This is a genomic window from Enterobacter sp. C4G1 (genome assembly GCF_052886895.1).
Window position 1 is genome coordinate 1 of the sequence record NZ_JBQVVV010000001.1, and the last position, 57,671, is coordinate 57,671.

Annotated in this window: 54 protein-coding genes; 14 read left to right on the forward strand and 40 right to left on the reverse strand. The window is 51.6% G+C overall.

Going from position 1 to position 57,671, the window contains the following annotated elements:
• Positions 1-330: 330 nt before the first annotated feature.
• Complete coding sequence (locus ACT9TW_RS00005; RefSeq protein WP_047716720.1) at positions 331-693, reverse strand: hypothetical protein; 363 nt, start codon at positions 691-693, stop codon at positions 331-333.
• Positions 694-848: 155 nt separating this feature from the next.
• Between ACT9TW_RS00005 and ACT9TW_RS00010 the strand changes: the two genes are divergently transcribed.
• The 3 genes from ACT9TW_RS00010 to ACT9TW_RS00020 all read left to right on the forward strand — a co-directional run bounded on the left by ACT9TW_RS00010 (position 849) and on the right by ACT9TW_RS00020 (position 3,436).
• Positions 849-1,274 carry a hypothetical protein gene (locus tag ACT9TW_RS00010; RefSeq protein WP_042945965.1) on the forward strand — a complete coding sequence of 142 codons (426 nt, stop codon included), beginning with the start codon at positions 849-851 and terminating at the stop codon, positions 1,272-1,274.
• On the forward strand, positions 1,252-2,478 hold the full coding sequence (locus tag ACT9TW_RS00015; RefSeq protein WP_058687337.1) for a relaxase/mobilization nuclease domain-containing protein: 1,227 nt from the start codon (positions 1,252-1,254) through the stop codon (positions 2,476-2,478). The genes ACT9TW_RS00010 and ACT9TW_RS00015 overlap by 23 nt, the downstream gene beginning before the upstream one ends.
• A gap of 313 nt (positions 2,479-2,791) precedes the next feature.
• The gene (locus ACT9TW_RS00020) at positions 2,792-3,436 is read left to right on the forward strand and encodes a hypothetical protein (RefSeq protein ID WP_029701599.1); all 645 of its coding nucleotides are present in this window, start codon (positions 2,792-2,794) and stop codon (positions 3,434-3,436) included.
• Between the two features lie 188 nt (positions 3,437-3,624).
• On the opposite strand, the gene ACT9TW_RS00025 is transcribed toward ACT9TW_RS00020, so the two are convergent.
• The 5 genes from ACT9TW_RS00025 to ACT9TW_RS00045 form a co-directional block, all read right to left on the reverse strand.
• A complete protein-coding gene (locus ACT9TW_RS00025; RefSeq protein ID WP_001513941.1) occupies positions 3,625-4,038 on the reverse strand; it encodes a hypothetical protein in 414 nt (137 codons plus the stop codon).
• Between the two features lie 156 nt (positions 4,039-4,194).
• Positions 4,195-4,449: a hypothetical protein gene (locus ACT9TW_RS00030; protein ID WP_001513942.1), complete on the reverse strand. Its 255-nt coding sequence runs from the start codon at positions 4,447-4,449 to the stop codon at positions 4,195-4,197.
• Positions 4,446-5,306 (reverse strand): replication initiation protein, encoded by an 861-nt coding sequence (locus ACT9TW_RS00035; RefSeq protein WP_058687335.1) that lies wholly within the window; start codon positions 5,304-5,306, stop codon positions 4,446-4,448. The genes ACT9TW_RS00030 and ACT9TW_RS00035 overlap by 4 nt, the downstream gene beginning before the upstream one ends.
• Positions 5,307-5,754: 448 nt before the next feature.
• Positions 5,755-6,345, reverse strand: coding sequence for a hypothetical protein (locus ACT9TW_RS00040; protein WP_042945971.1), 591 nt, complete (start codon positions 6,343-6,345; stop codon positions 5,755-5,757).
• Positions 6,342-7,805 (reverse strand): tyrosine-type recombinase/integrase, encoded by a 1,464-nt coding sequence (locus ACT9TW_RS00045; protein WP_024195068.1) that lies wholly within the window; start codon positions 7,803-7,805, stop codon positions 6,342-6,344. The genes ACT9TW_RS00040 and ACT9TW_RS00045 overlap by 4 nt, the downstream gene beginning before the upstream one ends.
• 159 nt (positions 7,806-7,964) lie before the next feature.
• Between ACT9TW_RS00045 and mutS the strand changes: the two genes are divergently transcribed.
• Positions 7,965-10,532, forward strand: coding sequence for a DNA mismatch repair protein MutS (mutS, locus tag ACT9TW_RS00050; protein ID WP_446492659.1), 2,568 nt, complete (start codon positions 7,965-7,967; stop codon positions 10,530-10,532).
• 131 nt (positions 10,533-10,663) lie between these two features.
• On the opposite strand, the gene ACT9TW_RS00055 is transcribed toward mutS, so the two are convergent.
• The 3 genes from ACT9TW_RS00055 to ACT9TW_RS00065 are packed head-to-tail and all read right to left on the reverse strand — an operon-like array spanning position 10,664 to position 12,915.
• Positions 10,664-10,885, reverse strand: coding sequence for a non-oxidative hydroxyarylic acid decarboxylases subunit D (locus ACT9TW_RS00055; protein ID WP_446491371.1), 222 nt, complete (start codon positions 10,883-10,885; stop codon positions 10,664-10,666).
• A gap of 10 nt (positions 10,886-10,895) precedes the next feature.
• On the reverse strand, positions 10,896-12,323 hold the full coding sequence (locus ACT9TW_RS00060) for a non-oxidative hydroxyarylic acid decarboxylases subunit C (RefSeq protein ID WP_446491372.1): 1,428 nt from the start codon (positions 12,321-12,323) through the stop codon (positions 10,896-10,898).
• The gene (locus ACT9TW_RS00065; protein ID WP_446491373.1) at positions 12,313-12,915 is read right to left on the reverse strand and encodes a non-oxidative hydroxyarylic acid decarboxylases subunit B; all 603 of its coding nucleotides are present in this window, start codon (positions 12,913-12,915) and stop codon (positions 12,313-12,315) included. Before ACT9TW_RS00065 ends, ACT9TW_RS00060 begins: the two co-directional genes overlap by 11 nt.
• A 172-nt stretch (positions 12,916-13,087) precedes the next feature.
• Here ACT9TW_RS00065 and ACT9TW_RS00070 point away from each other — a divergent pair, with 172 nt between their 5' ends.
• Positions 13,088-13,495, forward strand: a complete 408-nt coding sequence (locus ACT9TW_RS00070; RefSeq protein ID WP_446491374.1) for a MarR family winged helix-turn-helix transcriptional regulator — start codon at positions 13,088-13,090, stop codon at positions 13,493-13,495.
• Here the strand turns inward: ACT9TW_RS00070 and ACT9TW_RS00075 are convergent.
• Positions 13,492-14,379 carry a LysR family transcriptional regulator gene (locus ACT9TW_RS00075; RefSeq protein ID WP_446491375.1) on the reverse strand — a complete coding sequence of 296 codons (888 nt, stop codon included), beginning with the start codon at positions 14,377-14,379 and terminating at the stop codon, positions 13,492-13,494. The two genes, ACT9TW_RS00070 and ACT9TW_RS00075, sit on opposite strands and share 4 nt — an antisense overlap.
• A 108-nt stretch (positions 14,380-14,487) precedes the next feature.
• Here ACT9TW_RS00075 and ACT9TW_RS00080 point away from each other — a divergent pair, with 108 nt between their 5' ends.
• Together ACT9TW_RS00080 and ACT9TW_RS00085 are read left to right on the forward strand one after the other, a co-directional pair.
• Positions 14,488-15,690 (forward strand): MFS transporter, encoded by a 1,203-nt coding sequence (locus tag ACT9TW_RS00080; protein WP_446491376.1) that lies wholly within the window; start codon positions 14,488-14,490, stop codon positions 15,688-15,690.
• Positions 15,687-16,064, forward strand: a complete 378-nt coding sequence (locus ACT9TW_RS00085; RefSeq protein ID WP_182062241.1) for a DUF4440 domain-containing protein — start codon at positions 15,687-15,689, stop codon at positions 16,062-16,064. The genes ACT9TW_RS00080 and ACT9TW_RS00085 overlap by 4 nt, the downstream gene beginning before the upstream one ends.
• Positions 16,065-16,116: 52 nt before the next feature.
• On the opposite strand, the gene rpoS is transcribed toward ACT9TW_RS00085, so the two are convergent.
• Positions 16,117-17,109: an RNA polymerase sigma factor RpoS gene (gene rpoS, locus ACT9TW_RS00090; RefSeq protein ID WP_013098493.1), complete on the reverse strand. Its 993-nt coding sequence runs from the start codon at positions 17,107-17,109 to the stop codon at positions 16,117-16,119.
• Between the two features lie 59 nt (positions 17,110-17,168).
• A complete protein-coding gene (gene nlpD / locus ACT9TW_RS00095) occupies positions 17,169-18,242 on the reverse strand; it encodes a murein hydrolase activator NlpD (protein ID WP_446492660.1) in 1,074 nt (357 codons plus the stop codon).
• On the opposite strand from nlpD, the gene ACT9TW_RS00100 reads away from it, so the two are divergent.
• Positions 18,184-18,315 carry a peptidase gene (locus ACT9TW_RS00100; protein ID WP_306674094.1) on the forward strand — a complete coding sequence of 44 codons (132 nt, stop codon included), beginning with the start codon at positions 18,184-18,186 and terminating at the stop codon, positions 18,313-18,315. The two genes, nlpD and ACT9TW_RS00100, sit on opposite strands and share 59 nt — an antisense overlap.
• Positions 18,316-18,409: 94 nt before the next feature.
• Here ACT9TW_RS00100 and ACT9TW_RS00105 read toward each other — a convergent pair whose 3' ends face one another.
• From ACT9TW_RS00105 to cysG, 11 genes are all read right to left on the reverse strand, one after another.
• Complete coding sequence (locus tag ACT9TW_RS00105; protein ID WP_446491377.1) at positions 18,410-19,036, reverse strand: protein-L-isoaspartate(D-aspartate) O-methyltransferase; 627 nt, start codon at positions 19,034-19,036, stop codon at positions 18,410-18,412.
• The gene (surE, locus tag ACT9TW_RS00110; RefSeq protein ID WP_014071546.1) at positions 19,030-19,791 is read right to left on the reverse strand and encodes a 5'/3'-nucleotidase SurE; all 762 of its coding nucleotides are present in this window, start codon (positions 19,789-19,791) and stop codon (positions 19,030-19,032) included. Before surE ends, ACT9TW_RS00105 begins: the two co-directional genes overlap by 7 nt.
• Positions 19,772-20,821: a tRNA pseudouridine(13) synthase TruD gene (gene truD / locus ACT9TW_RS00115; protein WP_446491378.1), complete on the reverse strand. Its 1,050-nt coding sequence runs from the start codon at positions 20,819-20,821 to the stop codon at positions 19,772-19,774. The genes surE and truD overlap by 20 nt, the downstream gene beginning before the upstream one ends.
• Positions 20,818-21,297, reverse strand: coding sequence for a 2-C-methyl-D-erythritol 2,4-cyclodiphosphate synthase (ispF, locus tag ACT9TW_RS00120; protein WP_446491379.1), 480 nt, complete (start codon positions 21,295-21,297; stop codon positions 20,818-20,820). Before ispF ends, truD begins: the two co-directional genes overlap by 4 nt.
• Positions 21,297-22,007: a 2-C-methyl-D-erythritol 4-phosphate cytidylyltransferase gene (ispD, locus tag ACT9TW_RS00125; RefSeq protein ID WP_446491380.1), complete on the reverse strand. Its 711-nt coding sequence runs from the start codon at positions 22,005-22,007 to the stop codon at positions 21,297-21,299. The genes ispF and ispD overlap by 1 nt, the downstream gene beginning before the upstream one ends.
• Positions 22,008-22,026: 19 nt before the next feature.
• Positions 22,027-22,338: a cell division protein FtsB gene (gene ftsB, locus ACT9TW_RS00130; protein ID WP_182062246.1), complete on the reverse strand. Its 312-nt coding sequence runs from the start codon at positions 22,336-22,338 to the stop codon at positions 22,027-22,029.
• A gap of 167 nt (positions 22,339-22,505) precedes the next feature.
• Complete coding sequence (locus ACT9TW_RS00135) at positions 22,506-22,832, reverse strand: DUF3561 family protein (protein WP_182062247.1); 327 nt, start codon at positions 22,830-22,832, stop codon at positions 22,506-22,508.
• Between the two features lie 58 nt (positions 22,833-22,890).
• Positions 22,891-23,496 carry an adenylyl-sulfate kinase gene (cysC, locus tag ACT9TW_RS00140; RefSeq protein ID WP_182062248.1) on the reverse strand — a complete coding sequence of 202 codons (606 nt, stop codon included), beginning with the start codon at positions 23,494-23,496 and terminating at the stop codon, positions 22,891-22,893.
• Positions 23,496-24,920, reverse strand: a complete 1,425-nt coding sequence (cysN, locus tag ACT9TW_RS00145; protein ID WP_182062249.1) for a sulfate adenylyltransferase subunit CysN — start codon at positions 24,918-24,920, stop codon at positions 23,496-23,498. The genes cysC and cysN overlap by 1 nt, the downstream gene beginning before the upstream one ends.
• Positions 24,921-24,929: 9 nt before the next feature.
• Positions 24,930-25,838 (reverse strand): sulfate adenylyltransferase subunit CysD, encoded by a 909-nt coding sequence (cysD, locus tag ACT9TW_RS00150; RefSeq protein ID WP_008499613.1) that lies wholly within the window; start codon positions 25,836-25,838, stop codon positions 24,930-24,932.
• 9 nt (positions 25,839-25,847) lie between these two features.
• Positions 25,848-27,197, reverse strand: a complete 1,350-nt coding sequence (cysG, locus tag ACT9TW_RS00155; RefSeq protein WP_446492661.1) for a siroheme synthase CysG — start codon at positions 27,195-27,197, stop codon at positions 25,848-25,850.
• Between the two features lie 246 nt (positions 27,198-27,443).
• Between cysG and ACT9TW_RS00160 the strand changes: the two genes are divergently transcribed.
• Complete coding sequence (locus ACT9TW_RS00160; RefSeq protein WP_446491381.1) at positions 27,444-28,487, forward strand: aminopeptidase; 1,044 nt, start codon at positions 27,444-27,446, stop codon at positions 28,485-28,487.
• Between the two features lie 117 nt (positions 28,488-28,604).
• Here ACT9TW_RS00160 and cysH read toward each other — a convergent pair whose 3' ends face one another.
• The 3 genes from cysH to cysJ form a co-directional block, all read right to left on the reverse strand.
• Positions 28,605-29,339 (reverse strand): phosphoadenosine phosphosulfate reductase, encoded by a 735-nt coding sequence (gene cysH, locus ACT9TW_RS00165; protein WP_182062251.1) that lies wholly within the window; start codon positions 29,337-29,339, stop codon positions 28,605-28,607.
• A 76-nt stretch (positions 29,340-29,415) separates the two neighbouring features.
• Positions 29,416-31,128 (reverse strand): assimilatory sulfite reductase (NADPH) hemoprotein subunit, encoded by a 1,713-nt coding sequence (gene cysI, locus ACT9TW_RS00170; protein ID WP_182062252.1) that lies wholly within the window; start codon positions 31,126-31,128, stop codon positions 29,416-29,418.
• Entirely contained in the window at positions 31,128-32,933 is a 1,806-nt protein-coding gene (cysJ, locus tag ACT9TW_RS00175; RefSeq protein ID WP_446491382.1) for an NADPH-dependent assimilatory sulfite reductase flavoprotein subunit, read from the reverse strand. Before cysJ ends, cysI begins: the two co-directional genes overlap by 1 nt.
• Positions 32,934-33,237: 304 nt before the next feature.
• Between cysJ and queD the strand changes: the two genes are divergently transcribed.
• Entirely contained in the window at positions 33,238-33,600 is a 363-nt protein-coding gene (gene queD / locus ACT9TW_RS00180) for a 6-carboxytetrahydropterin synthase QueD (protein ID WP_014071558.1), read from the forward strand.
• An 89-nt stretch (positions 33,601-33,689) separates the two neighbouring features.
• Here queD and queE read toward each other — a convergent pair whose 3' ends face one another.
• On the reverse strand, positions 33,690-34,361 hold the full coding sequence (gene queE / locus ACT9TW_RS00185) for a 7-carboxy-7-deazaguanine synthase QueE (RefSeq protein WP_182062254.1): 672 nt from the start codon (positions 34,359-34,361) through the stop codon (positions 33,690-33,692).
• 537 nt (positions 34,362-34,898) lie between these two features.
• On the opposite strand from queE, the gene ACT9TW_RS00190 reads away from it, so the two are divergent.
• Positions 34,899-36,008 (forward strand): SDR family oxidoreductase, encoded by a 1,110-nt coding sequence (locus ACT9TW_RS00190; RefSeq protein ID WP_446491383.1) that lies wholly within the window; start codon positions 34,899-34,901, stop codon positions 36,006-36,008.
• A gap of 55 nt (positions 36,009-36,063) precedes the next feature.
• Here the strand turns inward: ACT9TW_RS00190 and eno are convergent, their stop codons facing one another.
• From eno to rlmD, 5 genes are all read right to left on the reverse strand, one after another.
• A complete protein-coding gene (gene eno, locus ACT9TW_RS00195) occupies positions 36,064-37,359 on the reverse strand; it encodes a phosphopyruvate hydratase (RefSeq protein WP_182062256.1) in 1,296 nt (431 codons plus the stop codon).
• A gap of 81 nt (positions 37,360-37,440) precedes the next feature.
• Entirely contained in the window at positions 37,441-39,078 is a 1,638-nt protein-coding gene (gene pyrG, locus ACT9TW_RS00200) for a glutamine hydrolyzing CTP synthase (protein WP_182062257.1), read from the reverse strand.
• A gap of 223 nt (positions 39,079-39,301) precedes the next feature.
• Positions 39,302-40,093: a nucleoside triphosphate pyrophosphohydrolase gene (mazG, locus tag ACT9TW_RS00205; protein ID WP_182062258.1), complete on the reverse strand. Its 792-nt coding sequence runs from the start codon at positions 40,091-40,093 to the stop codon at positions 39,302-39,304.
• A gap of 68 nt (positions 40,094-40,161) precedes the next feature.
• Positions 40,162-42,393, reverse strand: coding sequence for a GTP diphosphokinase (relA, locus tag ACT9TW_RS00210; protein ID WP_182062259.1), 2,232 nt, complete (start codon positions 42,391-42,393; stop codon positions 40,162-40,164).
• 51 nt (positions 42,394-42,444) lie between these two features.
• The gene (gene rlmD, locus ACT9TW_RS00215) at positions 42,445-43,743 is read right to left on the reverse strand and encodes a 23S rRNA (uracil(1939)-C(5))-methyltransferase RlmD (RefSeq protein WP_446491384.1); all 1,299 of its coding nucleotides are present in this window, start codon (positions 43,741-43,743) and stop codon (positions 42,445-42,447) included.
• 57 nt (positions 43,744-43,800) lie between these two features.
• Between rlmD and barA the strand changes: the two genes are divergently transcribed.
• Positions 43,801-46,560: a two-component sensor histidine kinase BarA gene (barA, locus tag ACT9TW_RS00220; RefSeq protein WP_446491385.1), complete on the forward strand. Its 2,760-nt coding sequence runs from the start codon at positions 43,801-43,803 to the stop codon at positions 46,558-46,560.
• A 52-nt stretch (positions 46,561-46,612) separates the two neighbouring features.
• On the opposite strand, the gene ACT9TW_RS00225 is transcribed toward barA, so the two are convergent.
• From ACT9TW_RS00225 to syd, 8 genes are all read right to left on the reverse strand, one after another.
• Positions 46,613-47,752 carry a glycerate kinase gene (locus tag ACT9TW_RS00225; RefSeq protein ID WP_446491386.1) on the reverse strand — a complete coding sequence of 380 codons (1,140 nt, stop codon included), beginning with the start codon at positions 47,750-47,752 and terminating at the stop codon, positions 46,613-46,615.
• An 87-nt stretch (positions 47,753-47,839) separates the two neighbouring features.
• Complete coding sequence (gudD, locus tag ACT9TW_RS00230; RefSeq protein ID WP_446491387.1) at positions 47,840-49,177, reverse strand: glucarate dehydratase; 1,338 nt, start codon at positions 49,175-49,177, stop codon at positions 47,840-47,842.
• Between the two features lie 12 nt (positions 49,178-49,189).
• Positions 49,190-50,533 (reverse strand): enolase C-terminal domain-like protein, encoded by a 1,344-nt coding sequence (locus ACT9TW_RS00235; protein WP_446492662.1) that lies wholly within the window; start codon positions 50,531-50,533, stop codon positions 49,190-49,192.
• The gene (gene gudP, locus ACT9TW_RS00240) at positions 50,533-51,888 is read right to left on the reverse strand and encodes a galactarate/glucarate/glycerate transporter GudP (RefSeq protein WP_446491388.1); all 1,356 of its coding nucleotides are present in this window, start codon (positions 51,886-51,888) and stop codon (positions 50,533-50,535) included. Before gudP ends, ACT9TW_RS00235 begins: the two co-directional genes overlap by 1 nt.
• Positions 51,889-52,213: 325 nt before the next feature.
• Positions 52,214-52,663, reverse strand: a complete 450-nt coding sequence (locus tag ACT9TW_RS00245; protein ID WP_446491389.1) for a flavodoxin — start codon at positions 52,661-52,663, stop codon at positions 52,214-52,216.
• 21 nt (positions 52,664-52,684) lie between these two features.
• Positions 52,685-53,464, reverse strand: coding sequence for a tRNA pseudouridine(65) synthase TruC (gene truC / locus ACT9TW_RS00250; RefSeq protein WP_446491390.1), 780 nt, complete (start codon positions 53,462-53,464; stop codon positions 52,685-52,687).
• Positions 53,461-53,790, reverse strand: coding sequence for a YqcC family protein (locus ACT9TW_RS00255; RefSeq protein WP_446491391.1), 330 nt, complete (start codon positions 53,788-53,790; stop codon positions 53,461-53,463). Before ACT9TW_RS00255 ends, truC begins: the two co-directional genes overlap by 4 nt.
• Before the next feature lie 619 nt (positions 53,791-54,409).
• The gene (gene syd / locus ACT9TW_RS00260) at positions 54,410-54,955 is read right to left on the reverse strand and encodes a SecY-interacting protein (protein WP_446491392.1); all 546 of its coding nucleotides are present in this window, start codon (positions 54,953-54,955) and stop codon (positions 54,410-54,412) included.
• A gap of 69 nt (positions 54,956-55,024) precedes the next feature.
• On the opposite strand from syd, the gene queF reads away from it, so the two are divergent.
• Entirely contained in the window at positions 55,025-55,867 is an 843-nt protein-coding gene (gene queF / locus ACT9TW_RS00265) for an NADPH-dependent 7-cyano-7-deazaguanine reductase QueF (protein WP_446491393.1), read from the forward strand.
• A gap of 116 nt (positions 55,868-55,983) precedes the next feature.
• The gene (gene ppnN / locus ACT9TW_RS00270) at positions 55,984-57,348 is read left to right on the forward strand and encodes a nucleotide 5'-monophosphate nucleosidase PpnN (protein ID WP_182062271.1); all 1,365 of its coding nucleotides are present in this window, start codon (positions 55,984-55,986) and stop codon (positions 57,346-57,348) included.
• The last annotated feature ends 323 nt before the right edge of the window (positions 57,349-57,671 follow it).

Consider the following 57,671-nt stretch of genomic DNA (forward strand, 5'->3'; position numbering starts at 1 on the left):
CCTTCGATGCCTAACTGAATTAAAAATATAACAACGCAGAGTACAGTTATAACTGCATATATAGTAGTTTTATTCGATTCTTTTAAATTTTTAGTTTCACTCATTAAATCACCTTTTCGTGATATGCCATATCATTGGAAGACAATTATAGCTAAAAACCGTGAAGATCTCCATCAACAAATTGTTTGTAAGATAAGCAAGGGCTAACTTTAAGAAGCTACGCTTATTAAAGTTTCCCTTGTTTTTTCTCCTTTCAGTCGAAAAAATACGCACACACTTCTTAAAGAGACTATAAATAACCATTTATTAAATTACACTGAAAGATGCAGGTCATAGTCTTTTTTTATCAAAATTTCCAGAACGTAATTTTCCAGCATTTGAAATGATTAATTCTTTTTCTTTTGAAGCAATTAGCGAAGGTATATCTACCGACATAAAATCTAAATTATCGCACCACCAATTCACAAATATATACACATTCTGGCTCATAAGCCTATGAGCTTCCGAAAAATAATTCTTTGCAAACATCTCATTTATTGATTTCAAACTCTCAACTTCTGTCTTATTTACGATAATTCTAAACATATCTTCACTTGGATATGCATTAATTTCGCCTATCCCTATATTTAATCTCTCGAATAATCCTTCCATAAGCAAATCAATCTCATTGAATGCTGAAATATATTTTTCCATATTCCCTCCGCCTTGTTATTATATTTCCCACAAGTTATCTGATCATTATAAAATGTCAAGAGTAATGCTGATAAATAAACATATATCAATAAACACCACTTGACATTACAGCAAATAAAGAATAATAAATTTATAAAAATAAAAAAGGAGTTTGTATGTTTGAAAATAATACTGGCGTCTACAATTACAAAAATAAAAACATTGATTTAAAATCCAATAACGCTAATTTATATAGAGATAAACTAAGGCAACACTGTGTTAGTGTTAGACTTAATAAAGAGGAATTACAATTTTTAAATGAAAAACGAGGAAACATAAGAAAAGGTGAATGGCTTCGAAAGAGCTTTCTGAACACAACCCCCACCCTCATTCCTCCAATCAATCTCGATGCCTGGAAAGAATTAGGGAAGATATCGCAAAACCTAAATAAGCTCAATATCCATCTTGATAACAAGAGTGATGGAAGCTGTTTGACAAATACAGAACTTTTTGCCGTTAGACGTCAAATCTCTGAGCTTCGTTTGCATCTCATAAATATTGATCTTTGGAGGATATCTGATGAAGGGAATGCAGAAGATTAAAAGAGGAAAATGTTTCTCAGGAATTATTCACTATGCTTTGAAATCAGTATCTCATCATAAAACTGTACCAAGAGTAATCGGTGGAAACATGCTGGGAAGCTCTACTACTGAGTTAATCGATGAATTTAATACAGCCAAAAAGCTTCGAGAAGATATAGTAAAACCGGTGTGGCACAATTCACTTCGATTACCAAAAGATGATACGCTTACAGATTATCAGTGGTCTAATATCGCTGATGATTACATGGCACGTATGGGTTTCTCGGAAACACATCTAAAATGCTATGTTCTACATGATGATATTAGCGGTCAACATATCCACATTATCGCCTGTCGTATTGATCTCATTGATGGCAGAGTCTACTTAGGTAAAAATGAAAATCTCATCAGTACACGTATTATCCAAGAACTGGAAGAAGATTATAAATTAACCCGAACTAGAGGGCCATCAGCTATTGGAGCGCAATCATCTAAGTCGAAAAATAAAAAAAGTCGTGGTGAGGATATGTTGGAAAAAAGAACTGGTAAGCCATGTTCTAAAGTCATAATCCAGGAAGCCATTGAAACCTTGCTTGTCAAAAATCTTTCGACTATAGAATTTGTACATCAACTCAAAGAAAAGAACATTGTAGCTGTTCCAAACATCTCATCTACTGGTCGTATGAATGGCTTCTCGTTTAAATATGGAAATATGGCTTTCAAAGCATCGCAATTAGGAAAAACCTACTCATGGTCTGCTCTACAGAACAGGATCAATTATATTCCAGATCGCGACAACGGTTTTCTTTTCAATTTAAAAGCATCTTGCAGTGAAACTCTTGATATGATACCTCCTTCTGGGATTGTAATAGAAGAGGTTAATCCCACGATAGAAATGCTTGCACTTTGTAAAACTTCTCATGACGATAGATACGATACCGATTATACCAAAGAATGTATCTCGACAATTCCTAGTAATAGCGAAGGGCTGTTAACTGATGCTCCAAAATTAAGCTTAGAAATACCTAAGTTTAGATGGCTAGAAACAATTCCCTATATTGATGCAGTTATTAGTCTACTAAAAAACATCAAAATACTAACACTTAAACGCCCAAAAAACCCTAGTATTATCAGCAACATAAGGATTACGAAGATAGCCCCTTTATGCCTCGCCACAACAGATGAGCCTGTCTCGGTACACCGCAAACGATCACCATCATTGTAGGCATAACTTTCCTTTTTCGGTCTTTGGATGGATAGAACGCGCATCACAATCGATCGTTTATACCGATCGATAAATCATTCATGATAGCCTATAACTATCATTATTACTCAATCGATCGGTACAAGTGATTTGCCTTCTTTTCAAAATCAGTCAAAATGAAAATTTGTAATAACCGACATAACAGACTGATTTATCTAGGCTATTTATTTACAACCGAGAAAAGTAGATTTTTTATGTCCAGTTTCAGCACATTCAAAAGCTTGAATTGCTTCATACATCGAATATGAACGTCATTTACTTAAAAGGAATCGGTATGAGCATTTACTCTATGAAGAGCAACAGTAAACAAGCAGAAACTGTTGCTCCTAAATTCGTTTTCTTAGGGGAAACCTACGAGTTTGTTGAAACTTTTTCAGGCGAAGTCATCGAATCATTTAATGAACAGATCTTAGTAAGGAATGATTCAGGTGAGGAAACAAAAATTTCTGACTACGGTATTACATTCAGGAATTCACACCGCATTCATAAATATGAGTTGCGCCAATATAGTGGATATGAGCGGTGTAGTGTAAATTACGATGCTCTGATCGTAAATGAGAATACAGGTGAGTATAAAGTAAATTTAAGCAGAAAACTCATTGTCATACCTGCATTCATGACAATGTTATTAAATAATGTATCAATGGCATCACACTACAAAGTGATGCCTGTTCCCAAACTTTTTTATATCCTTTTCACTTTGCTTTGCTTAGCTTCTTTCATTGCCTTCTGTATTTTACTTGCAGGATATAAAGATGGGTATGTTTTCAATGAACACAAATATGAGTGGTTAACATATCTCCTATCTCGCTCAGCAACTTTTATCTGCATCCAATGGATGAAAAGAAAAAGTTCAAGGTTTGATAACGAAATCAGAAATATTATTTATAAGTTAGTTAAAAATAAAACATCATCATAAGGATAGTCGATTTATATAAGAAAGAATAATTATCTCCTCATTCACATTTCTGGTTCTGGTTGGCTGCTCCTCGGTTGAAAATCAGTCCTTAAAAATAAGACGCAAGACAGTGTGAAGACGAAACTACTAAAAGATAAGACTTCTAATAGAGCAAAAGCCTGTATCAAATCTACAGGCTTTTACTATCATTACAACCCATATTTTTTTCTCTTATTTTTCATTGATAAATCTCTTTGTAACTGGAAAGCATCATACTTCTTTTTTTCCTGAACATAGACCTTCTCTGATTGGCTACCATTATCGACAATAAAATTAATAAGCAAAGAGCATATTTTCCTTATACGTCTCTTATCAATTAAATCATCATCTAACTTATTAATAAATTTATAGTATGAATAGAGTAGAAACGTCAAAACAACATCACTATTAGAGAATTTTATCTTTTCAATTTCTTGCTTATATTTAATATAAAAGCCAGAACAAAATAGATATGATTGTTCGATGACTTTTTGTTGCGGCACTCCAGATTCTGATATTTTACTCACAAACTTATCGAGAATAATTAAATACCTCTCCATAAGATCAAGCTTTGTATTTTTCATATTAACCTTTCCTATTATGATAAAAACCTTGAATATTAATACAATTATCACATTTTTTACAAGTGTCAATAGACACTAATCATCCGTACAATATTACACAGTGAGATTTTATCTGCTGCACATAACACTAAAGTTATTTATTTAATGAGAGAAAAATTATTCGGTTTTATGTGATGCTAAATATCTTCTATAATACCCAATCGCACTGTGCTGTGTAGTATTCATCTTTTGAGCCACCTCTTTCCATTTCAAACCGGACGATCTCAACTGAAATGAAAGACTTCTTTTTTTAGATGCCTCTTTCAAGTAATCCTCACGAGAAATACCATAGTATTTAATAACAGTTGAACGTGATACTTCTGCTAATTTCGCTAAATCTTTCGCTTTTATTTTTTTACCGTTTATAATCATAATAATATCCTCAATGCTTTTTCTAATTTTTCTTTGGTATCAGTATTTTTTATTTTTCCAACATTATTCACCCCTCGTTTAGATTGAATAATTGAAAACTGTTTTTTTGAGAAATTTTTCCACGTCCACTTACAAACGCTTTGGCAAATTTGCCTAATTTCATTATGTGATAATGGGTTGTTAGAGTTGCTCTGTTTGTTAATTATATCAGCCGTTAAATACAAATAATTATAAAATTCATGCTCATTTTTACTCTCTTGATATTTTAGTATATTTTTATATGCAATTACTCTTAGATCTTCGAATAAATTAACATTGCGCCCCAATCCATATATATTTCTTTTGTTGCTATCATTCTTTCTAATTACATCAGGAACAAAATCAGCTAAATAGTATAGATCATACGCTTTAATATCTGTCCACGTGGTTCTCCATTCAAAGATGTTAAGAGGGTTTTTCATTAGAATATCAGCGTAAGATTTATCTGCTTTTAATCTTTCTGTAAATCCACACTGCACAACAGAAGCTAATCTTAGTGGTTTTATTTTTGCAGAGTTTGTTTTTAATACTGGTATTTTTAGAGCATAAAGTAAATGAGCATGACCATTTATTGTATTTTGTATGATTGCATTTGGTTTAGGCAGTCCAGCCATATCCCACGCAATTGCCCCATATTCATGATCCACATCAAAAACAAAACCATTTATAAAATATTTATTGTTATATCCTATATATTTCTTTAAGGTAGCTTTCTCTCTCGGTTTCCTGTATACACCATCATTAAAATCATCACAGCATAGAGCATATTTTTGTATTTGGCTCTTGTATTTATCCTCATTATATATTTCTTTTCTCATTATCATCCCCCTCTCATATTACCCCTCCGAATATCATTAAATACCTCTAATTAAAAAAGGAGTGTTATATATTAAATTATTTACCACTCTATAAATAATACAATATAAAACATTGTCAAGTGTCTATTTTAACCATATCAGATATTATATGGTTTCTGGTTGGAATTTAATGTGTCAATAGCAATTAATAGAGAACATTTAATAGCCATGGATATATTAAAATAACAAAAAGAAAACTCTATAAATAATTTCAATCCAGAATAAAATGAGAGAAAATAGAAAAGTAAAGACCGTGATTTTTTTCTTGCTAATTTAGTATTTACTTATCTTTTTTATTTTTTAAATCTCTAAGAAATTATTGCTTCTATTATAGATTCTTATCACACACAGAAAATAAATCAATATTGCATACTGATATTTTAACTCAACCAGAAAAGGGGCTTTATATTTAACTCCCCAAGACATCATTCATTGTATATCTTTCTTGCGCTGCTTCTGAAGCATAGCTCAAATTATTTAGAATTGTTATGAAAATATTGTGCCAAATAATTCGTTCATTTTTATTTTCCCACTCTTTGAAAATAGCCTGCTCAACAGAAATCCAGACTATATCAACATTAGGCTCTGACAATAACTTTCTAAAAAGATCATCAGAGGTTGTCAAAGCATGAGATATTATTTTTTGTCCTGAAAAATTAGACAGCCAAAATGGATGTGGCTCACATAAATCGGTTAATGACGTAAATGTTAATCCACGGATTTGAGCTGCGTGCATAGTATTTTGGACCTTATGATTATCACGCCACGCTCGAAGATCTTTTAGCAAGTAATTTACTCGCTGGTTTCTCGCTTTGCTATTTTCTACTTGGTACTGGATATATGCTGGTCCCCCGCCATTTTGCCTATATCGAGCAAGTGATTTTACACTAATACCAAGATACAGAGATGCCAACTCAACATTAAGTGTCGCGTCATCAGGAATCTCACTAAAAAGCTTCCATACTTCTGAAAACTCTCTTAACGTCTCAACAACACTCATCCCTCTTTCCTTTCTGGTAATGGCGGATACTTCGCAGATGCTAAAAGTGCATTATACAATTTAGGTGCAGTCATTAGCATATGCAACTCAATCCTTTGAAGTGCCTCAAAAACTCGCTGATTATCTGGCACAGCATACCTTTCCGTAGGATCGGTGGTATTGCGGTGGTTAAGCAACTTTTTCACAACTGCATATGAAGTTAGCTCTTCTGCAACACGGCCAAAGGTTCTGCGCAGATCATGCATACCCAACTTCGTTATGCCTGCTTCCTGACAGATATACTCACGTAGGCTTTTACTGTCGGAATAGTGTCCAACCTTACTTCGTGATGAACGAGCCGGAAAAACCCATTTGCGTTTATCTGCTCGCTTTTCGTTATCGTTGACGATATCTCTTCGATCTTCCAGAATTCGCTTTGTAGCATCGCAGATTGGCAACTCATGGTCATTACGGTTTTTGGTGTCGTAGAATCGAATCATTCGGTTTTCAAGATCGACGTAGCTTGTCGTTCTGGCTTCCTCTTCTGTCAGAGTCTCTCGCCAGCACAGTGCAGCGGTTTCTTCTTTCCGGGCTCCAATCAGAACGGTTAGCAACAGATAATCACAACCCAACCGATTAAAACCTCGCTTATTGTGTAATGCAGTTAGAAAACGTCCCAGGGTATCTTTGGGAGACAATGGGTTTCGTACTCCCTTGGCACGATAGCTATCCTCCAGTTCAGATCGCGTTCTGAACTTCTTCTGTACCTTTAAAATTGAAAAAGGATTATAGGACAGCGAAGGTTGTCGTTGTTGTGTCTGGGCATTGCCAGCTTCAATTTCAATCGCATGTTTAACTGCAACATTAGCCCATCGGAAAGTTTGTTCAGCAGCCGTTCTTGCTCTTGAAGCAATTTCATCAAACTTACTAAGGATTTCAGTACCCGTAAGATCTTTTATCCGAAGGTTTTGCCATTCTTTCAACCGATTCTCAGCTTTGTCTAACACATTGAGAGTGTTTGGTTTAGCGGGTTTGGTTCTGCCAAGTAAGTGGCTCCTGTATTGGGCAAAAGCTTCACTCACGGTCAATTCAGCAAGATCGAGTTCCCTCTTAATCTTGTTGGGATTTCTCTTTGTTGCGATCATGGTCTGAACCAACTGTCGAGCTACCTCACGGGCTTGATCGATACTCGGAAAATCAGACACATTTCCAACCTTTACTTTCAAGACAGAGCTTGGCTTCTTACCCTCGCTGACATTACGATCTGACGAGGCTACTCTTCGCTGGATTACATAGGTTTTTTTCGTCAAACTGACCTTCACACCGAAGCCAACAGGTGAATCTCGATGATCGTCAAAAACTATGTAAGGCTTTTGGTCAGGGTTGGCTTCGAAAACGACTTTTCCAGAGCTACTGAGTTCAGGCTTAACATTAATACTTAACTTGTTGATAATAAAAGCCTGGTTGAGAGTTGTTTTCAAAGTATCACCACCATTTGTAGCCCAAAGAAGGAGTACAACCAATCTATCACGCCTTGGGCTACAAGTGAGCTACAAATTTATGGGTTTATGTGGGTTTAAAGGGGTTTTACCTGGGGCCATATGAGCACTTGAAAGAATTAAAAAATGAGTAAAATCAATATGAATGAAGACATTGATAAGGACTTCTCTAGCCACACGCCGATGATGCAGCAGTATCTGAAGCTTAAAGCTCAGCATCCGGAAATCCTGCTGTTTTATCGTATGGGCGATTTTTATGAGCTTTTTTATGACGATGCAAAACGCGCATCGCAGCTGCTCGACATATCCCTGACCAAGCGTGGCGCATCGGCGGGTGAACCTATCCCGATGGCGGGTATTCCGCATCACGCGGTAGAAAACTACCTGGCGAAGCTGGTGAACCAGGGCGAATCCGTCGCCATTTGCGAACAGATTGGCGACCCGGCCACCTCAAAAGGCCCGGTGGAGCGTAAAGTCGTGCGCATCGTCACGCCCGGGACCATCAGTGATGAAGCCCTGTTGCAGGAGCGCCAGGATAACCTGCTGGCCGCCCTCTGGCAGGACGGCAAAGGTTTTGGCTACGCCACGCTGGATATCAGCTCCGGGCGTTTTCGCCTGAGCGAACCGGCAGACCGCGAAACGATGGCTGCCGAATTGCAGCGCACGAACCCGGCTGAGTTGCTTTATGCCGAAGATTTTGCGGAAACGTCGCTGATTGAAGGCCGTCGCGGATTACGCCGTCGTCCTTTGTGGGAATTCGAAATTGATACCGCCCGTCAGCAGCTAAACCTGCAATTTGGTACGCGTGACCTGATCGGTTTTGGTGTTGAAAATGCGCCGCGCGGCCTGTGCGCTGCGGGTTGCCTGCTGCAATATGTGAAAGATACCCAGCGTACTGCCCTGCCACATATCCGCTCAATCACCATGGAGCGTCAGCAGGACAGCATCATTATGGATGCCGCGACGCGCCGTAACCTGGAGATCACCCAGAATCTGGCGGGTGGTGTGGAAAACACCCTTGCTTCGGTACTCGACAGCACGGTGACCCCGATGGGCAGCCGAATGCTCAAGCGCTGGCTGCACATGCCTATCCGCAATACTGAAACGCTGATCGGCCGCCAGCAAACCATCGCCGCCTTGCAGGACCGCTTTAGCGAATTACAGCCGGTGCTGCGTCAGGTTGGCGATCTGGAACGTATTCTGGCGCGGCTGGCCTTGCGCACAGCACGCCCGCGTGATTTGGCGCGGATGCGCCACGCCTTCCAGCAATTGCCTGAGCTGCGTGCTCAGCTTGCCGAAGTGAACAGCACACCGGTGCAAAAACTGCGGGAAACCATGGGCGAGTTTACAGAGCTACGTGAACTGCTCGAACGTGCCATCATTGACGCGCCACCGGTTCTGGTGCGCGACGGCGGTGTTATCGCCCCGGGTTACAACGAAGAGCTGGACGAATGGCGCGCGCTGGCAGACGGCGCGACGGATTACCTCGATAAACTGGAAATCCGCGAGCGTGAGCGTCTGGGCCTCGACACCCTGAAAGTGGGCTATAACGCGGTTCATGGGTACTACATTCAGATAAGCCGTGGGCAGAGCCATATGGCACCTATCCACTACGTGCGCCGCCAGACGCTGAAAAACGCCGAGCGCTACATCATTCCTGAACTGAAAGAGTATGAGGACAAAGTTCTCACCTCGAAAGGCAAAGCACTGGCGCTGGAAAAACAGCTGTATGACGAGCTGTTCGACATGCTAATGCCACACCTTGCCGACCTGCAATTAAGTGCTGGCGCGCTGGCAGAACTGGATGTGCTGGTAAACCTCGCAGAGCGTGCCGATGCACTTAATTACACCTGCCCGACCTTTACCGACAAGCCCGGTATTCGCATTACTGAAGGGCGCCACCCGGTGGTGGAACAGGTGCTGAACGAGCCATTCATCGCCAACCCACTGAGCTTGTCGCCGCAGCGAAGAATGTTGATCATTACCGGTCCGAACATGGGCGGTAAAAGTACATATATGCGCCAGACTGCGCTGATTGCGCTTCTGGCCCATATCGGCAGCTACGTTCCTGCGCAAAAAGTAGAGATTGGCCCGATTGACCGCATATTTACCCGCGTGGGTGCGGCGGACGATCTGGCAAGCGGGCGCTCAACCTTTATGGTGGAGATGACCGAAACGGCCAACATCCTGCATAACGCAACGGAACACAGCCTGGTATTGATGGATGAAGTAGGACGAGGCACCTCAACCTATGACGGCCTGTCACTGGCGTGGGCATGTGCTGAAAGCCTGGCGAACAAAATCAAGGCGATGACGCTGTTTGCGACCCACTACTTCGAACTGACTCAGCTACCAGAGAAAATGGAAGGCGTGGCAAACGTCCATCTCGATGCGCTGGAGCATGGCGATACCATCGCCTTTATGCACACCGTGCAGGATGGCGCAGCAAGCAAGAGCTATGGTCTGGCCGTTGCGGCACTGGCTGGTGTACCGAAAGAGGTCATCAAACGCGCACGCCAGAAACTGCGTGAGCTGGAGAGCTTGTCGCCCAACGCAGCGGCGACGCAGGTTGACGGTACGCAGATGTCACTGCTGATGCCTGCAGAAGAGACGTCACCAGCCGTAGAAGCACTGGAGAATCTCGACCCGGATTCTCTAACGCCACGTCAGGCGCTGGAGTGGATATACCGCCTGAAGAGTTTGGTCTAAGACTTCTGCGGATTATTGCCCGGTGGCGCTGCGCTTACCGGGCCTACGGGTTTTACAGGCCGGGTAAGCACAGCGCCACCGGGCCTATGGGTTTTGTAGGCCGGGTAAGGCAAAGCCGCCACCCGGCTTTTTTACAGCAGCGGCGGAATGGTTGGCACCTGCGGCGCGTTATCAATATCCTTTTGTGTCATTCGGAACGCTTCCGGGTAGTGCTCACGGCTGGTACGGTGAAGCGGCTCAGTATCACGCCAGGTATACAGACAATGCTGACACTGGAAGACAGTCCAGACATCCTTCACCGGGGATGTCGCCATCACTTCAATATGCTCATCGGCACAACGTGGACAAATCATGTTTTCCTCCTTATTGGCGAGCTGCGAGCATCGCGGTCAGTTTTTCAGCCCAGGCTTTCGTTTCAGGTAAATCCTGTACCGGCTGGCTATAGTGGCCACGGTTGTCCGGTGCGACAGGCGTGGTGGCATCGATGATCAGCTTGTCGGTGATCCCGGCCGGGCTGGAGCCTGGGTCAAGTTCAAGCACCGACATGTTCGGCAACTGCACCAGGTCCCCCGCCGGGTTAACTTTCGACGACAGCGCCCACATCACCTGCGGCAGGTTAAACGGATCGACGTCCTCATCCACCATAATCACCATCTTCACGTAACCCAGGCCATGTGGCGTGGTCATGGCACGTAACCCCACGGCACGGGCAAAACCGCCGTAACGTTTTTTGGTGGAGATAATCGCCAAAAGACCGTGGGTGTACATGGCATTCACTGCCTGTACTTCCGGGAATTCAGCTTTAAGCTGCTGGTAGAGCGGCACGCAGGTTGCCGGGCCCATCAGGTAGTCAATCTCCGTCCAGGGCATCCCCAGATAGAGCGATTCAAAAATGGGTTTAGTGCGGTAAGAGACTTTATCAATGCGTACGACGGTCATATTACGGCCACCGGAATAGTGGCCGGTAAATTCACCGAATGGCCCCTCGATTTCACGTTTGCGCCCCTCAATTACCCCTTCGAGGATAACTTCAGAGCCCCACGGCACGTCGAATCCGGTCAGCGGTGCGGTCGCGATTGGATACGGGCTTTCACGAAGCGCGCCAGCCATTTCGTATTCAGACTGGTCGTACTTCAGCGGCGTTGCCCCCATCAGGGTAATAATCGGATCATTACCCAGCGTGATCGCAATCGGCAGATCCTCCCCGCGCTCTTCCGCTTTATGCAGGTGCAGAGCGATATCGTGCATAGGAACAGGTTGCAGGCCCAGTTTGCGCTTGCCCTTGACTTCCATACGGTAGATCCCGACGTTCTGCTTGCCGAAATGGTCCGGGTCCAGCGGATCGCGTGATACCACGCAGGCTTTATCAAGGTAAAAACCACCATCACCGTCGTTCAGGCGGAACAGCGGCAGAATATCGAACAGGTTAATGTCCTCGCCATCCACCGTATTTTCGGCCCATTCCGGGTTAGCACGGCGCTCAGGTACAACGGGGAATTTATCCCAGCGGCGAATAAATTCGTCTATCTGGCTCTTCACCGGCGTATTTGCTGGCAGCCCCATTGAAATCGCATGGTTTTGCCATGAGCCGATGGTGTTCATCACCACGCGGGCGTCGGTAAAGCCGCGAATATTATCAAACCACAGTGCAGGTGCGCCGTCGCCAATGCGCCCGGTGGCGTTGGCCGCTGCCGCCAGATCGGGTTCAGCGTTGACCTCTTCCTCAATTTTCAACAGCTGCCCTTGCTCATCGAGCGCCTGGAGGAAGCTTCTCAAATCATCAAATGCCATCTTTGTTCTCCTGTGAAAAATGTCTGGCCTCCTGCAACCCGTTCCAGCGGCGCGCTTTTTTGCGTTCCAGACCAAACTGGTCAAGCACACGCGTCACAATATGCTGGGTAATGTCATCGGCGGTTTGCGGGTGGTTGTAATACGCGGGCATCGGCGGCACCATTGCCACGCCCATACGGGAAAGTGCGAGCATGTTCTCCAGATGGATCGTACTGAGCGGGGTTTCACGCGGAACCAGCACCAGCTTGCGTCCCTCTTTCATCACAACATCGGCAGCACGGCCCACCAGCCCTTCGGCGTAACCCGCGCGGATACCGGCAAGGGTCTTCATGCTGCATGGAATAACGATCATGCCATCGGTGCGAAACGAGCCGGACGAGATAGTCGCGGCCTGGTCGGCCGGGCTGTGGACAACATCCGCGAGCGCAGCAACGTCCTGAGCGGAATACGGCGTTTCCAGCTCAATGGTTGTTTTTGCCCACTTCGACATCACCAGATGCGTCTCCACTTCTGGCATATCGCGCAGCGCCTGAAGCAGCGCCACGCCGAGCGGTGCGCCAGTCGCCCCTGTCATTCCCACGATCAATCTCATTCAGTACCTCAATTAATTTGTTCGTGTACGAACATTATAAATAAGCTACTCCCGGATCGCTTTTCTGACAAGATCGTTCGCACACGATCACACGAATAGCTAAAAAATGTAGCGTTAAAATCCGGAGCAATAGCGGCTATCATAGTGGGAGATTTTTTCCGTCGGAGTGTTCATGGAACTAAGACAAGAGGCGTTCCATCTGTTACGTCAGCTTTTTCAACAGCATACCGCGCAGTGGCAGCATGCCTTACCGGAACTCACCAAGCCGCAGTACGCGGTTATGCGCTCCGTTGCCGAGCATCCGGGTATTGAACAGGTGGCATTGACCGAAGTGGCGGTCAGTACGAAAGCGACCCTGGCGGAAATGCTGAGCCGCATGGAGGCGCGCGGGCTGGTCAAACGCGAGCACGACCCGGCAGACAAGCGCCGCCGGTTTGTCTTCCTGACGCCAGAAGGTGAAGCTCTGCTTGCAGGCTGTAAGCCGGTAGGCAACGCGGTGGATGAGGCGTTTTTAGGGCGTCTCACTCAAGCCGAGCGGGAGCAGTTCTCTGACCTCATCAAAAAGATGATGCACGGTTAATTCACGCTGGTGTGCATAAAATCAATAAAGGTGCGCACCTTCGCTGGCAGATGTTGGGCATCCGGATACACCGCATAGATCCCCTGCTGCGCAAATGTATATTCCGGTAGAACCGGGACCAGCTTTCCCGCATCAAGCGCATCGCGCGCCAGCCATTCCGGCAGTAACGCCACCCCACCTCCCGCAAGCGCAAAGGCCATGAGCGCCTGAGCGCTGTCGGCAAACAAACGCGGCGCTTTTTTAATCTCCAGCGTTTCAGGCGCGCCGCCGGCATTTTTCACCTGCCAGCGCAGCGGCGAAGCGACGCGCTCGTGAATAATCCAGTCGGCCTGCGCCAGCTGCGCCAGCGATTCAACCGGATGGCTTACGAGCCACTCGGGCGCCGCAACGGGGAGAATGGAGAAGTGCGAAATCAGCGCGGCATGATAGCGAGAATCGGCAAGCGTTCCCAGCCGGATGGCCACGTCAAAGCGCTCCGAGATAAGGTCGGCGTGCAATGACGACGAAACATGACGCACGCGAAGATCCGGATGCTGCTGGCTAAACCTGGCCAGCAGCGGCACCACGACCTGCGAGCCATACTCAGGCGTGGTCGTGATCCGCAGCTCCCCCGTGAGCCCCGCATGGTTGGCGCGGACATCATCCTGCAACTGTTCTGCGTCCTTCAGAAGCGCGACGCTACGTTTATGAAACAGCGCGCCCGCCTCGGTTAGCGTCAGACGGCGGGTGGATCGCAGCAACAGGGTGACGCCCAGCTCAGCTTCGAGCTGGCGAATATTGAAGCTGACCACCGCTTTTGTCAGGCCCATCGCATCCGCTGCCGCCGTGAAACTCCCGGTGTCGGCCACCGCAACAAACATCTGCGCGCGCTGTAAGTTAATCATTATCGCCCTTTATACTGTCAAAATATTTTTGACAGTATATCGCGCTTTGTCAGGTTTATCCGTGCTTCTCCGGCCAATACGATACGCCACCTCACCGGAGGATCCACCATGACGTATCGCAGCAAAGTTGCCGTTGTTTATCTGCTGGGCTTTTTTCTAGATCTGATCAACATGTTCATTGCCAGCGTCGCCTTTCCGGCGATGGCTCACGATTTTAACGCCACGCCTTCAACGCTTGCCTGGGTCAGTAACGGGTACATTGCCGGTCTGACGCTGGTGATCCCGTTCAGCTCCGTGCTGACGCGCCGGATCGGGCCAAAGCGCGTCATTCTGCTCTCGCTTTTTCTGTTCAGCGCCGCCTCTGCCGCGGCAGGCATGTCGGCAACGCTTGAAAGCCTGATCGCCTGGCGCGTGCTGCAGGGCGTGGGAGGTGGCTTACTGATCCCCGTCGGACAGGCGCTGACCTGGCAGCAGTTCCGGCCTCACGAGCGTGCCCGGCTCTCCTCCGCGGTCATGCTGGTAGCGTTACTTGCACCCGCCTGTTCTCCTGCTGTCGGTGGACTGCTAGTTGAGACGCTGGGCTGGCGATGGATATTTTTCGCCACGCTCCCGGTGGCTATGGTGACGTTTGTTCTGGCCTGTCTGTGGCTAAAACACGAAAACCCCACGATGAACGCGGCCAGACTGCTAAACCTGCCCTTACTAACGGACCCGCTTTTGCGTTTTGCCATGCTTGTCTATTTATGCGTCCCCGGCGTATTCATTGGGGTGAACGTCACTGGCATGTTTTATCTTCAGCACGAGGCGAACATGAGCCCAGCCGCAACGGGAATGCTCATGCTGCCGTGGTCTGTGGCATCGTTTATAGCCATCACGGCGACGGGACGTTATTTTAACCGTATCGGCCCCCGACCGCTGATCGTCATCGGCTGCCTGCTGCAGGCGGCGGGTATTCTGCTTTTGATTGACGTCAGCTCGTCAACGCTGTTGCCTGCCGTCGCGTTTACCCTGATGGGCGCGGGAGGAAGCCTGTGCAGCAGTACGGCTCAGAGCAGCGCGTTTCTGACAACGCGCCGGGATGACATGCCGGATGCCAGCGCGCTGTGGAACCTCAATCGTCAGCTGAGCTTTTTTGCCGGCGCCCTGCTGCTGGCACAGGCGCTGAACCTGGCGCAGATCTGGCTACCGCCGCTCGCCGCATGGCACGGGATGTTTATTTTTGCCGCAGGCATGACCTTGCTGCCTGTACTGTACGTTTTTCGACTTAACAATACGCAGGTGCTCACCCAGCTGCGACAGGAGAATTCATGACGCCTTTCGAACACGACATTATCGACCTCCACATTGCGCTTGAAGACTGGTTAGGCAAAGGCGAAGGCGATTACGACGCCCTGCTCGCCCGCTTCAGCCCGGATTTTCTGATGATCCCGCCGGGCGGTGTGCAGGTCGACTATAACGGCCTGGCCAGTTTTCTGGAAAAACAGCGCGGAAGCCGTCCCGGACTGAAAATCGGCATTGACGAATTAACCACGATCCAGAGCGGCGATTGGAGTGCGGTGCTTCACTACCGGGAGACGCAAACCCGGCCGGATCTGCCCGTCAACGTGCGTTGGTCAACAGCGGTGCTTAACCAGGATGGCGATAAGATAACGTGGCGTCTGTTACACGAAACAGCACAGCCATAGCGCAAAAGAAAAAGGCCCGTCTCACGACGGGCCTTTATTGACGAAAGATTGCTTATTCGCGGAACAGCGCTTCGATATTCAGACCTTGCCCCTGCAGGATTTCACGCAGGCGGCGCAGACCTTCAACCTGAATCTGGCGAACACGTTCACGGGTCAGGCCAATTTCACGGCCGACGTCTTCCAGTGTCGCAGCTTCATACCCCAGTAAACCGAAACGACGTGCCAGCACTTCACGCTGTTTGGCGTTCAGTTCGAACAGCCATTTGACGATGCTCTGTTTCATGTCATCGTCCTGCGTGGTGTCTTCCGGGCCGTTGTCTTTTTCATCGGCCAGGATGTCCAGCAGCGCTTTTTCGGAGTCGCCACCCAACGGGGTGTCAACGGAGGTAATGCGCTCGTTGAGACGCAGCATACGGCTTACGTCATCAACCGGTTTATCAAGTTGCTCGGCAATCTCTTCCGCACTTGGCTCGTGGTCCAGTTTATGGGACAACTCGCGCGCGGTACGCAGATAGACGTTCAACTCTTTGACGATGTGAATCGGCAGGCGGATCGTACGGGTCTGGTTCATAATAGCCCGTTCGATGGTCTGACGAATCCACCAGGTCGCGTAGGTTGAGAAGCGGAACCCGCGTTCCGGGTCAAACTTCTCTACTGCGCGGATAAGCCCTAAGTTGCCCTCTTCAATCAGGTCCAGCAAAGCCAGACCACGATTGCCGTAACGACGGGCAATTTTCACGACCAGACGCAAGTTACTTTCAATCATGCGGCGGCGTGAGGCTACATCACCACGCAAAGCACGACGTGCAAAATAGACTTCTTCTTCGGCCGTTAACAGTGGGGAGTAACCGATCTCCCCAAGGTAAAGCTGAGTCGCGTCCAGTACACGCTGTGTGGCACCCTGCGATAGCAGCTCTTCTTCAGCTAAATCGTTATCACTGGGTTCCTCTTCTACTAAGGCTTTTTCGTCAAAAGCCTCTGCTCCGTTCTCATCAAATTCCGCATCTTCATTTAAATCATGAACTTTCAGCGTATTCTGACTCATAAGGTGGCTCCTACCCGTGATCCCTGAACGAGACACCCTGGCTGGCATGCCCCGTCAAATTATCGCTGCGGCAAATATTGCAGCGGGTTTACGGATTTCCCCTTGTAACGAATTTCAAAATGCAAGCGTGTAGAACTGGTACCGGTGCTACCCATAGTAGCTATTTTTTGCCCCGCCTTAACTTCTTGTTGTTCCCGGACCAGCATTGTATCGTTATGGGCGTAGGCACTCAGGTAATCATCGTTATGTTTGATGATAATAAGATTACCGTAACCACGCAGAGCGTTACCGGCATACACAACGCGCCCGTCTGCGGTCGCGATGATAGCCTGTCCTTTACTCCCTGCGATATCGATCCCTTTATTCCCACCTTCGGTAGAAGAGAAGTTCTCGATAACCTTGCCGTCAGTTGGCCAGCGCCATGCAGAGATTGGCGAACTGGTAGATGTACTGCTGGCAGTCGGTTCGATAGAGCTAACCACAGGTGCCGTAATCGGTGCTGTGACAGTCGTCGCAGTCCCTTTATTATTAGGCAACATTTTGTTAGCACTCTGATCACCTGAATCCTCAGAATACGTAATTACCGGTTGCGAAGCAACCACTGTGCTGGATTTTTGTGCAGGCTTAACGCTGTTGTTCTGCGCGGTCACGTCGGCCGCTGAAACTGTGTTGCCAGGCGTTAGTGGCGTGCCTGTCGCATTACCAACCTGGAGCGATTGACCCACTTCCAACCCGTAAGGTGCCTGTACGTTATTACGCTGAGCCAGGTCACGGAAATCGTTCCCGGTGATCCAGGCAATATAGAACAACGTATCACCGCGTTTCACGGTATAGGTGCTGCCACCGGTATAGCTACCTTTCGGAATATTCCCGTACTTCCGGTTATACACGATGCGGCCATTTTCGGTCTGCACAGGTTGTTCCACAGGTTGAATCTGTGTCGGCTGCGAAACCGGGCGCTGAACGGGCTGAATTTGCGGCGTCTGTTGAACCGTTGATGTGCCCATTTTAGGTGGAGGGGTAATCAACATTCCGCCGGACGTATTACCCGAGCTGCTGTTCCCGCCTACGGAGCTGACCGGCGCAGGTGCGTTACCAGAACTTGAACAGCCTGCCAGCCATAGCGAAACCAGTGATAATGCCGCAACACGGCTGATGGTGAATTTTGGGCTTCCCGCGCTCATTTATCCCCCAGGAATGTGTTAACTACCAGTGACTTAAAAATAACCGTGATGGCACGAACCTTTTGCGCCACACCATACGCTGAATTTGCCTTAATAACCCTGGATAATTCTGAGTCTCAGGCCAGTTCTCCCTTCACAAGAGGCACAAAGCGTACGGCTTCCACAGTATCGATAATAAACTCGCCGCCACGCCGACGAACACGCTTCAGAAGCTGCTGTTCGTCGCCCACGGGCAGGACAAGAATGCCGCCTTCATCCAGCTGCGATAAGAGTGCTGCTGGGATCTCAGGCGGCGCTGCCGTCACGATAATGGCATCAAACGGAGCGCGAGCCTGCCAACCCTGCCACCCATCACCATGACGTGTCGAAACATTATGTAAATCAAGTTGTTTCAGGCGACGACGCGCCTGCCACTGCAAACCTTTAATTCGCTCGACCGAACAAACATGGTGAACCAGATGCGCCAGGATCGCGGTTTGATAACCCGACCCGGTGCCAATCTCCAGCACGCGGGATTCTGGCGTCAGTTCCAGTAACTCCGTCATGCGCGCCACCATGTAGGGCTGCGAAATAGTCTGACCCTGCCCGATAGGCAGCGCCACGTTTTCCCACGCTTTGTGTTCAAACGCCTCGTCTACAAATTTCTCACGCGGGACCAGGGCGAGCGCATCCAGCACATGCTCGTCAGCGATCCCCTGAGCGCGTAATTGTTCCAGAAGAGTTTGTACACGTTTGCTTACCATTGCGTGTTCACTCCAACGCGATCCAACCAGCCCGACACCACATCATGCGCGTTATAAGCGGTTAAATCTACGTGCAATGGCGTAACCGAAACGTACCCTTCATCCACCGCGGCGAAATCGGTATCCGGCCCGGCATCGTGTTTTTCGCCTGGCGGGCCAATCCAGTAAAGCGTATTGCCACGTGGATCCTGCTGCGGGATCACCTGATCGGCCGGATGGCGGCTCCCGCAACGGGTTACGCGAATACCTTTGATTTCATCCAGAGGCAGGTCAGGAACGTTGATATTGAGGATACGCCCCGTACGCAACGGTTCGCGGTTGAGCGCGCGCAAAATGGAACAGGTGACTGCCGCTGCCGTGTCGTAATGCTTGTGGCCGTTTAACGAGACCGCCAGCGCGGGAAATCCCAGATGGCGGCCCTCCATTGCGGCAGCAACCGTACCGGAATAGATAACGTCATCACCCAGATTCGGGCCAGCATTGATGCCGGATACGACGATATCCGGGCGCGGGCGCATAAGCGCATTCACGCCCAAAAATACGCAGTCCGTCGGCGTGCCCATCTGGACAGAAATGTCGCCATTTTCAAAGGTAAAGGTGCGAAGCGACGACTCCAGCGTCAATGAGTTAGACGCCCCACTGCGGTTACGATCGGGTGCCACAACCTGCACATCGGCAAATTCACGCAGGGCTTTCGCCAGCGTTTGAATGCCTGGGGCGTGGATCCCATCATCGTTACTCAGCAATATTCGCATAGTCACCCGACGTGTTGATAAGTTCCCTGACAACACTGGTGGCAAAGCTACCTGCCGGCAGCCAGAAGCGTAACTCGACGGTCACGTCATCCCACCAGTTCCAGCTCAGCTGTTGCGGGTAGAGCAGCATCGCACGGCGTGCTGCTTCGACTTTTTCCCGCACCAGCAATGATTGTAATTCTGACGCATCCGCCACGGCCAACTGCTCTGCGGCCAGCGCTTCACCCTGAGTACCCCACTCGCCCGTACCGGGCAATGCAGCGGTAATCATCAGAGATTTGGCCTCCACGCGCGACTGCACATCGGCCATTTCTTCAGCCGTTGCCACAAACCAGCTCCCGCGTCCCGCTAATTGTAGCGCATCGCCGACAACAACTTGATTCGCGTCCGGTTTTTTCAGTCGTTCGCTCACCATTTGATTAAACAACGCGCTTCGGGCTGCCGACAACCAAAAACTGCGTTTATTCCTGTCACGAACCGGGGCATCGCTTTGCGCCCAACGCAGCGCGCCCTGAATGTTACTGCCACCAATACCGAAACGCTGCGCACCAAAGTAGTTCGGCACGCCCTGCTCGCTAATGGCATTCAGACGTTTTTCAACGTCGTCGCGGTTCGTTACCTCACGCAGAACCAGCGTGAAGTCGTTACCTTTTAGCGCCCCCAGGCGCAGCTTGCGCTTGTGGCGGGCATATTCCAGCACTTTACAGCCTTCAAGCTCAAATTTGCTTAAATCCGGCATCCCGTTGCCCGGTACGCGCGCGCAGAGCCATTGTTCAGTGACCGCGTGCTTATCTTTTTGGCCGGCAAAGCTCACTTCACGGGCGTGAATTTTCAGAAATTTAGCCAGCGCATCCGCCACAAAGCGGGTATTGCAGCCGTTTTTCAGGATGCGGACCAGGATGTGCTCGCCTTCCCCGTCCGGTGTAAAACCTAAATCCTCGACCACAACAAAATCTTCCGGGCTGGCTTTCAGCACGCCGTTACCCAGAGGTTTGCCGTACAGGTACGTCAGGTTGTCGAAGTCTGTCATTTTGCCGCCTTCACCAGAAGCGCCACGGCCTCACAGGCGATACCTTCACCCCGACCGGTAAAGCCGAGTTTTTCGGTGGTGGTGGCTTTAACGTTAACGTCATCCATATGGCAACCCAGATCTTCGGCAATGAATACGCGCATCTGCGGGATGTGCGGCAGCATTTTGGGCGCCTGAGCAATGAGCGTCACATCCACGTTGCAAAGGCTGTAGCCTTTGGCCTGGATACGACGCCAGGCTTCGCGCAACAGCGCGCGGCTGTCAGCCCCTTTGAACGCCGGGTCGGTGTCCGGGAACAGTTTGCCAATATCGCCCAGCGCAGCAGCGCCCAGCAACGCATCGGTTAACGCGTGCAGCGCCACGTCGCCATCAGAATGCGCCAGCAGCCCTTTTTCATAAGGAATACGTACGCCGCCAATGATAATTGGGCCTTCTCCGCCAAAGGCGTGTACATCAAAACCGTGTCCAATTCGCATTATGCCTTCTCCTGATGGGTCGAACGGGTAAGATAAAATTCCGCGAGCTGTAAATCTTCAGGACGTGTCACTTTTATATTATCAGCGCGTCCTTCAACCAGCTCAGGGTGAAAACCGCAATACTCCAGCGCCGAGGCTTCATCAGTGATGATCGCACCTTCTTTAAGCGCACGCGTTAAGCAATCGTGGAGTAACTCGCGGGGGAAAAACTGCGGCGTCAGCGCGTGCCACAAGTCAACGCGCTCAACGGTATGCGCGATCGCCTGTTTGCCCGGTTCGGCACGTTTCATGGTGTCGCGCACTGGTGCGGCCAGAATACCGCCTACCGTGCTTGTTTCGCTCAGCGCCAGCAGGCGTGCAAGGTCGTCCTGGTGCAGGCAGGGGCGCGCGGCGTCATGCACCAGCACCCACTGCGCGCCTGCGGCAGCCTGAATGCCAGCCAGCACGGAGTCGGCGCGCTCTGCGCCGCCATCAACAACGGTAATTTGCGGGTGATTCGCCAGCGGCAGTTCGGCAAAACGAACATCGCCGGGGCTGATAGCGATAACGACGTGCGTCACCCGTGGATGCGCCAGCAGCGCCACCACGGAGTGCTCAAGGATCGTTTTATCGCCAATTGAGAGGTATTGCTTTGGACATTCTGTCTGCATACGCCGGCCAAAACCTGCGGCTGGCACCACGGCGCATACGTCCGAAAAAGTAACTGCCATGTCGTAATCCTGGGCCTGATTATCGATTGTTTTGTGCTGAGCCCTGATTGCGTTTAGACGCATCCGGTACCAGACGATAAAACGTTTCGCCCGGCTTAGTCATACTGAGTTCGTTGCGTGCGCGTTCCTCAATCGCCTCTTGCCCGCCATTGAGGTCATCAATTTCAGCAAAAAGTTGATCGTTTCGCGCCTTAAGTTTGGCGTTTGTTGCCTGCTGAGCCGAGACATCATCGCTCACCCGGCTATAGTCGTGTAGCCCGTTCTTACCGAACCACAGCGAATATTGCAGCCAGACCAGCAAAGCCAGCAACAGCAGCGTTAGTTTACCCATCCTGCCCCCTGAAAAACGGCATCATCATCCTATAACTTTCCCCGGGACTCTTCGCCGGGGTTACAGAGATGCCGCAACATCGCGGGCAAATGTACCACATTTTTTCCGCAGAATCGCCCTGCACAATATCGTCACACAGTTGGTTACGGTTTGAATTATGGCTGAAGTTAGCCCATGAGCCACAAAAATAACAGACCAAACATCAAGACCACCGTCACAATCGTGACGATAGCACTATATAGGAGTTTGCCATTGAGTAGCGAATGGAGCGCAATGCCAACCACGACCGCAACGGGCATCAGCGCAAGGAAGAAAGGCCAGGTATAGAGAAAGAAGAACAGCGTGTTACCGCCGTAGATAAGAAAAGGGATACCCAGCGCCAGCAACCACGAGACGAAGCCGACTATGGCCCCAGGAAATGACCAGGTCGTCTCGTCGTCGGTCGATAACGGCTCCGACCCGGTGGTGATAATGTAGTTTTCACTGTTGCGCATAGCTAATCCTGTGACCATGACTCATCGTTCGGGAAGACAGCTCCCGAACGATACCGTCTCAGGATCTGATAATATCGTCCCGTCTGAGCAGGTCTAATAATTGGCTCACTAAATTTGTTACCAATTGTTGACCTTCCAGGTGAATCTCTGGGGATTCAGGCGCTTCGTATACCGAGTCAATTCCAGTGAAGTTTCGCAGTTCACCCGCACGGGCTTTTTTGTAGAGTCCTTTTGGATCGCGTGCTTCGCAGATTTCCAGCGGGGTATCAACAAACACCTCGATAAAGCGATCGTGGCCCACACGCTCACGCACCATCTGGCGCTCGGCGCGATGAGGCGAGATAAACGCGGTCAGCACCACCAGCCCGGCATCGGCCATCAGGCTCGCCACTTCCCCGACCCGACGGATATTCTCTTTACGATCGTCATCGCTGAACCCCAGGTCGCTGCACAGGCCGTGACGCACGTTGTCACCGTCCAGCAGATAGGTGCTTACCCCCTGCTGATGTAACGCCTCTTCCAGCGCCCCCGCGACCGTGGATTTACCTGAGCCAGACAGCCCGGTAAACCACAGCACAACCCCACGATGACCGTGGAGTTGTTCACGCTGAGCAACCGTCACCGGATGAGGATGCCAGACGACGTTCTCATCATGCGCGGCCATTACTTGCCTCCCAGCAGATCGCGCGCGCCCCAGTGCGGGAAGTGCTTACGCACCAGTGCATTCAACTCCAGTTCAAATTCACTGAATTCAGAGGTTACAGCGGCCTTGTCATTTGGCTCACGCACCATCCCTGCACCCACGGTCACGTTAGAGAGTCGGTCGATAAAGATAAGCCCGCCAGTCACCGGGTTCTGCTGGTATTGATCCAGCACCAAAGGCTCGTCAAAGGTGAGATCCACCAGACCGATGCCGTTCAGCGGCAACTCTGCCACTTCACGCTGCGTCAGGTTGTTGATATCCACCTGATACTTAATGCCATCCACGCGCGCACGGGTTTTCTTGCCTGCAATTTTGATGTCGTAGCTTTGGCCGGCTTTCAGTGGCTGCTCAGCCATCCATACCACATCCACAGCAGCGCCCTGAACGGCCGCCAGCGTTTCATGGGCATCAACCAGCAGGTCACCGCGGCTGATGTCAATTTCGTCTTTCAACACCAGAGTGACCGCTTCGCCAGCGCCCGCTTCTGGCAGATCGCCATCGAAGGTCACGATACGCGCAATGGAAGACTCCACGCCCGAAGGCAGTGCTTTCACTCGTTGCCCAACCTGCACACTGCCTGACGCAATCGTGCCGGAAAAACCACGGAAATCCAGGTTCGGACGGTTAACGTATTGCACCGGGAAACGCATCGGCTGGGTGTCGACCACACGCTGAATTTGAACGGTTTCGAGCACTTCCAGCAGCGTCGGGCCACTGTACCACGGCATATTCGCGCTCTGGGAAGCCACGTTATCGCCTTCCAGCGCGGAGAGCGGCACAAAGCGAATGTCCAGATTGCCCGGCAGTTGTTCAGCAAAGGTCAGGTAACTCTGACGGATCTCATCGAATTTCTCTTCGCTGAAATTAACCAGATCCATTTTATTGATCGCCACCACCAGGTGTTTGATCCCCAGCAACGTGGAGATAAAGCTGTGACGACGGGTCTGATCCAGCACGCCTTTACGCGCGTCAATCAGCAGGATCGCCAGCTCACAGGTCGATGCACCGGTGGCCATATTACGGGTGTACTGTTCATGCCCCGGGGTGTCGGCGATGATAAATTTGCGTTTTTCGGTAGAGAAATAACGATAAGCGACATCAATGGTAATGCCTTGCTCACGCTCAGCCTGTAAGCCATCCACCAGCAATGCCAGATCCAGCTTTTCACCCTGGGTGCCGTGACGTTTGCTGTCGTTGTGCAGGGAAGAGAGTTGGTCTTCATAAATCTGGCGCGTGTCGTGCAGCAGACGGCCAATCAGAGTACTTTTCCCGTCATCGACGCTGCCGCAGGTCAGAAAGCGCAGCAGGCTTTTGTGCTGTTGCGCGTGCAGGTAGGCTTCAACGCCACCTTCATCAGCAATTTGTTGAGCAATAGTGGTATTCATGGCGGCTCCTTAGAAATAACCCTGACGTTTCTTCAGCTCCATGGAGCCTGCCTGGTCGCGGTCAATCACGCGGCCCTGTCGCTCGCTGGTAGTGGACACCAGCATCTCCTCGATGATCTCCGGCAGCGTCTGCGCGTTAGATTCCACTGCGCCGGTCAGCGGCCAGCAGCCGAGGGTACGGAAACGCACCATCTGTTTTTTGATCACTTCGCCAGGCTGCAAATCAATGCGATCGTCATCGATCATCATCAGCATCCCGTCACGCTCCAGCACCGGACGTTCAGCGGCCAGGTACAGCGGAACAATCTCGATATTTTCCAGATAGATGTACTGCCAGATATCCAGCTCGGTCCAGTTAGAGAGCGGGAAAACGCGAATGCTTTCGCCTTTGTTGATCTGGCCGTTGTAGTTATGCCACAGCTCCGGGCGCTGGTTTTTTGGGTCCCAGCGGTGGAAACGGTCGCGGAAGGAGTAGATACGCTCTTTCGCACGGGATTTTTCTTCGTCACGGCGCGCACCGCCGAAGGCAGCATCAAAACCGTATTTATTCAGCGCTTGCTTCAGCCCTTCGGTTTTCATGATATCGGTGTGTTTGGCACTGCCGTGGACGAACGGGTTAATGCCCATCGCCACCCCTTCCGGGTTTTTATGCACCAGCAGCTCGCAGCCGTAGGCTTTTGCAGTACGGTCGCGGAATTCGTACATCTCGCGGAATTTCCAGCCGGTATCCACGTGCAGCAGCGGGAATGGCAGTGTGCCCGGATAAAACGCTTTACGCGCCAGATGCAGCATCACGCTGGAATCTTTACCGATGGAGTACATCATCACCGGGTTAGAGAATTCGGCAGCTACCTCGCGGATAATATGAATACTCTCCGCTTCGAGTTGCCGCAGGTGAGTCAGTCGTTTTTGGTCCATAACCGTTCCTTAAGCCAAATTTATAACAGAAGAACCGAAGCCTTCTGTGTCGGTTGTGTGTTGAAACCAGGCGAGCGTGCTGTGCAGCTGCACCACTTCACCCACCACAATCAGGGCGGGCATAGGCGCGTCTTTCGCAAGGTGTACAAGGTCTTGTAGTGTGCCGGTGGCAACGTGTTGGTCGACGCGCGTCCCGCGAGAGATCACGGCCACTGGCGTTGTCGCATCGCGACCATGCTGAATAAGCTGTTCGCTGATTTCCGCCGCTTTCATCGTGCCCATATAGATGGCAAGCGTTTGTCGGCTCTCGGCCAGATGCGACCAGTCAAACGGTGTGCTGTCGGCCTTGTAGTGGCCGGTTACAAAGGTCACGCTCTGAGCGTAATCACGGTGGGTCAGCGGGATACCGGCGTAGGCTGTTACCGCAGAGGCCGCGGTAATACCTGGCACCACCTGGAACGGTATACCCGCCTCGGCAGCGGCCTGAAGCTCTTCCCCGCCACGGCCAAAGATGAACGGATCTCCCCCTTTCAGGCGCACCACGGTTTTGCCTTCTCTGGCTGCCGTAATCAGCATCTGATTGGTTTCGTGCTGTGGCACGGCGTGTTCACCGGCGCGTTTACCCACGCAAATTTGTTCGGCATCGCGGCGGATCAGTTCGCGCACGCCGTCGCTCACCAGGTGGTCGTAAAATACGACATCCGCATCCTGGAGAACCTGTAGGCCGCGCAGGGTTAACAGCCCGGCATCACCCGGCCCTGCGCCTACCAGAATGATTTCACCGCTTCCGCTGCCGGGGTTATCCAGTTCATCTTCCAGAATCTGCTGCGCTGCGGCTTCATTACCGGCGTGCATCAGGCGGGCAAAACGGCCACGGAAGACGCGCTCCCAAAAGCGACGACGCTCGGCCACGCTTGTCAGACGCGTTTTCAGATGGTTACGCCAGAAACTGGCTTTCTCGGCCATACGCCCGAGGCTTGTGGGCAGCAGTGCTTCTATTTTTTCCCGCAGCACCCGCGCCAGAACCGGGGCCGTGCCACCAGAGGAGATGGCCACCAGCAGCGGCGAACGGTCAACGATCGACGGGAAAATGAATGAACACAGTGATGGATCATCCACCACGTTTACCAGACGAAACCGGGACTGTGCCGCCAGAGAGACCCGACGGTTAAATTCACGATCGGGGGTTGCAGCGATCACCAGCACTACGCTGTCTATCTGCGATTCGTCGAACTGCGCGTCAGTAACGACCTGCACCTGTGCGCCAGCACGATGCAAGAAAGCAATTTTGCGATCGGCAATCTCACCCGTGCCAACCACCAGCACGGGCCTGTCTTTTAGGGCAGCAAATAAGGGCAGATAGTCCACAAGCACCAACTCACTAACAACCAGGAATAGTGGGACTATAGGGGGCGGTTTAGATCGAATGAAATTACGAATTGGAATGAGTAGTTACTCAATGGAATAACGCCGTGAAAAAGCAAATATCAAAAAGTGCTTAACACACGAAATTTCGGGCATTTAAGAGCAATTCAAATTGTGTATACCGGGTCACAGTTTCATACTAAGCCAGTTAAAATTTTGCTCTGTTTTTAAGGACTCACTATGTTTTCCGCAACGCGCCACCGTATTGCTGCCCTGGCGCTCGGCGTTTGCTTTATCCTTCCGGCCCAGGCAAAAAATCCACCGTACGGCGAAATTGCCAGTACCCAGGCGCGACATATTGCGACTGTCTTTCCTGGCCGTATAACCGGCACGCCAGCCGAGATGCTCTCCGCCGACTATATCCGCCAGCAGTTTGCCGGGATGGGCTACCAGAGCGATATTCGGGCCTTTCACAGCCGGTACATCTATACCTCGCGCAATAACAGCAAAAACTGGCATAACGTGACCGGCAGTACGGTCATTGCTGCACATGAAGGCAAGAGCGCCCAGCAAATCATTATTATGGCGCACCTGGATACCTTCGCCCCGATGAGCGATGCCGATACCGACAACAACCTCGGCGGTCTGACGCTTCAGGGAATAGACGATAACGCGGCGGGTCTGGGCGTGATGCTTGAACTGGCCGAACACCTGAAGAATATCCCGACAAAATACGGTATTCGCTTTATCGCGACCAGCGGTGAAGAAGAAGGAAAACTCGGTGCTGAGAATATCCTTAAGCGCATGAGCCCTGAAGAGAAGAAAAACACCTTGCTGGTGATTAATCTCGATAACCTTATCGTCGGCGACAAACTCTATTTTAATAGCGGGCAGAGTACGCCAGGAAGCGTGCGCAAATTAACCCGCGACCGGGCGCTGGCGATTGCCCGCAATCAGGGCGTCTACGCCACCAGTAATCCGGGCGGTAATCCTGCTTATCCACGTGGAACAGGCTGTTGTAACGACGGTGAAGTGTTCGATAAAGCCGGCATTCCGGTATTGTACGTGGAAGCGACAAACTGGGCGCTGGGCAAAAAAGATGGTTATCAGCAGAGAGCCAAATCTAAAGCCTTCCCGAACGGAACAAGCTGGCATGATGTGAGGCTTGATAATCAACAGCACATTGATAGCGCGCTGCCGCAGCGTATTGAACACCGTAGCCGCGATGTGGTGAAAGTGATGCTGCCGCTGGTGAAGGAGCTGGCGAAAGCGGGTAAAGCCTGATGGGTATTTTCCCCTCACCCCAGCCCTCTCCCCATAGGGGCGAGGGAGAAAAGACGGCTCCGGGCGATCCCCTCTCCCCTATGGGGAGAGAGTTAGGGTGAGGGGGAGTTAATGGGATTACCCTTCGTGCAATCCGCACTCGCGCTTGAGCCCAAAGAATCGCGTCTCTTCTTCCGCCATTCCCGGTTCCCATTTACGCGTGGTGTGGGTATCGCCTACAGACAGATACCCCTGGTCCCACAGCGGATGGTACTTCAGCCCGTGTTTTTGCAGATACTGATAAACCGTACGGTTGTCCCAGTCGATAATCGGCAGCACTTTGAACACACCGCGCTGAACCGCCAGCACCGGCAACGTGGCGCGGCTACCAGACTGCTCACGGCGTAAACCGGCAAACCAGGTCTGTGCATTCAGATCTTTCAGCGCACGGTTCATCGGCTCAACTTTGTTGATTTCATTGTATTTCTCAATGCCTTCAACGCCCTGCTCCCACAGTTTGCCGTAACGCGCCTCCTGCCAGGCCGCGCTTTCAGTCGCGCGGTAGACTTTCAGGTTCAGTTTGAGCTTGTCCGTCAGCTCATCGATAAACTGGTAGGTTTCCGGGAACAGATAGCCGGTATCGGTGAGGATCACCGGAATGTCCGGTCGGATCTGATTCACCAGATGCAGGCTGACCGCCGCCTGAATACCAAAGCTCGACGAGAGCACATAGTCACCCGGCAGATTTTCCAGCGCCCACGCCACACGCCCTTCGGCGTCCAGCTTTTCCAGTTGTGCGTTGGTTTCTGCAAGTGCAAGGATGCGCTCGACTTTTGGCAGGTCGTTAAGGGCGTTTAGATCGAGTACGGACATAAGAACCTCGTTTGCCTGTTTTGCCGGGCGGCACTACGTTTGCCCGGCCTACAAAACCTGTAATACCGTCGGGATGTTACTCCCAGAAATCCCGAGCGGGATCGAGCACCGGGCGAATGATGCCCGCACGCACCGTAAAGTCACCGAAGCCTTCACCCGCTTCGCGCTCTTTCGCCCAGCGCCCGACAAGCTCGTCAACGGAATCGAGAATTTCTGATTCCGTAATGTTCTCGCGATACATACGCGGAATACGCGTACCCATCCGGTTACCACCCAGATGCACGTTGTAGCGGCCCGGCGCTTTACCCACCAGACCCAGCTCAGCCAGCATCGCACGGCCACAGCCGTTCGGGCAGCCGGTTACACGCATCACAATATGCTCTTCAGGAATACCGTGTTTTTCCAGAATCGCTTCCACTTTGTCGGTGAACGACGGCAGGAAGCGTTCCGCTTCGGCCATTGCCAGCGGACAGGTCGGGAATGACACGCAGGCCATTGAGTTTTCACGCTGCGGTTTCACCGCATTCATCAACCCATGATCGCGCGCCAGTTTCTCGATCTTCGCTTTCTGGCTTTCCGGCACACCGGCAATGATCAGGTTCTGGTTGGCGGTAATACGGAACTCGCCTTTATGGATCTTAGCAATTTCCAGCAAACCAGTTTTCAGAGGGCGGCCTGGATAATCCAGAATACGGCCATTTTCGATAAACAGCGTCAGGTGCCATTTATTGTCGATGCCTTTTACCCAACCGATACGATCGCCGCGACCGGTGAATTCATAAGGACGGATCGGTTCAAATTTGATACCAGCGCGACGTTCCACTTCTTCTTTAAACGTCTCAACGCCCACGCGCTCCAGGGTGTATTTGGTCTTCGCGTTTTTACGGTCGGTACGGTTACCCCAGTCGCGCTGAGTCGTAACAACCGCTTCCGCCACGGCCAGCGTGTGCTCAAGCGGCAGGAAACCGAACTCACTCGCCGTGCGGGCATAGGTTTTCTTGTTGCCGTGTTCGATGGACAAACCGCCGCCCACCAGCAGGTTAAAGCCCACCAGCTTGCCGTTTTCCGCAATCGCCACGAAGTTCATGTCGTTGGCGTGCAGATCGATATCGTTCTGCGGCGGGATCACCACTGTGGTTTTGAACTTACGCGGCAGATAGGTCTGGCCGAGGATCGGTTCTTCATCCGTGGTGGCAACTTTTTCCTGATCGAGCCAGATCTCCGCATACGCGCGGGTACGTGGCAGCAAGTGCTCAGAAATCTTCTTCGCCCATTCGTACGCTTCGGCATGAAGCTCAGACTCAAACGGGTTCGAGGTGCAGAGCACGTTACGGTTCATGTCGTTGGCGGTCGCCAGCGCGTCCAGCCCGACCGAGTGCAGCATCTGGTGTACCGGCTTCACGTTCTTCTTCAGAATGCCGTGGAACTGGAAGGTCTGACGGTTCGTCAGACGGATGCTGCCGTAAATGGTGTTGTCATGGGCGAATTTGTCGATTGCCTGCCACTGTTTAGTGGTGATAACCCCACCCGGCAGGCGGCAGCGCAGCAGCATCGCGTGGCGCGGCTCCAGCTTTTGTTCTGCACGTTCGGCGCGGATATCGCGGTCATCCTGCTGATACATACCGTGGAAACGGATCAGCAGGAAGTTGTCGCCTTTAAAACCGCCAGTCAGACCGTCATTCAAATCTTCGGCAATGGTGCCGCGCAGATAGTTACTCTCAACTTTCATGCGCTCAGCATCAGTCAGTTTGCCTTCGACCACCAGTGGGCCAGGGTGTTTTTCGCTCATTAGTAGACATCTCGCTGATAACGGCGCTCTACGCGCAGCTCACTTAAATATTCGTCCGCCGTTTCGGCATCCATACCGCCGAATTCGGCAATCACTTCCAGCAAAGCCCGCTCAACGTCTTTCGCCATGCGATTGGCGTCGCCGCAGACATAAATGTGGGCACCGTCATTGATCCAGCGCCACAGCTCTGCGCCCTGTTCGCGCAGTTTGTCTTGTACGTATACTTTTTCTTTCTGGTCACGCGACCAGGCCAGATCGATGCGCGAAAGCACGCCTTCTTTAACATAGCGCTGCCATTCAACCTGGTAGAGGAAATCTTCCGTAAAGTGCGGGTTGCCGAAGAACAGCCAGTTTTTACCGGATGCATCATCTGCCGCACGCTGCTGCATAAAGGAACGGAACGGCGCGATACCGGTGCCTGGGCCAATCATAATGACCGGCGTTTGCGGGTTCGCTGGCAGACGGAAGTTGTCGTTGTGCTCGATAAAGACGCGAACCTCGCCCTCTTCTTCTACACGGTCGGCCAGGAAGCTGGATGCACCGCCCGCGCGAGCGCGACCTTCGATGTCATAACGCACCACCCCCACGGTCACGTGGACTTCGCTCTCTACTTCCGCCTGCGAAGAGGCGATAGAGTAAAGACGCGGCGTCAGCGGACGTAACAGGCCAACCAGGGCTTCTGCATCCAACTGCGCTGGCGCAAAACGCACCATATCAACAATCGGCGTGGTGGCCGCATAGTGCTGCAACTTCGCTTTATCACCCACTAAAGGCAGCAGGGATTCACTGCGCGTTAAGGTGGCGTAATTCTCAACGATGTTGGCCGTGTTCACGGTCAGCTCAAAATGCCATTGCAGCGCTTCAGCAAGTGTCTGTGTTTTGCCTTCAACGGTGACCGGCTCGTCGCCTTTCAGCCACAGCAGCTCTGCCAGCTCTTTCACTAATGCAGGGTCGTTCTGATACCAGACACCCAGCGCATCGCCCGGCTGATAACGTAAACCGGAATCGCCCAGATCGATTTCGATATGGCGAACATCTTTCTCTGAGTCGCGGCCAGTGATCTTCTGATTCACCGACAGGCTTGCCGTCAGCGGCGCCTCTTTGGTGTACGGGCTGGTGTGAATATCATTGACGGCACCAGTGGCGATGAATGCTGCCTGCGCGGATGTCTCTTTCGGGACACGCGCTTTCAGCACCTCGACCACGCGAGAACGCCATTCCGCCGCCGCGGTCTGGTATTCCACATCAGCATCGACACGGTCCAGCAGACGCTCAGCGCCAAGCTCAGCCAATTTGCTGTCGAAGTCTTTACCGGACTGGCAGAAGAATTCATAGGAGGTGTCGCCCAGGCCAAACACGGCAAAGGCAGTGTCATCCAGTTTTGGCGCTTTCTTCGAGAACAGGAATTTATGCAGCGCCACCGCCTCTTCAGCGGGTTCGCCCTCGCCCTGTGTTGAAGCCACAACCACCAGCAGTTTTTCTGACGCGATTTGTTTGAATTTATAATCCCCGGCATTCACCAGGTTCACGTTCAGTTTGGCGGCAAGCAGGTCATCACGCAGCGCTTCGGCCACGCGGCGGGCGTTGCCCGTCTGCGAGGCAGAGATAAGCGTAATAGCCGGGATCTCAACGGCAGCGGCAGGCGCGGCAACAACGGCCCCTGGCTGTTGGTTAAGCATTCCCCAGAAATAGCCGGACACCCAGGCAAGCTGAGTGGGTGAAAAATCAGTGGTGGCGGCCTGTAGGCGCGCCAGTTGCTCCGGGTTCAGGGGAAGCAAATTTGAAGGTGGGGCCTGTGTTGTCATGCGTCGTTATGTTCCAGTAGCAAAGCGGAATTTATGCAAAAAGACCAAACTAGAGATAAGGTTAACGGCGTGGATAATAACAATTAAAGAAGGGATGGAAATAATAAATAACCAAATGGACTAACCTGTTTTAGCTATCGTTCTTAACGATAAAACCGATTATCTAATCCATTGAAATATAAATATAAAAACCAGCTAAAACGCTGTATCCGCCATCAATGAAGGTAAAGGCCGTTTTAGTTAATGCTAAAAAATGTGCTTTCCGGTACTATGCGGCGGTTTTTTCCGCATTACTTGAGAGTTCATGATGTCCACCACACTGTTTAAAGATTTCGTCTTCGAAGCCGCACACCATCTTCCACACGTCCCTGCCGGGCATAAATGCGGCCGTTTACACGGGCACTCATTTATGGTGCGTCTTGAAATCACGGGTGAAGTCGATCCGCATACTGGTTGGATCATGGACTTTGCTGAGCTGAAAGCGGCGTTTAAGCCGACTTACGATCGCCTGGATCACTACTATCTGAATGATATCCCGGGTCTTGAAAACCCAACCAGCGAAGTGCTGGCAAAATGGATTTGGGATCAGATGAAACCGCTGGTGCCACTGCTGAGCGCGGTGATGATTAAAGAAACCTGCACGGCGGGATGCGTGTATCGCGGATAGTCACAGTAGTGTCGGGTGACGCTACGCTTACCCGACCTACAATACTGGACGTCTGAGGCCCGGTAAACGCTAGCGTCACCGGGCTTTTTTTAGGCGATATTCAGATACTTGTGTGTCTGCATCGACAGGCGCCAGTTGCGCGCAATACAGGTTTCAATGCACAGACGTGTGGCATCGTCTTTCTGGCTGATAGGCTGAAGAGCAATCACGCGCTGTTTTTCGTCAGACAACGTCGCCAGCAGTTCATCCAGCGCTTCGATATCACGTACGCGGCCAACCGGGTGTTTGATTTCGTCAGCACGCTCCAGCGCCTGCGACAATACATCGTAGCCACCGCGCATACTCACTTTCGGTGAAACCGTCACCCAGGTTGCATGAGAACAAAGCACTTCATGCGTTCCACTGGTTTCAATCTGACAGCTATAACCGTTCTTTTCGAGCAGCTCTGTCAGGGGCGTTAAATCGTGAATACAAGGCTCACCACCGGTGATCACCACATGGCGCGCCGTCCAGCCCTGACGACCGATAATCGCCAGCAGATCTTCTGAACTCCCCGCGCCCCACTTATCGCTCTCTTTGGTTTTAGCCAGAATGCTAAACAGCGACACTTCCCGATCTGCAAGTTTATCCCACGTATGTTTGGTATCACACCAGGCACAGCCAACCGGGCATCCCTGTAAACGAATAAAAATAGCGGGAACGCCGGTAAAGTAACCCTCGCCTTGCAGGGTCTGGAACATCTCGTTAATCGGGTACTGCATAGTCTTCTCAGTTAAAGGGGTAATCGTTAATTATCGCAGATCCCCGTCGAAGGATCATGCTCCATCGGTGCTTTGCCCGCTAATTACCGGGACATACCGCTCCAGCCCGGCTGTGGAGGGTCTGACAATCCCGCAGAAAGGCAGTGCAACACTTCCTCCATTATTATAACAATTATTTAGCAGGTTATTTCATCGCGGCCTGTTACGCTATTCGCTGTTTGTGTCCTTTGTTTTACTTTGGGAAATGACCATTCGTTTTAGCGTTTCGTCATGGTGTAACAAAGCATTTTTATTTTTACATTTAGAATTAACTAGAAAACATAAAAACAGAAAATTAATTCATTAAAAAACAATACATTAAATATTTTAAATTATTTAATTGAATCATTCATTACATACCGTTGTCGAATATCTCCTCCTGATTTCCTTACCTTAAAATAAGCTTAAGATACGGCCTTTAATGGCATTTCTTTATTTAAACGCCGTTTACTTTTCCCCGCCTACAATCCGCTCATCTATCAGCATGAGACAGTATCCATGAATACGTTATTCATTACGGGCGTGACCGGGTTTCTTGGCGGAGCAGTACTCGAAAAAATCCTTAATAGCGATCAGACAGTAAACTTGCTGCTTCTGGTACGTGCCGGCAACCCGCAAGAAGGGCTTGAGCGCGTAAAGGAGAATATGCGCAAATTCCATGTTCATGAGAACACGCTGGCCAGGCTGACAGCGGATGACATCCTCATCGGCGATCTCGCTAACACGCACGACTTCCTGAGCGATCCGCGACTGGATCAGGTTACTCATGTGGTCAACTGTGCGGCCGTCGCTTCCTTTGGTAATAACCCGCTTATCTGGAAAGTAAACGTTGAGGGTACGCTGGCACTCGCTACCCGAATGGAACAGGTGGCAGGTTTACAGCGTTTCCTGCACGTGGGGACAGCCATGTCATGCACGCCAGAACAGGATAGTCTGGTTGCAGAAAGCGCAGAGTTTAGAGAGAACGCCGAACATCTGGTGGAATACACCTACTCGAAATCCACCATTGAGCAGTTGATGCGCCAGCAATGCCCGCACTTACCATTGTTGATTGCCCGCCCGTCGATCGTGGTCGGCCACACACGTCACGGCTGCACGCCTTCGAGCAGTATTTTTTGGGTCTTCAGCATGGGGCTGATGCTGCAAAAATTCATGTGCTCTATGGAAGATAAAGTCGATGTTGTGCCTGTGGATTACTGTGCTGATGCGCTGCTGATGCTGCTCAACAGTTCTGCCCGTCAGGGTGAAGTTGTCCATATTTCGGCCGGAGAAGAGAACAGCGTTCGCTTTGCTGATATTGATATGGCGATGGCGGAAGCGCTGGAAAAAGCGCCGGTCGGCGACAAATACGCCCAGGTGAGTTATGAAACTCTGGTGAAAATGCGCCGGGAACTGAAGCACATTTTTGGCCCCTGCAATGAGCGCCTGATGCTTAAGGCTATGCGTTTGTACGGTGCGTTTGCCACGCTTAACGTGCGCTTCAGCAACGACAAACTGTTGAGTATGGGGATGCCAAAACCGCCCCGCTTTACGGATTATATCGCCCGCTGTGTGCAGACCACTCAGGGGCTGACAATCCCCGAACAGATGGCAGTCGATTTCAAATAGCCAAAAAAAATGCCAGTCATTTGACTGGCATTTTCATCTTAAGATTTAAAGGCTATTACTGGCCTTTGATCTCTTTAAGACCGTTGTATGGTGCTTTTTCGCCCAGAGCTTCTTCGATACGAATCAGCTGGTTGTATTTAGCAACACGGTCAGAACGGCTCATAGAACCGGTTTTGATCTGGCCTGCTGCGGTACCAACAGCCAGGTCAGCGATGGTAGCGTCTTCAGTTTCGCCAGAACGGTGAGAGATAACAGCGGTGTAGCCAGCGTCTTTCGCCATTTTGATCGCAGCCAGAGTTTCGGTCAGAGAACCGATCTGGTTGAATTTGATCAGGATGGAGTTAACGATGCCTTTCTCGATGCCTTCTTTCAGGATCTTGGTGTTAGTTACGAACAGATCATCACCAACCAGCTGGATTTTGTCGCCCAGTACTTTGGTCTGGTATGCGAAACCAGCCCAGTCAGATTCGTCCAGACCGTCTTCGATAGAAACGATTGGGTACTGTTTGGTCAGGTCTTCCAGGAAGTGAGTGAATTCTTCAGAGGTGAACGCTTTGTTGCCTTCGCCAGCCAGAACGTATTTACCGTCTTTGTAGAATTCAGATGCTGCACAGTCCATCGCCAGGGTGATGTCTTTGCCCAGTTCGTAGCCAGCAGCTTTCACTGCTTCTGCGATAACTGCCAGAGCTTCTGCGTTAGAACCCAGGTTTGGCGCATAGCCACCTTCGTCACCAACAGCAGTGTTCATACCTTTAGCTTTCAGAACTTTAGCCAGGTTGTGGAACACTTCAGAACCCATGCGTACCGCTTCTTTCAGGGATTTCGCGCCAACTGGCTGAATCATGAATTCCTGAATATCAACGTTGTTATCCGCGTGCTCACCACCGTTGATGATGTTCATCATTGGTACTGGCATGGAGTATTTGCCTGGGGTGCCGTTCAGTTCAGCGATGTGCTCGAACAGTGGCTGGCCTTTTGCAGCTGCTGCTGCTTTGGCGTTTGCCAGGGAAACAGCCAGGATTGCGTTCGCACCGAAGTTAGATTTGTTTTCAGTACCGTCCAGATCGATCATGATCTTGTCGATGCCAGCCTGGTCTTTGGCGTCTTTGCCAAGGATTGCCTGAGCGATAGGACCGTTTACAGCGCCAACAGCTTTCAGTACGCCTTTGCCCATGAAACGGGATTTGTCGCCATCGCGCAGTTCCAGCGCTTCGCGGGAACCAGTAGAAGCACCTGATGGAGCAGCTGCCATACCGACGAAACCACCTTCCAGGTGAACTTCGGCTTCAACGGTCGGGTTACCACGGGAGTCGATGATTTCACGACCGATGACTTTAACGATTTTGGACATTAGATTTTCCTCAGTACAAGTTAAACTAAAACTCCAGACAAACAACGCGTACCAATGGTACGCGTTGCCGTTCTAACTTTTTTACTTCGCCTGACGCTTCTGGTAATCGCTGGCGGCTTTCACAAAGCCTGCAAACAGCGGATGTCCGTCACGCGGCGTTGAAGTAAATTCCGGGTGGAATTGGCAGGCAACAAACCAAGGATGGTTTGGCACTTCAATGATCTCGACTAACTGATCATCCCCGGAACGGCCCGCAATACGCAGACCCGCAGCTTCAATTGGTTTCAACAACATGTTGTTGACTTCATAACGGTGACGATGACGTTCGGTGATGGTTGACTCACCATACAGCTTGCGAACAACGCTATCGTCGGACAGCTGGCAGGCCTGTGCGCCAAGACGCATAGTGCCACCCAGATCGCTCTTCTCGGTACGGACTTCGACGTTGCCGTCTTCGTCGCGCCATTCAGTGATAAGCGCCACTACAGGGTACTTACAGTCTGGCACAAATTCCGTAGAGTTCGCGTTTTCCATTCCCGCTACGTTGCGCGCAAATTCGATCAGCGCAACCTGCATACCCAGACAGATGCCGAGGTATGGAATATTGTTTTCACGCGCATAGCGTGCGGTGGCGATCTTGCCTTCTACACCACGGTAGCCGAAGCCGCCAGGGATAAGGATAGCATCCAGATCTTTCAGAATTTCAACGCCGCGAGTTTCAACATCCTGCGAATCAATCAGCTTGATGTTAACGGAGACGCGGTTCTTCAGACCACCGTGTTTCAGCGCTTCGATAACTGACTTATAGGCATCTGGCAGTTCAATGTACTTACCAACCATACCGATAGTCACTTCGCCTGCCGGGTTAGCTTCTTCGTAAATAACCTGTTCCCATTCGGACAGATTTGCTTCCGGGCAGCTCAAGCTGAATCGTTTACAAATATAATCGTCCAGGCCCTGTGATTTCAACAGGCCCGGGATTTTATATATGGAATCGACATCTTTCATTGAAATAACGGCTTTTTCTGGCACGTTACAGAACAATGCAATTTTGGCACGTTCGTTGGCCGGAATAGCGCGATCGGAGCGGCAAACCAGGATATCAGGCTGAATACCGATAGAGAGCAACTCTTTAACGGAATGCTGAGTCGGCTTGGTTTTCACTTCACCTGCGGCAGCCATGTAAGGCACCAGCGTCAGGTGCATGAACAGTGCATGCTCACGACCAATGTCTACCGCCAGCTGACGAATCGCTTCAAGGAACGGCAGGGATTCGATATCACCCACAGTACCGCCGATTTCAACCAGCACAACGTCATGGCCTTCGCCACCAGCAAGAACACGTTCTTTGATTGCGTTAGTGATGTGCGGGATAACCTGCACGGTTGCGCCCAGGTAGTCACCGCGGCGCTCTTTACGCAGAACGTCAGAGTAGATACGGCCAGTCGTAAAGTTGTTACGACGGGTCATTTTGGTACGAATGAAACGCTCGTAGTGGCCAAGATCCAGATCGGTTTCAGCGCCGTCTTCAGTAACGAACACTTCCCCGTGTTGGGTTGGGCTCATGGTGCCCGGATCGACGTTGATATACGGATCCAGTTTCATCATGGTCACATTGAGGCCACGGGCTTCAAGAATGGCTGCGAGGGAGGCTGCGGCAATGCCTTTACCCAGAGAGGATACGACCCCGCCGGTCACAAAAATATAGTTCGTTGTCATGCTGAACCTGAGAAGTTAGGGTGAAACGATGGAATAACCAGGACGGGAAAGTAGTATACCCGAACACCGCGAGCGCCACAAACTTTCATTCTCCGTCTCCTTTCCAGGCTATGACAAACATAAGGAGTGAGAAAATAGCCCGTTTTGGGTAAATGTTTTTGACGCAAATCAAGCGCTTGTCATTTAAAAAATCACACAAATTGCGCTTGATCGCAAAAATCCGTTAGAGATCAGATTCCTGGCGTTTTACTTCCTGCCAGACTTCTTCCATCACATCGAGGTCTACACCGGTCATTTCCAGGCCGCGTGAGGCCACAATCCGCTCCACTTCGCGGAAACGACGCTCGAACTTAATGTTGGCTTTTTGCAGTGCAGTTTCCGCTTTTACACCCAAATGGCGCGAAAGATTGACAGTCGCAAACAGCAGATCGCCCATTTCCTCTTCCAGCTTTGCTTCATCCACGACTGCCTGTTGCGCTTCGTGCATCACTTCGTCGATCTCTTCATGCACTTTGTCCAGCACCGGGCCAAGCGATGTCCAGTCAAATCCCACCGCAGAGCAGCGTTTCTGGATTTTGTGCGCACGCATGAGTGCAGGCAGGCTCAGCGGGATGTCATCCAGCGCTGAATGCTGGGATTTTTCAGCGCGCTCAGCGCTTTTTATCTGCTCCCAGCGAGCCAACACTTCCGCGCTGTTTTCGGCGGTAGCATCGCCGAAAATATGCGGATGACGGCGCTCCAGTTTGTCGCTGATGGCAGCACAGATGTCGTCAAAATTAAAACGCCCTTCTTCCTGTGCCATCTGGGCGTAAAACACTACCTGGAACAGCAGGTCGCCCAGCTCACCGCGCAGATCGTCGAAATCTTCACGGGAGATGGCATCCAGCACTTCGTAGGTTTCTTCGAGGGTATATGGCGCGATGGTGGCAAAAGTCTGCTCTTTGTCCCACGGGCAGCCGTTTTCCGGGTCGCGCAGGCGTTTCATGATGCCGAGCAGGCGGTCGATTTGGGTCATAATATGTTCCATTAAAAAACAAGCCGGGTGGCGGTGAAACCTTACCCGGCTTACAAAAGAAAGTGCGGTTAACCGCCGTGCAGACGACGTGCGTCAATCACGTCCGGTACCTGATTCAGTTTGCCCAGCACGCGGCCCAGCACCTGGAGGTTGTAGATTTCGATAGTCATATCGATGGTGGCGAGCTGCTCGCGGGTATCACTGCGGCTGGCGACGCCAAGCACGTTGACCTTTTCGTTGGCAAGAATGGTCGTGATATCACGCAGTAAACCGCTGCGGTCATTCGCGGTGACGCGCACCACCAGCGAATAGCCAGCAGAGTAACTCTCGCCCCACACAGCATCGACAATACGCTCCGGTGCATGGGATTGCAGTTCGGCGAGCTGGTCGCAATCCGAGCGGTGAATAGAGATCCCGCGCCCCTGAGTGATAAAACCGACAATATCATCACCCGGAATGGGCTGGCAGCAGCGGGCGATGTGGTGCATCAGATTACCGACGCCCTCTACCACCACGCGGCCGTTATCTTTGCTGCGCTGCTGTGGAGCATAGCTTTTCTGCTGAAGCTGTTTCAGCGCGGCGGCGTCCTGCTCTTCCGCACTTGGCTTGTTGAACTGAGCTTGCAGGAAATTCACCATCTGATTCAGACGGATATCGCCCCCGCCGATGGCGGCTAACAGCTCATCCAGCTCATTAAAGTTGTAGCGCGGCAGCAGGTGCTTCTCTGCCTCTTTCAGGCTGATGCCGACATGCTCAAGCTCATCATCAAGGATCTGACGGCCGGCAAGGATGTTCTTATCGCGATCCTGTTTGCGGAACCAGGCATGAATTTTGGAGCGCCCGCGGCTGGTGGTCACGTAGCCCAGGTTTGGATTCAGCCAGTCGCGGCTTGGGTTCGGCTGCTTCTGGGTGATAATTTCAATCTGATCGCCCATCTGTAACTGGTAGGTGAACGGCACGATACGCCCACCAATTTTTGCGCCGATGCAGCGGTGCCCAACATCGCTGTGGATGTGGTAAGCAAAGTCGAGCGGCGTAGACCCCGCTGGCAGGTCAACGACATCGCCTTTCGGGGTAAAGACATAAACCCTGTCATCAAAGACCTGACTGCGAACTTCATCGAGCATCTCGCCGGAATCCGCCATCTCTTCCTGCCACGCAATCAGTTTGCGCAGCCATGCAATGCGGTCTTCATGGCCAGAACGCGCACCGCCGGTTGTGCCTTCTTTGTATTTCCAGTGCGCAGCAACGCCCAGCTCGGCATCTTCATGCATCTGTTTAGTTCGGATCTGGATTTCAACCGTTTTGCCGCCAGGGCCAAGTACCACGGTATGAATAGACTGGTAGCCATTCGGTTTTGGGTTCGCGACATAGTCATCAAACTCATCCGGCAGATGGCGGAAGTGCGTGTGCACTATCCCCAGCGCGGCATAGCAGTCCTGCAAGCGATCGGCAACGATACGCACCGCGCGCACGTCAAACAACTCGTCAAAGGCGAGGTGCTTCTTCTGCATTTTGCGCCAGATGCTGTAGATATGTTTTGGTCGACCGTACACTTCGGCACGCACGTTCTCTTCTTTCATCGACTGACGCAACCCGCCGACAAACTCATCGATATAGTGTTCGCGGTCAATGCGACGTTCATGCAGAAGCTTGGCAATACGCTTATATTCCGCCGGGTGCAGGTAGCGGAAGCAGTAATCTTCCAGCTCCCATTTCAGCTGCCCGATACCCAGACGGTTCGCCAGCGGTGCATAGATATTTGTACACTCTTTAGCCGCCAGCACGCGTTCATCTTCCGGCGCATCCTTCACTTCGCGCAGGTGAGCAATACGCTCGGCAAGTTTGATGACCACGCAGCGGAAGTCATCCACCATGGCCAGCAGCATCCGACGGACGTTATCGACTTGTTCAGAGGAGACTGAATCAGTATGGGCGGCTTTCAACTGGCGGATAGCTGCCATATCACGTACACCATGGATCAACGCCACAACGGGTTTGCCGACGCTCTCCACCAGCACATCCTCAGAAACTACGTCTGCGTCTGCGAGTGGGAACAGGAGCGCCGCCTGTAGCGTTTCGATATCCATGTTGAGCATGGAGAGGATTTCGACCATCTCAATACCGCGCCACAACAGCAATTCAGCATTAGGATGCCCTTGCGTGGTGCGCAGACAATAAGCCCAGGTTCCGGTTAAGCGTTCACACGATTGCTGGCTGGAAATCCCCAGACTTGCTATCCATTTTTGTGGGTCAAACTCACCAGCTTTATTGAGATGTGCACTTCTTACCGCAACCATTGTCCTCTCCTTTAGGGACCAGGGCCTGTCGAAGTCGACAAGCCAAACTCATTATATGTGCTCGAACAACACCATTGATTCCAGATGCCCAGTGTGCGGGAACATGTCCAGCATTGCCAGACGCTGAATTTGGTAACCCGCCTGGGTTAATGTCTCGCTATCTCTGGCAAGCGTGGCCGGGTTACAGGAAACATAGACCACGCGCTTTGGTGCGAGTTTAATAATATGCTGCATCACGCCCGGTGCGCCAGCGCGCGCCGGGTCGAGTAAAATCTTGTCAAAACCCTGCTTAGCCCACGGCTGCCGGGTGACATCTTCCTCCAGATTTTGATGAAAGAATGTCACATTTTGCAACCCATTAAGCTGAGCGTTCTCCTGCCCTTTTGCCACCAGCGCCTCGACGCCTTCAACGCCCACAACGCTTGATGCTTTCTGAGCCAGCGGCAGCGTGAAATTGCCCATACCGCAGAACAGATCGAGCACCCGGTCAGTTGGCTGAACATCCAGCCACGCCAGCGCTTTTTCTATCATTTGCTGATTCACGCCGTCGTTTACCTGAATGAAATCACGCGGACTGAACGTTAAGCGTAGCCCGTTTGACGCATACCAGGGAGCCTCTCCTGTAACCTGCTCAAGTATCTCGCTTTGTGGCGCAAGGAAAAGCGCAAGCTCGTGAGAATGCGAAAAGCGTTCCAGTTTTTCACGGTCTTTTTTCGACAGTGGTGCAGTATGGCGCAGCACCATGAGCGGCCCATTGTTTGCCAGCACCAGTTCAACGTGTCCCAGATGGCGAATGCCGTCCAATTCAGACAGGCAGGAACGCACTTCCGGGAGCAATGCCTCAAGTTGGGGCACCAAAATGGGGCACTGTCGGATATTCACAATATCGCTGGAGCCCGCTTTGCGAAAACCCATATCCAGCTGTTCCGTTTTGGGCTGATAGCTGAGACTCAGGCGGGCGCGGCGGCGGTAACCCCAGGGTTGATCTGCAATAATGTCATTAACGTCATGCCTGATAAGACGCGCCAGTGCGTGACTTTTACTTTTTTGCTGAAGGTCGATACTGGCGTGCTGCTGTTGGCAACCACCGCATATGCCAAAGTGAGGGCAACGTGGTACAACACGTTCAGGGCTCTCATTCAGGCGACGTTTGACCTGGCCACGGGCATACTGGCGCTTATCTTCCGTCAGGGTTATTTCTGCTCGTTCATCAGGCAGCAAACCTGTTATAAACAAGGTTTTACCATTGTAACGAGCGACTCCCTGACCAAAGGAATCGAGGTCTGTGGCTTCAACAGTTATGATCTGACGCGTCGTCACGCGTCGCTTTGCAGAGTAGAATTGCGCCATCGCCGAGATTTTTCTCAAATAAACATAATTAGCTTAATTGTCCCATAACGGAACTCCATGACCAACTACAGCCTGCGTGCGCGCATGATGATTTTGATCCTCGCCCCCACCGTTCTTATCGGTTTGCTGCTGAGTATCTTCTTTGTGGTGCACCGCTATAACGATTTGCAGAGACAACTGGAAGATGCCGGTGCCAGCATTATCGAGCCGCTGGCGGTGTCCAGTGAATACGGCATGAACCTGCAAAACCGTGAGTCCATTGGTCAGCTCATCAGCGTGCTCCACCGGCGTCATTCCGAGATTGTGCGCGCGATATCGGTCTACGATGAACATAACCGTTTGTTCGTCACCTCTAACTTTCACCTCGATCCGGCCGAGCTGAAAATCCCGGACGGCTCACCGTTCCCACGCCATCTCAGCGTGCTGCGCCGCGGCGATATCATGATCCTGCGCACGCCTATCATTTCTGAAAGTTATTCGCCTGATGAATCCGCCACGTCGGATGCCAAATCCAGCAGCAATATGCTGGGATATGTGGCGCTGGAGCTGGATCTCAAGTCGGTGCGTCTGCAGCAGTACAAAGAAATCTTCATTTCTGGCGTGATGATGCTGTTCTGTATCGGGATTGCGCTGATATTTGGCTGGCGCCTGATGCGCGACGTCACCGGGCCTATCCGCAATATGGTGAATACCGTCGATCGCATTCGTCGCGGGCAGCTCGACAGCCGTGTGGAAGGTTTTATGCTGGGCGAGTTAGATATGCTGAAAAACGGCATCAACTCGATGGCGATGTCGCTGGCAGCCTATCACGAAGAGATGCAGCATAACGTTGACCAGGCGACCTCCGACCTGCGCGAAACGCTGGAACAGATGGAAATTCAGAACGTCGAGTTGGATCTGGCGAAAAAACGCGCTCAGGAAGCGGCGCGTATCAAGTCTGAGTTCCTGGCGAACATGTCGCACGAGCTGCGTACGCCGCTGAATGGTGTTATCGGCTTCACCCGCCTGACGCTGAAAAGCGAGCTGAACCCGACCCAACGCGATCACCTGCACACCATTGAGCGCTCTGCCAACAACCTGCTGGCGATCATTAACGACGTGCTGGACTTCTCCAAGCTGGAAGCAGGCAAACTGATTCTGGAGAGCATTCCTTTCCCGCTGCGCAGCACACTGGACGAAGTGGTAACGCTTCTTGCCCACTCCTCGCACGATAAGGGTCTTGAGTTAACGCTCAACATTAAGAATGACGTACCGGATAACGTGATTGGCGATCCCCTGCGCTTGCAGCAGGTGATCACGAACCTGGTGGGTAACGCCATTAAATTCACCGAAAGCGGTAACATCGATATTCTGGTGGAAAAACGCGCAATCAGTAACAATAAGGTGCAAGTTGAAGTTCAGATCCGCGATACGGGCATTGGTATCCCTGAGCGTGACCAGTCGCGCCTGTTCCAGGCCTTCCGCCAGGCGGATGCCAGTATTTCCCGCCGTCATGGCGGCACAGGGCTTGGGCTGGTTATCACGCAAAAACTGGTGAAAGAGATGGGCGGGGATATCTCCTTCCATAGCCAGCCAAACCGCGGTTCAACCTTCTGGTTCCATATTAGTCTCGACCTCAATCCAAACGTCCTCACCGATGGCCCAGTCACAGACTGCCTGAAAGGGATGCGTCTGGCCTATGTTGAGCCTAACGCCGCAGCGGCCCAGAGCACGCTGGACGTTTTAAGCTCTACGCCGCTGGAGATAATCTACAGCCCGACCTTCTCCGCCCTGGCGGTGGAGCATTACGATATCCTGCTGATGGGTATTCCGGTCACCTTCACCGGCGAGCTGACCATGCAGCAGGAGCGCCTGGCGAAAGCCGCGTCGATGACCGATTACCTGCTGCTGGCGCTTCCGTGCCATGCCCAGATTAATGCCGAAGAGCTGAAAAACGACGGCGCGGCCGCCTGCCTGCTTAAACCGCTCACCGCCACGCGACTCCTGCCGGCGTTGACGGAATACTGCCGCCTGAGCCAGCACGCTCTGCCGCTGGTTAATGATGAACAGAAGCTGCCGATGAGCGTCATGGCGGTGGACGATAACCCAGCGAACCTGAAGCTCATCGGTGTATTGCTGGGGGATCAGGTTCAGCATGTTGAACTCTGTACCAGTGGCGCTCAGGCGGTCGAGCAGGCCAAACAAATGCAGTTCGATCTGATCCTGATGGATATTCAGATGCCGGACATGGACGGCATTCGCGCCTGTGAATTGATTCGCCAGCTTCCGCACCAGCAGCAGACCCCGGTGATTGCCGTCACAGCGCACGCGATGGCAGGCCAGAAAGAAAAATTACTGAGCGCCGGAATGAATGATTATCTGGCAAAACCTATCGATGAAGAGAAGCTGCACAACCTGCTGCTGCGCTATAAACCGGGTCGTATCGGCGGAACTTACTCGCCATCCACAGAAACCATTGAGAGCACAATCAACCAGAACGCCACGTTCGACTGGCAGCTGGCGCTACGCCAGGCGGCGGGCAAACCTGATTTGGCGCGCGAAATGCTGCAAATGCTGGTGGCGTTTTTGCCGGAAATCCGCAACAAAATCGAAGAACAACTGGTGGGTGAACATCCCGAAGAACTGCTGGAAGCTATCCACAAACTCCACGGCAGCTGTGGTTACAGTGGCGTACCGCGGCTGAAAAACCTGTGTCAGCTGGTGGAACAACAGCTGCGCGCCGGAACACCGGAATCAGAGCTTGAACCTGAGTTCCTGGAACTGCTGGATGAGATGGATAACGTGACGCGGGAAGCAAGGAAGATGCTGGGGAACTAACGTAAAAGCCCGGTGGCGCTACCGCTTACCGGGCCTACAAGTGCACTCACAGTTAAAAGCCCTGCCCCACTTTCAGCACCGCCGCAATGTTTCTTGCCGCCATGCGGACGTTCTCACCCGCATTTTCCAGCGCATCTTCCAGCGAGCAGATGGTATAAATCACGCTAAACACCGCGTCGATGCCGTGCTCATGAACCACACCCACATCCGCAGTCAGGCTTCCCGCAATCCCGATAACCGGTTTGTTAAAGCGTTTAGCGACCTTCGCCACGCCAACGGGAACTTTGCCGTGAATAGTCTGGCTATCGATACGCCCTTCACCAGTGATAACCAGATCCGCATCGGCAACCTGCTCATCAAGGTGCAACGCGTCGGTCACAATCTCAATACCCTGGCGCAGCTGTGCGCCGCAAAACGCGTACAACGCAGCACCCATGCCACCAGCTGCACCGCCGCCAGCCAGATTTAAGACATCAATGTCCAGATCCCGGGCGATCGCTTTCGCGTAATGGGCAAGTGCGTTATCCAGCATCAAGATCATCTCTGGTGTGGCACCTTTCTGTGGCCCAAACACCACTGATGCGCCCTCTTCACCGGTTAACGGATTCGTGACATCGCAGGCGACTTCTATCCGGCAATCGGCAAGGCGTCTGTCCAGGCTGCTTCTGTCTATTTTCGCCAGCCGCTCAAGCTCGCTGCCGCCAGGACCAATGGCGTGGCCCTCGGCATCAAGCAATCTGGCACCCAGCGCCTGCACCATTCCAGCACCACCGTCATTGGTCGCACTGCCGCCAATACCAATAATGATATGCTTAACCCCCACATCCAGCGCATGACGGATGAGTTCACCGGTTCCCCAGGAGGTTGTTTTTAATGGATTGCGTTGAGAGGGAGCGACCAGCTCCAGGCCGCTTGCCGCCGCCATTTCGATAAATGCGCTTTGTTCGTCGCCGGATAACCCGTAGAACCCTTCCACGCGTTCACCCAACGGGCCAGTGACGGGGACGTGAACAATTCGCCCGCGGGTTGCAGCAACCATTGCCTCTACGGTGCCTTCACCGCCATCAGCAACCGGCAGTTTGACGTACTGTGCCGACGGGAAGATCTCGCGAAAACCCTGTTCTATCGCTGTCGCAACCTCAAGAGCACTCAAACTTTCCTTATACGAGTCCGGTGCGATAACTATTTTCATAAGCCATCCTTACGCATGTTAACTACGTTAAGCATACACCCGCCAGGTCGTCGAAAATGCCGATTCCCGCAGGAACCGGCAATACGCTTAACGCACCATGCAAGGGCGTTTGTTGTTGAAGGTCCAGTTCGGGATCAGATACTGCATCGACATTGCGTCATCACGCGCGCCCAGACCATGCTTCTGATACAGCTCATGCGCCTTCATCACCTGATCCATATCCAGCTCAACGCCCAGACCAGGCGTTGAAGGCACCTGCACCATACCGCCTTTGATTTCGAACGGCTGTTTGGTCAGACGCTGGTTCCCTTCCTGCCAGATCCAGTGGGTATCGATAGCGGTAATATTGCCCGGTGCGGCGGCGGCGACATGGGTAAACATCGCCAGCGAAACGTCGAAGTGGTTGTTGGAGTGTGAGCCCCAGGTCAGGCCAAACTCATGGCACATCTGCGCGACGCGCACAGAACCCTGCATTGTCCAGAAGTGAGGGTCAGCCAGCGGAATATCGACAGATTGCAGAGAGAGCGTATGCCCCATCTGACGCCAGTCGGTCGCAATCATGTTGGTTGCCGTTGGCAAGCCAGTGGCGCGGCGGAATTCCGCCATCACTTCACGCCCGGAGAAACCTTGCTCAGCGCCGCACGGGTCTTCTGCATAAGCCAGCACGCCTTTCAGCTGTTTGCCAATGTTGATGGCTTCATCGAGCGACCATGCGCCGTTTGGATCCAGCGTTACACGCGCCTGTGGGAAGCGTTTCGCCAGGGCAGAAATGGCGTCTGCCTCTTCCTCGCCCGCCAGTACGCCGCCTTTCAGTTTGAAATCGTTGAAGCCATATTTTTCGTAAGCGGCTTCTGCCAGACGCACAACCGCATCCGGGGTCATCGCTTCATCATGGCGGATGCGATACCAGTCGCATTTTTCATCCGGCTGGCTCTGGTACGGCAGTGGCGTCAGCTTACGGTTACCGACAAAGAACAGATAGCCAAGCATTTCTACTTCGCTACGCTGTTGCCCCTCGCCCAGCAGCGACGCTACGTTCACACCCAGATGCTGACCAAGCAGATCCAGCATCGCAGCTTCGATACCCGTCACAACGTGAATGGTGGTGCGCAGATCGAAGGTTTGCAGACCACGCCCACCAGCATCCCGATCGGCGAAGGTGCTACGCACCGCATTCAGGACGTTTTTATACTCACCAAGGGTTTTGCCCACGACCAGAGGAATGGCATCTTCCAGCGTCTTACGGATCTTCTCACCGCCCGGAATTTCGCCCACCCCGGTGTGGCCAGAGTTGTCTTTGATAATCACAATATTACGGGTAAAGAATGGGGCATGTGCGCCACTCAGGTTCATCAACATGCTGTCATAACCCGCAACCGGAATGATCTGCATGGAGGTAACTACAGGGGTAGAAAATGTGCTCATCGTTCAATCCTTTTATTTGTGACGTCCAAAAACAGGGCGTTTGCGGTCAAATGTCCAGCCAGGGATAAGGTATTGCATCGGGCCTGCGTCATTGCGCGCGCCGCCCGGCAGTTTTTTATACGCCTCATGCGCTTTGTGGATCTGATCCCAGTCAAGCTCCACACCCAACCCTGGCACATCGGGTACCGCGATTTTGCCGTTTTTGATTTCCAGCGGGTTTTTCGTCAAGCGGGCTTCGCCCTCCTGCCAGATCCAGTGGGTGTCAATGGCGGTCGGGTTGCCCGGAGCCGCTGCGCCCACGTGGGTAAACATAGCCAGCGAAATATCGAAATGGTTGTTAGAGTGGCAACCCCATGTCAGGCCCCAGTCATCGCAAAGCTGCGCAACCCGCACCGCACCGGAAAGCGTCCAGAAATGCGGATCGGCCAACGGAATATCAACTGAATTCAGCATGACTGCATGGCCCATTTCGCGCCAGTTGGTCGCAATCATGTTGGTCGCCACCGGCAACCCTGTAGCACGACGAAATTCCGCCATGACTTCACGGCCGGAGAAACCCTGTTCAGCACCGCACGGATCTTCTGCGTAGGTGAGCACGTCACCCAGGCCTTTGCATAAGGCAATAGCCTCATCGAGTAACCACGCGCCGTTTGGATCAACAGTGATACGAGCATCCGGAAAGCGCTTTTTCAGGGCACGGGCGCTTTCAATCTCTTGCTCGCCAGGCAACACGCCACCTTTCAGTTTGAAATCTTTAAAGCCGTAGCGATCCTGCGCCGCTTCCGCCAGGCGAACCACCGCCTCACTGGAAAGCGCCTCCTGATGACGCAGGTGATACCACAAATGGTTGCCCGGTGAACGCGCCAGATATGGCAGGTCCGTTTTGTTTCTGTCGCCGACATAAAACAGATAACCCAGAACCGTTACCGCATCGCGCTGCTTACCTGGCCCTAACAGTTCACAGACCGGGACATTTAGCGCCTTGCCCAGCAGGTCCAGAAGCGCGGCCTCCAGCGCGGCAACTGCATTCACACGCAGTTCAAACGTCCAGGCTCCCTTGCCGAAGGTATCAAAATCAGCAGACTGGTTGCCCTTATGCACCCGCTGAACCACTTTATTCAGACGGGCCACTTCCTGGCCCACAACCTGTGGGATAGCGTCGACCAGCGTCTGGTAAATCACCTCGCCACCCGGCGCTTCACCTACACCTGTATTACCGGCGCTGTCGGTGAGCACCACAATGTTGCGGGTAAACCAGGCGTTATGTGCGCCGCCGATATTGAGCAGCATACTGTCTTGCCCTGCTACCGGGATGACCTTCATTTCCGTGACGATTGGGCTTGATTGCGTTGTCATCATCCACGCTCCGCAGCAGGTTTCAGTTCGATACGTTTGATATCACCCACCAGCACCAGGTAGCTCAGTACGGCGACCAGCGCATGGACACCCACATAAATCAGCGCGCCGTTAAAGGAGCCCGTGGTACCGACGATGTAACCGATAGCGATTGGGGTGACAATGCCGGAAATGTTGCCGAACATGTTGAACAGACCACCGCTCAGGCCGCTGATCTCTTTTGGCGCAGTATCCGCCATCACCGCCCAGCCCAGCGCACCGATGCCTTTGCCGAAGAACGCCATCGCCATAAAGCCGATAATCATCCATTCCGCACTCACGTAGTTACAGAACACCATAGTCATCGAGAGCAACATGCCGAGCACGATTGGCGTTTTACGGGCGATATTCAGAGAGCCGGTACGACGCATCAGCCAGTCAGAAATCACGCCCCCCAGCACGCCGCCCACAAATCCACAGACCGCCGGAATTGAGGCAACAAAACCTGCTTTGAGGATGGTCATCCCACGAGCCTGCACCAGATAAACCGGGAACCAGGTGATGAAGAAGTACGTTAAGGCGTTGATACAGTACTGGCCCAGATAGATGCCGATCATCATGCGCGAGCCAACCAGCTGTTTGATCTGCCCCCACTTCTGACTGAACGGCACTTTTGTTTGAGTTTTCTGCTGATCCATGTTGATCAGCGCACCGCCTTCGGCAATGTACTCCAGCTCTTTCTTGTTCACGCCAGGATGCTGGTTTGGTTCGTGGATCACTTTCAGCCAGATGAAACTGATGATGATCCCAAGTCCACCCATAAAGAAGAAGACGTGCGACCAGCCCACCTCCTGCGTCAACCAGCCCATAATCGGGGCGAAGATAACCGTGGCAAAGTACTGTGCGGAGTTAAAAATTGCCACCGCCGTCCCCCTCTCCTGAGCCGGGAACCAGGCCGCCACTATACGGCTGTTACCGGGGAAGGAAGGTGCTTCTGCTAACCCTACCAGGAACCGCAGGGTGAAGAGCGCAACGATAATGCCAAAGCCGCTGAAGATATCGACGAAACCCTGCAACAGGGTAAACATCGACCAGATAAAGATGGACCAGAAATAGACACGTTTGGAGCCAAAGCGATCAAGCAACCAGCCGCCCGGGATCTGACCTATAACATAGGCCCATGAAAATGCAGAGAAAACGTAACCCATGCCAACCGGATCAAGCCCGATATCTTTTGCCATTTCAGATCCGGCAATCGACAGCGTGGCGCGGTCACCATAGTTAAAGGACGTGACGATAAACAACATCACCACTATCCAGTAGCGAGCATTCGTGCGCTTCTCAGCGCTGCTGGCAGCCTGGCTTAATGTACTCATAGTTGCACTCCTGAATCCTGGCTTTCGCCGGTTCATTCTGTACAGCACCTGTAGGGTAATCAGAATGAGGTTAGTGTTTAGCAGTTTTGGTACGGCTTAACGCCGTTTTATAGTGAAGCACTGCCTTTTTAGTAACTGACGGGGAAAGTATATGAAGGAGTCACGCGTTCCCTCACCGTGCATGAACACAACATTGTCGGCATGGTAAGAGGTTGTTTGTGGCATAAGCCCAAACCACTGGAAGGTACTTCACGGAAATGAGGATTTTGAGAGGTAGGTCTCGCCGGGTGGCGGCTTCGCCTGACCCGGCCTACAAACTACAAAACTATTTAAGCAGTGTTGCCCAGTGTTCAACCCACGGGTTTGATTCGCTTTCCGGTTCAGGATGTTCACCGGCATCAATCAGCAGCATCTCACCCACGCGCTGAGCGCTTTGTTCCTGCAACAGGGCGTCGAACTGCTTGCCGCCGCCGCAGAAATTGGTATAGGAGCTGTCCCCCAGGGCAATGATGCCGTAGTGAACGTCCGGCTGATAGCCAAGCTGGTCTTTGATCCCCTGGAAAAGCGGAACAATGCTGTCCGGCAGATCGCCCTGTCCGGTGGTAGAGGTCACCACCAGGATGTATTTGTCCTGGTACTTTTTCCAGTCGTCCAGCGCCGGGTCTTCATACACCGTGGCCTTATGGCCCTGGTTTGCGAGGATCGCTTCGGCTTCTTCTGCCACAAGCAGTGAATTACCGTACATCGTGCCAACAAAAATGCCGACTTCAGCCATGTTTTGCTCCGTTAATTTTTGCTATTGCTGTTCATCCTGAACGCTGCCTGACACAAACTCAACCCTTTCATTTTCGGGGAGTTGCCCCATCCAGCCAAACTGTGACAAGGCCTGCATCCAGACATCGTCCAGCCCAGCATGAATTGTTAACGGTTTACCCGTAAACGGGTGCGTAAGGCTCAGTTCGCTTGCGTGCAGCATCAGACGATGGCAGCCAAAATGTTCGGCCGCGCTGCGGTTCTGGCGCAAATCACCGTGCTTGCTGTCGCCAATGATTGGGTGACGCAGGTGTGACAGGTGACGGCGAAGCTGGTGTTTGCGCCCGGTTTTGGGCAAAAGCTCAACCAGGCTGTAGCGCGTGGTAGGGAATTTACTGGTGGCCACCGGCATTTCTGTGGTCGCCATGCCGCGATAATCCGTCACCGCAGGTTGCGGGCCTTTGTCATCGCGGGCAAATTTATCGGCAATTTTATCCAGCTCTTCCACCAGCGGATAATCCAGCCGGGCGGCGTCTGTCAGCCAGCCGCGCACAATCGCGTGGTAACGTTTCTGGATCTGATGCTGTTCAAACTGCTGTGACAACCGCCGCCCTGCCTCGCTGGAAAGCCCCATCAGCAATACGCCGGATGTTGGCCTGTCCAGGCGATGCGCGGTAAACACATGTTGACCAATCTGATCGCGCACGGTCTGCATCACCACCACTTTTTCGTCGCGATCGAGCCAGCTACGGTGAACCAGCCAGCCTGAAGGTTTATTCACCGCCACCAGCCATTCATCCTGGTACAGGATTTCAAGCGTCATTCATCATCACCTGCAAACAGCGTATCCAGACGTTCCAGCTCAATCAGGAGTATTTCGCGCGCCGGATGTGCGGCATCCAGCGCCATTTCATAATACGGCGACACAGCAAAAGCCTGAGGGAGAGAATGACCACCATCCAGCAGCGCGTGCATACGCGGGATAAGGACCCATTGCAGCCACTCAAAAGGTTCAAGCGTATCCAGGCAGAAAGGCTGTGTACTAGAGAATGCTTCCGGCTGCGGAGATACCGCCTGCCAGAGCTGATGCTGACGTAATACTGCTTCGATGGCGTGCAGTTGGGCACGCACGTTGTCGTGACGCGTCATGAAAACCTCGACCGAAAAACACAATGGCGCGAAGCATAACACTGCCGAAGGGGGAAATAAAAAAAGGGAGCACTGTATAAACAGTGCTCCCGGTTCGTTTCGCAGCATTCCAGCTACAATTCGTGCTCCCTGCTCATCCGTGACAACTTTTCCTGAAGCCCGAAGGCCTGGTCATCCGTAAACCTTTGCATCCTGCTCACATCATCCTGACGTGAATGTTTCATCCTGAAACGTCCTGGTATTCCTGACCCACCGCCCATCCTGACCGGTTCTCATTCTCCTTCCTGGAGGTGTCCTTTACGCGTCCTGCGTGATCCTTTTGCTTCATCCTGAAGCCTTCCTGAAGCGCCATCCTGACGTGTCCTGTGTGAGAAACGCCATCATCCTGATGTTCGTATCTCGTGTCGGCGTCCTGTCGACAGAGATAGAATCCGCTATTCCGCTTCGTCTTACAACCCACTCTGTAAGCGCTGTAAGACTCATCTCAACACAAGAAATTGACTATCTCATTGAAAATAATAAAGTTAACAACAAAATGCGGATGGGATTTAACTTAACGACGCGCCGATCTCTCACAAACCTTGTAAGAGATCTCTCACACACGCTATAGCATGATGGATTACAGAAGAGGCTCAAGCCGGGTAAGGAAATCCGCAAGTGAAGGGGCGAGAACGTCGCGATTGCGGGTGCCGAGTGTCTCTTTAATCACTTCACCAGACAGATTGCAGACGGAGATAACGTCCAGTTCACTGTCGAGCGTGGCTATAAAAAGGGTCGGAGAAAGTTTAAGGCGCTTTTGCGTGACCAGATGACCAATCAGGTTCTCCTGAACACGTTGCAAATCATCTTCGCTCCACGTCTGCAACAGTGTCAGCGGTAAGCCGTCAAAGCGGGCATTCATATCCCCTGCGAATTGCAGGGTGTAAAACGTATGAAGCGCAGGTTGTATCACAATGTCCATTGCGCGTTCAACCGCATTTACATTGGGTTCCACGGTGAACGGCTTCGGTTGCCAGATAACGCAATCGTCCAGAGTCGAGATGACACATGGTGAAGGAATGCCATATAAGTCAGCGCTTTGCGGCCATGTTCCTTTCGCTTCTTGCCATGCATCGCAGTAGCGAGTTGTAAATGTGGTCAGGGCATTTGCAGTTTCGATATCCACCGATTTCTCTCTTCTCGTAAGACAGGATAAACTCAGCCCTTAAGTGTACCCGCAAAGTGGCAATGAAACATGTCTTACGAAAATCATCAGGCGTTAACGGGCTTAACGCTGGGGAAATCGACCGATTACCGCGACACCTACGATGCAACCCTGTTGCAGGGTGTGCCGCGCAGTTTGAACCGCGATCCGCTTGGACTGCACGCCGATGCACTGCCATTTGTGGGTGGTGATATCTGGACACTGTACGAACTCTCCTGGCTGAATGCGCGCGGCCTGCCACAGGTGGCCGTAGGCCATGTGGAGCTGGATTACGCCAGCCTTAATCTGGTGGAGTCCAAAAGCTTCAAGCTGTACCTCAACAGCTTTAACCAGACCCGATTCGACAGCTGGGAAGATGTGCTGCACACCCTGGAGCGCGATTTACGCGCCTGTGCGAAAGGCGACGTCACAGTATCGTTGTATCGTCTGCATGAGCTGGAAGGCCAGCCTGTTGCCCACTTCAATGGAACCTGTATCGACGAGCAGGATATTGAGATTGATAACTACGAGTTCAGCACCGACTATCTGGAAAACGCAGCCAGTGGCAAAGTCGTGGAAGAGACGCTGGTCAGCCATCTGCTGAAATCCAACTGCCTGATAACCCATCAGCCAGACTGGGGTTCAGTGCAGATCCAGTATCGCGGGCCGAAGATCGACAGGGAAAAGTTGCTGCGCTACCTGGTGTCATTCCGCCATCACAACGAATTCCACGAGCAGTGCGTAGAGCGCATCTTCAATGACATTCAGCGTTTCTGTCAGCCAGAGAAGTTGAGCGTTTATGCCCGCTATACCCGCCGTGGCGGCCTGGACATTAACCCGTGGCGCACCAATACCGATTTTGTGCCTGCCACCGGTCGTCTGGTGCGTCAGTAATATAAATATTTTCACAATATGCGGGCGGTATTCCGCCCAAACTGTTGTGAAACCTCATAAGCCAGGGCTATTGTAATCAACAGGGAAAGACGATAATCGTCCCGTAAGGAGCTCACTTGATTACACATATTAGCCCACTTGGCTCAATGGATATGTTGTCGCAGCTGGAAGTGGACATGCTTAAACGCACGGCCAGTAGCGATCTTTATCAACTGTTTCGTAATTGTTCTCTTGCCGTACTGAACTCCGGAAGCCTGACAGACAACAGTAAAGAACTGCTGTCCCGTTTCGAAAGCTTTGATATCAACGTGCTGCGCCGTGAGCGCGGTGTAAAACTTGAAGTCATCAACCCACCGGAAGAGGCCTTTGTCGACGGGCGAATTATTCGCTCACTCCAGGCAAACCTGTTCGCGGTGTTGCGCGATATCCTGTTTGTTAACGGGCAAATCCACAACGCGGGCCGTTTCCAGCATCTTGACCTGGAAAGCTCTGTTCACATCACTAACCTGGTCTTTTCTATCCTGCGTAACGCCCGTGCCCTGCACGTGGGTGAAGCGCCGAATATGGTCGTTTGCTGGGGTGGTCACTCGATTAACGAAACCGAATATCTCTACGCCCGTCGGGTGGGGAACCAGCTCGGCCTGCGTGAACTGAACATCTGTACCGGCTGCGGCCCGGGTGCCATGGAGGCGCCAATGAAGGGGGCGGCAGTCGGCCACGCGCAACAACGCTATAAAGAGGGGCGCTTTATCGGGATGACCGAGCCGTCCATCATTGCGGCCGAGCCACCGAACCCGCTGGTCAATGAGCTGATTATCATGCCGGATATCGAAAAACGTCTTGAGGCGTTTGTCCGTATCGCCCACGGGATAATCATCTTCCCTGGCGGTGTGGGTACGGCGGAAGAGCTGCTTTATCTGCTGGGGATTCTGATGAACCCGGCCAACAAAGATCAGGTATTGCCGTTGATCCTGACCGGGCCAAAAGAGAGCGCTGACTACTTCCGCGTTCTGGATGAGTTTATCGTGCATACGCTCGGTGAATCTGCACGCCGTCACTATCGCATTATCATTGATGATGCGGCGGAAGTAGCGCGTCAGATGAAGAAAGCCATGCCGCTGGTCAAAGAGAACCGTCGCGATACCGGTGATGCTTACAGCTTCAACTGGTCAATCCGTATTGCGCCGGAGCTGCAAATCCCGTTCGAACCTTCTCACGAGAATATGGCCAACCTGAAACTGTACCCGGATCAGCCGGTTGAAGTTCTGGCGGCCGATTTACGACGCGCCTTCTCCGGTATCGTTGCGGGTAACGTCAAAGAGATGGGGATCCGCGCTATCGAAGAGTTTGGCCCTTATAAGATACACGGTGACCCCGAGATGATGCGCCGCATGGATGACATGCTACAGGGCTTTGTCGCTCAACACCGCATGAAGCTGCCGGGTTCAGCCTACATACCTTGCTACGAGATTTGCACGTAACTCCTGCAAGTGACGTCCATCAAGCCGGATAGTGCTGAAGCGCTATCCGGCTTTTTTTATTACCGTTACAACTCATACTTATCTCTTATGTGATTTACATAATTTAAACCAACGCAAACGATTACCTCGATTTTCAGACCGTAAATTATCAGCCTTAATCCAAATTACTCGTCAGAAAACACTAAAAAGCCTCTTCTTTACAGCGTAAGACTCCTAACTCACTGGTCAGTCTTTCAGGCTACATGTTGTTAATGGTAGCCTTCGCGCCCGTAAATTCTCTTTGATGTTTTTTTAACAGATAAATGGTCTAAAGATATCCATAT

Excerpts from the sequence above, each read along its gene's own strand:
- ACT9TW_RS00005 (WP_047716720.1), bottom strand. The coding sequence starts at position 693 with ATGGAAAAATATATTTCAGCATTCAATGAGATTGATTTGCTTATGGAA.
- ACT9TW_RS00010 (WP_042945965.1), top strand. The coding sequence starts at position 849 with ATGTTTGAAAATAATACTGGCGTCTACAATTACAAAAATAAAAACATT.
- ACT9TW_RS00015 (WP_058687337.1), top strand. The coding sequence starts at position 1,252 with ATGAAGGGAATGCAGAAGATTAAAAGAGGAAAATGTTTCTCAGGAATT.
- ACT9TW_RS00020 (WP_029701599.1), top strand. The coding sequence starts at position 2,792 with ATGAGCATTTACTCTATGAAGAGCAACAGTAAACAAGCAGAAACTGTT.
- ACT9TW_RS00025 (WP_001513941.1), bottom strand. The coding sequence starts at position 4,038 with ATGAAAAATACAAAGCTTGATCTTATGGAGAGGTATTTAATTATTCTC.
- ACT9TW_RS00030 (WP_001513942.1), bottom strand. The coding sequence starts at position 4,449 with ATGATTATAAACGGTAAAAAAATAAAAGCGAAAGATTTAGCGAAATTA.
- ACT9TW_RS00035 (WP_058687335.1), bottom strand. The coding sequence starts at position 5,306 with ATGAGAAAAGAAATATATAATGAGGATAAATACAAGAGCCAAATACAA.
- ACT9TW_RS00040 (WP_042945971.1), bottom strand. The coding sequence starts at position 6,345 with ATGAGTGTTGTTGAGACGTTAAGAGAGTTTTCAGAAGTATGGAAGCTT.
- mutS (WP_446492659.1), top strand. The coding sequence starts at position 7,965 with ATGAATGAAGACATTGATAAGGACTTCTCTAGCCACACGCCGATGATG.
- ACT9TW_RS00055 (WP_446491371.1), bottom strand. The coding sequence starts at position 10,885 with ATGATTTGTCCACGTTGTGCCGATGAGCATATTGAAGTGATGGCGACA.
- ACT9TW_RS00060 (WP_446491372.1), bottom strand. The coding sequence starts at position 12,323 with ATGGCATTTGATGATTTGAGAAGCTTCCTCCAGGCGCTCGATGAGCAA.
- ACT9TW_RS00065 (WP_446491373.1), bottom strand. The coding sequence starts at position 12,915 with ATGAGATTGATCGTGGGAATGACAGGGGCGACTGGCGCACCGCTCGGC.
- ACT9TW_RS00070 (WP_446491374.1), top strand. The coding sequence starts at position 13,088 with ATGGAACTAAGACAAGAGGCGTTCCATCTGTTACGTCAGCTTTTTCAA.
- ACT9TW_RS00075 (WP_446491375.1), bottom strand. The coding sequence starts at position 14,379 with ATGATTAACTTACAGCGCGCGCAGATGTTTGTTGCGGTGGCCGACACC.
- ACT9TW_RS00080 (WP_446491376.1), top strand. The coding sequence starts at position 14,488 with ATGACGTATCGCAGCAAAGTTGCCGTTGTTTATCTGCTGGGCTTTTTT.
- ACT9TW_RS00085 (WP_182062241.1), top strand. The coding sequence starts at position 15,687 with ATGACGCCTTTCGAACACGACATTATCGACCTCCACATTGCGCTTGAA.
- rpoS (WP_013098493.1), bottom strand. The coding sequence starts at position 17,109 with ATGAGTCAGAATACGCTGAAAGTTCATGATTTAAATGAAGATGCGGAA.
- ACT9TW_RS00105 (WP_446491377.1), bottom strand. The coding sequence starts at position 19,036 with ATGGTAAGCAAACGTGTACAAACTCTTCTGGAACAATTACGCGCTCAG.
- surE (WP_014071546.1), bottom strand. The coding sequence starts at position 19,791 with ATGCGAATATTGCTGAGTAACGATGATGGGATCCACGCCCCAGGCATT.
- truD (WP_446491378.1), bottom strand. The coding sequence starts at position 20,821 with ATGACAGACTTCGACAACCTGACGTACCTGTACGGCAAACCTCTGGGT.
- ispF (WP_446491379.1), bottom strand. The coding sequence starts at position 21,297 with ATGCGAATTGGACACGGTTTTGATGTACACGCCTTTGGCGGAGAAGGC.
- ispD (WP_446491380.1), bottom strand. The coding sequence starts at position 22,007 with ATGGCAGTTACTTTTTCGGACGTATGCGCCGTGGTGCCAGCCGCAGGT.
- ftsB (WP_182062246.1), bottom strand. The coding sequence starts at position 22,338 with ATGGGTAAACTAACGCTGCTGTTGCTGGCTTTGCTGGTCTGGCTGCAA.
- ACT9TW_RS00135 (WP_182062247.1), bottom strand. The coding sequence starts at position 22,832 with ATGCGCAACAGTGAAAACTACATTATCACCACCGGGTCGGAGCCGTTA.
- cysC (WP_182062248.1), bottom strand. The coding sequence starts at position 23,496 with ATGGCCGCGCATGATGAGAACGTCGTCTGGCATCCTCATCCGGTGACG.
- cysN (WP_182062249.1), bottom strand. The coding sequence starts at position 24,920 with ATGAATACCACTATTGCTCAACAAATTGCTGATGAAGGTGGCGTTGAA.
- cysD (WP_008499613.1), bottom strand. The coding sequence starts at position 25,838 with ATGGACCAAAAACGACTGACTCACCTGCGGCAACTCGAAGCGGAGAGT.
- ACT9TW_RS00160 (WP_446491381.1), top strand. The coding sequence starts at position 27,444 with ATGTTTTCCGCAACGCGCCACCGTATTGCTGCCCTGGCGCTCGGCGTT.
- cysH (WP_182062251.1), bottom strand. The coding sequence starts at position 29,339 with ATGTCCGTACTCGATCTAAACGCCCTTAACGACCTGCCAAAAGTCGAG.
- cysI (WP_182062252.1), bottom strand. The coding sequence starts at position 31,128 with ATGAGCGAAAAACACCCTGGCCCACTGGTGGTCGAAGGCAAACTGACT.
- cysJ (WP_446491382.1), bottom strand. The coding sequence starts at position 32,933 with ATGACAACACAGGCCCCACCTTCAAATTTGCTTCCCCTGAACCCGGAG.
- queD (WP_014071558.1), top strand. The coding sequence starts at position 33,238 with ATGATGTCCACCACACTGTTTAAAGATTTCGTCTTCGAAGCCGCACAC.
- queE (WP_182062254.1), bottom strand. The coding sequence starts at position 34,361 with ATGCAGTACCCGATTAACGAGATGTTCCAGACCCTGCAAGGCGAGGGT.
- ACT9TW_RS00190 (WP_446491383.1), top strand. The coding sequence starts at position 34,899 with ATGAATACGTTATTCATTACGGGCGTGACCGGGTTTCTTGGCGGAGCA.
- eno (WP_182062256.1), bottom strand. The coding sequence starts at position 37,359 with ATGTCCAAAATCGTTAAAGTCATCGGTCGTGAAATCATCGACTCCCGT.
- pyrG (WP_182062257.1), bottom strand. The coding sequence starts at position 39,078 with ATGACAACGAACTATATTTTTGTGACCGGCGGGGTCGTATCCTCTCTG.
- mazG (WP_182062258.1), bottom strand. The coding sequence starts at position 40,093 with ATGACCCAAATCGACCGCCTGCTCGGCATCATGAAACGCCTGCGCGAC.
- relA (WP_182062259.1), bottom strand. The coding sequence starts at position 42,393 with ATGGTTGCGGTAAGAAGTGCACATCTCAATAAAGCTGGTGAGTTTGAC.
- rlmD (WP_446491384.1), bottom strand. The coding sequence starts at position 43,743 with ATGGCGCAATTCTACTCTGCAAAGCGACGCGTGACGACGCGTCAGATC.
- barA (WP_446491385.1), top strand. The coding sequence starts at position 43,801 with ATGACCAACTACAGCCTGCGTGCGCGCATGATGATTTTGATCCTCGCC.
- ACT9TW_RS00225 (WP_446491386.1), bottom strand. The coding sequence starts at position 47,752 with ATGAAAATAGTTATCGCACCGGACTCGTATAAGGAAAGTTTGAGTGCT.
- gudD (WP_446491387.1), bottom strand. The coding sequence starts at position 49,177 with ATGAGCACATTTTCTACCCCTGTAGTTACCTCCATGCAGATCATTCCG.
- ACT9TW_RS00235 (WP_446492662.1), bottom strand. The coding sequence starts at position 50,533 with ATGACAACGCAATCAAGCCCAATCGTCACGGAAATGAAGGTCATCCCG.
- gudP (WP_446491388.1), bottom strand. The coding sequence starts at position 51,888 with ATGAGTACATTAAGCCAGGCTGCCAGCAGCGCTGAGAAGCGCACGAAT.
- ACT9TW_RS00245 (WP_446491389.1), bottom strand. The coding sequence starts at position 52,663 with ATGGCTGAAGTCGGCATTTTTGTTGGCACGATGTACGGTAATTCACTG.
- truC (WP_446491390.1), bottom strand. The coding sequence starts at position 53,464 with ATGACGCTTGAAATCCTGTACCAGGATGAATGGCTGGTGGCGGTGAAT.
- ACT9TW_RS00255 (WP_446491391.1), bottom strand. The coding sequence starts at position 53,790 with ATGACGCGTCACGACAACGTGCGTGCCCAACTGCACGCCATCGAAGCA.
- queF (WP_446491393.1), top strand. The coding sequence starts at position 55,025 with ATGTCTTACGAAAATCATCAGGCGTTAACGGGCTTAACGCTGGGGAAA.